This window comes from Micromonospora lacuserhaii (assembly GCF_036902735.1).
Taxonomy (GTDB): domain Bacteria; phylum Actinomycetota; class Actinomycetes; order Mycobacteriales; family Micromonosporaceae; genus Micromonospora.
The window spans coordinates 57088-111955 of the sequence record NZ_JBAKHO010000016.1 but is presented as its reverse complement, the minus strand read 5'-3'; the positions used below and the strand labels follow the sequence as shown (position 1 = coordinate 111955).

48 protein-coding genes, 1 tRNA gene and 1 pseudogene are annotated in these 54868 nt (G+C 73.3%); 34 read left to right on the top strand and 16 right to left on the bottom strand.

What is annotated here, in order from left to right; genetic code table 11:
- Positions 1-223: 223 nt before the first annotated feature.
- The 9 genes from V6U81_RS13910 to V6U81_RS13870 all read left to right on the top strand — a co-directional run bounded on the left by V6U81_RS13910 (position 224) and on the right by V6U81_RS13870 (position 8117).
- Positions 224-694, top strand: coding sequence for an LppU/SCO3897 family protein (locus V6U81_RS13910; RefSeq protein WP_334489057.1), 471 nt, complete (start codon positions 224-226; stop codon positions 692-694).
- A gap of 201 nt (positions 695-895) precedes the next feature.
- The gene (locus V6U81_RS13905) at positions 896-1582 is read left to right on the top strand and encodes a dienelactone hydrolase family protein (protein WP_334489055.1); all 687 of its coding nucleotides are present in this window, start codon (positions 896-898) and stop codon (positions 1580-1582) included.
- A 19-nt stretch (positions 1583-1601) separates the two neighbouring features.
- The gene (locus V6U81_RS13900) at positions 1602-2315 is read left to right on the top strand and encodes a uracil-DNA glycosylase (protein WP_334489070.1); all 714 of its coding nucleotides are present in this window, start codon (positions 1602-1604) and stop codon (positions 2313-2315) included.
- Between the two features lie 20 nt (positions 2316-2335).
- Entirely contained in the window at positions 2336-3076 is a 741-nt protein-coding gene (locus tag V6U81_RS13895) for a DUF4129 domain-containing protein (RefSeq protein WP_334489052.1), read from the top strand.
- Complete coding sequence (locus tag V6U81_RS13890; RefSeq protein WP_334489050.1) at positions 3073-3660, top strand: hypothetical protein; 588 nt, start codon at positions 3073-3075, stop codon at positions 3658-3660. Before V6U81_RS13895 ends, V6U81_RS13890 begins: the two co-directional genes overlap by 4 nt.
- Positions 3660-4667, top strand: coding sequence for an AAA family ATPase (locus tag V6U81_RS13885; protein ID WP_334489047.1), 1008 nt, complete (start codon positions 3660-3662; stop codon positions 4665-4667). The genes V6U81_RS13890 and V6U81_RS13885 overlap by 1 nt, the downstream gene beginning before the upstream one ends.
- A gap of 5 nt (positions 4668-4672) precedes the next feature.
- Positions 4673-6043, top strand: coding sequence for a DUF58 domain-containing protein (locus V6U81_RS13880; protein WP_334489045.1), 1371 nt, complete (start codon positions 4673-4675; stop codon positions 6041-6043).
- 55 nt (positions 6044-6098) lie between these two features.
- Positions 6099-6659, top strand: coding sequence for a hypothetical protein (locus tag V6U81_RS13875; protein WP_334489042.1), 561 nt, complete (start codon positions 6099-6101; stop codon positions 6657-6659).
- Positions 6660-6761: 102 nt separating this feature from the next.
- Positions 6762-8117 carry an NAD(P)/FAD-dependent oxidoreductase gene (locus tag V6U81_RS13870; protein WP_334489039.1) on the top strand — a complete coding sequence of 452 codons (1356 nt, stop codon included), beginning with the start codon at positions 6762-6764 and terminating at the stop codon, positions 8115-8117.
- Between the two features lie 68 nt (positions 8118-8185).
- On the opposite strand, the gene V6U81_RS13865 is transcribed toward V6U81_RS13870, so the two are convergent.
- Positions 8186-10021, bottom strand: coding sequence for a hypothetical protein (locus V6U81_RS13865; RefSeq protein ID WP_334489036.1), 1836 nt, complete (start codon positions 10019-10021; stop codon positions 8186-8188).
- A gap of 100 nt (positions 10022-10121) precedes the next feature.
- On the opposite strand from V6U81_RS13865, the gene V6U81_RS13860 reads away from it, so the two are divergent.
- The 4 genes from V6U81_RS13860 (at position 10122) to V6U81_RS13845 (ending at position 12403) form a co-directional block, all read left to right on the top strand.
- Positions 10122-10205 (top strand) — tRNA-Leu (locus V6U81_RS13860).
- A 109-nt stretch (positions 10206-10314) separates the two neighbouring features.
- Positions 10315-11136, top strand: a complete 822-nt coding sequence (locus V6U81_RS13855) for a Bax inhibitor-1/YccA family protein (protein ID WP_334489033.1) — start codon at positions 10315-10317, stop codon at positions 11134-11136.
- 144 nt (positions 11137-11280) lie between these two features.
- Positions 11281-12036 (top strand): Bax inhibitor-1/YccA family protein, encoded by a 756-nt coding sequence (locus tag V6U81_RS13850; RefSeq protein ID WP_334489030.1) that lies wholly within the window; start codon positions 11281-11283, stop codon positions 12034-12036.
- 46 nt (positions 12037-12082) lie between these two features.
- The gene (locus V6U81_RS13845; RefSeq protein ID WP_334489027.1) at positions 12083-12403 is read left to right on the top strand and encodes a hypothetical protein; all 321 of its coding nucleotides are present in this window, start codon (positions 12083-12085) and stop codon (positions 12401-12403) included.
- A 4-nt stretch (positions 12404-12407) separates the two neighbouring features.
- On the opposite strand, the gene V6U81_RS13840 is transcribed toward V6U81_RS13845, so the two are convergent.
- The 4 genes and pseudogenes from V6U81_RS13840 to V6U81_RS13825 all read right to left on the bottom strand — a co-directional run.
- Positions 12408-13913, bottom strand: a complete 1506-nt coding sequence (locus V6U81_RS13840; protein WP_334489024.1) for a CYTH and CHAD domain-containing protein — start codon at positions 13911-13913, stop codon at positions 12408-12410.
- Positions 13914-13953: 40 nt separating this feature from the next.
- Positions 13954-15216 carry an acetyl-CoA C-acetyltransferase gene (locus V6U81_RS13835; RefSeq protein ID WP_334489022.1) on the bottom strand — a complete coding sequence of 421 codons (1263 nt, stop codon included), beginning with the start codon at positions 15214-15216 and terminating at the stop codon, positions 13954-13956.
- Between the two features lie 79 nt (positions 15217-15295).
- Positions 15296-16108 carry an SGNH/GDSL hydrolase family protein gene (locus tag V6U81_RS13830; protein ID WP_334489019.1) on the bottom strand — a complete coding sequence of 271 codons (813 nt, stop codon included), beginning with the start codon at positions 16106-16108 and terminating at the stop codon, positions 15296-15298.
- Positions 16091-17157 (bottom strand): annotated as a pseudogene (locus tag V6U81_RS13825) (SGNH/GDSL hydrolase family protein); the annotation flags it as partial. The gene V6U81_RS13830 and the pseudogene V6U81_RS13825, both read right to left, overlap by 18 nt.
- A 178-nt stretch (positions 17158-17335) precedes the next feature.
- Here V6U81_RS13825 and V6U81_RS13820 point away from each other — a divergent pair.
- Positions 17336-17692 (top strand): YkvA family protein, encoded by a 357-nt coding sequence (locus tag V6U81_RS13820; RefSeq protein WP_334489013.1) that lies wholly within the window; start codon positions 17336-17338, stop codon positions 17690-17692.
- Between the two features lie 74 nt (positions 17693-17766).
- Positions 17767-19137 (top strand): cystathionine beta-synthase, encoded by a 1371-nt coding sequence (locus V6U81_RS13815; protein WP_334489067.1) that lies wholly within the window; start codon positions 17767-17769, stop codon positions 19135-19137.
- A gap of 59 nt (positions 19138-19196) precedes the next feature.
- Here V6U81_RS13815 and V6U81_RS13810 read toward each other — a convergent pair whose 3' ends face one another.
- From V6U81_RS13810 to msrA, 7 genes are all read right to left on the bottom strand, one after another.
- Positions 19197-20147 carry a S1C family serine protease gene (locus V6U81_RS13810; protein ID WP_334489011.1) on the bottom strand — a complete coding sequence of 317 codons (951 nt, stop codon included), beginning with the start codon at positions 20145-20147 and terminating at the stop codon, positions 19197-19199.
- A gap of 44 nt (positions 20148-20191) precedes the next feature.
- The gene (locus V6U81_RS13805; RefSeq protein WP_334489008.1) at positions 20192-20701 is read right to left on the bottom strand and encodes a GNAT family N-acetyltransferase; all 510 of its coding nucleotides are present in this window, start codon (positions 20699-20701) and stop codon (positions 20192-20194) included.
- Entirely contained in the window at positions 20698-21627 is a 930-nt protein-coding gene (locus tag V6U81_RS13800) for a ribonuclease Z (protein ID WP_334489005.1), read from the bottom strand. The genes V6U81_RS13805 and V6U81_RS13800 overlap by 4 nt, the downstream gene beginning before the upstream one ends.
- 463 nt (positions 21628-22090) lie before the next feature.
- On the bottom strand, positions 22091-23275 hold the full coding sequence (locus V6U81_RS13795) for an osmoprotectant NAGGN system M42 family peptidase (protein WP_334489002.1): 1185 nt from the start codon (positions 23273-23275) through the stop codon (positions 22091-22093).
- Positions 23272-25101 carry an N-acetylglutaminylglutamine synthetase gene (ngg, locus tag V6U81_RS13790; RefSeq protein WP_334488999.1) on the bottom strand — a complete coding sequence of 610 codons (1830 nt, stop codon included), beginning with the start codon at positions 25099-25101 and terminating at the stop codon, positions 23272-23274. The genes V6U81_RS13795 and ngg overlap by 4 nt, the downstream gene beginning before the upstream one ends.
- 2 nt (positions 25102-25103) lie before the next feature.
- On the bottom strand, positions 25104-26888 hold the full coding sequence (locus V6U81_RS13785) for an N-acetylglutaminylglutamine amidotransferase (protein WP_334488996.1): 1785 nt from the start codon (positions 26886-26888) through the stop codon (positions 25104-25106).
- 203 nt (positions 26889-27091) lie between these two features.
- Positions 27092-27754, bottom strand: coding sequence for a peptide-methionine (S)-S-oxide reductase MsrA (gene msrA, locus V6U81_RS13780; protein ID WP_334488993.1), 663 nt, complete (start codon positions 27752-27754; stop codon positions 27092-27094).
- Between the two features lie 376 nt (positions 27755-28130).
- Between msrA and V6U81_RS13775 the strand changes: the two genes are divergently transcribed.
- From V6U81_RS13775 to V6U81_RS13735, 9 genes are all read left to right on the top strand, one after another.
- On the top strand, positions 28131-28988 hold the full coding sequence (locus V6U81_RS13775; protein ID WP_334488990.1) for a spherulation-specific family 4 protein: 858 nt from the start codon (positions 28131-28133) through the stop codon (positions 28986-28988).
- A 206-nt stretch (positions 28989-29194) separates the two neighbouring features.
- The gene (locus V6U81_RS13770; RefSeq protein WP_334488987.1) at positions 29195-31279 is read left to right on the top strand and encodes an Agd3-related carbohydrate-binding protein; all 2085 of its coding nucleotides are present in this window, start codon (positions 29195-29197) and stop codon (positions 31277-31279) included.
- Positions 31276-32745, top strand: coding sequence for a GT4 family glycosyltransferase PelF (pelF, locus tag V6U81_RS13765; RefSeq protein WP_334488985.1), 1470 nt, complete (start codon positions 31276-31278; stop codon positions 32743-32745). The genes V6U81_RS13770 and pelF overlap by 4 nt, the downstream gene beginning before the upstream one ends.
- A gap of 5 nt (positions 32746-32750) precedes the next feature.
- Entirely contained in the window at positions 32751-34190 is a 1440-nt protein-coding gene (locus V6U81_RS13760; RefSeq protein ID WP_334488981.1) for a hypothetical protein, read from the top strand.
- A gap of 25 nt (positions 34191-34215) precedes the next feature.
- Positions 34216-34944, top strand: coding sequence for a nucleotidyltransferase family protein (locus tag V6U81_RS13755; protein ID WP_334488978.1), 729 nt, complete (start codon positions 34216-34218; stop codon positions 34942-34944).
- The gene (locus V6U81_RS13750) at positions 34941-35843 is read left to right on the top strand and encodes an NAD-dependent epimerase/dehydratase family protein (protein WP_334488974.1); all 903 of its coding nucleotides are present in this window, start codon (positions 34941-34943) and stop codon (positions 35841-35843) included. The genes V6U81_RS13755 and V6U81_RS13750 overlap by 4 nt, the downstream gene beginning before the upstream one ends.
- Positions 35840-36781 (top strand): glycoside hydrolase family 191 protein, encoded by a 942-nt coding sequence (locus tag V6U81_RS13745; protein ID WP_334488971.1) that lies wholly within the window; start codon positions 35840-35842, stop codon positions 36779-36781. Before V6U81_RS13750 ends, V6U81_RS13745 begins: the two co-directional genes overlap by 4 nt.
- Positions 36782-36828: 47 nt before the next feature.
- On the top strand, positions 36829-38127 hold the full coding sequence (locus V6U81_RS13740; protein WP_334488968.1) for a nucleotide sugar dehydrogenase: 1299 nt from the start codon (positions 36829-36831) through the stop codon (positions 38125-38127).
- Entirely contained in the window at positions 38124-39089 is a 966-nt protein-coding gene (locus V6U81_RS13735; RefSeq protein ID WP_334488965.1) for an NAD-dependent epimerase/dehydratase family protein, read from the top strand. Before V6U81_RS13740 ends, V6U81_RS13735 begins: the two co-directional genes overlap by 4 nt.
- Before the next feature lie 90 nt (positions 39090-39179).
- On the opposite strand, the gene V6U81_RS13730 is transcribed toward V6U81_RS13735, so the two are convergent.
- On the bottom strand, positions 39180-39599 hold the full coding sequence (locus tag V6U81_RS13730) for an HIT family protein (RefSeq protein WP_334488962.1): 420 nt from the start codon (positions 39597-39599) through the stop codon (positions 39180-39182).
- 144 nt (positions 39600-39743) lie between these two features.
- On the opposite strand from V6U81_RS13730, the gene V6U81_RS13725 reads away from it, so the two are divergent.
- The 4 genes from V6U81_RS13725 to ilvA are packed head-to-tail and all read left to right on the top strand — an operon-like array spanning position 39744 to position 44485.
- Complete coding sequence (locus V6U81_RS13725) at positions 39744-40886, top strand: cystathionine gamma-synthase (RefSeq protein ID WP_334488958.1); 1143 nt, start codon at positions 39744-39746, stop codon at positions 40884-40886.
- A gap of 17 nt (positions 40887-40903) precedes the next feature.
- Positions 40904-42313, top strand: coding sequence for an amidase (locus tag V6U81_RS13720; RefSeq protein WP_334488955.1), 1410 nt, complete (start codon positions 40904-40906; stop codon positions 42311-42313).
- Between the two features lie 49 nt (positions 42314-42362).
- On the top strand, positions 42363-43268 hold the full coding sequence (locus V6U81_RS13715) for a DUF4328 domain-containing protein (protein WP_334488952.1): 906 nt from the start codon (positions 42363-42365) through the stop codon (positions 43266-43268).
- Positions 43265-44485, top strand: coding sequence for a threonine ammonia-lyase (ilvA, locus tag V6U81_RS13710; RefSeq protein WP_334488950.1), 1221 nt, complete (start codon positions 43265-43267; stop codon positions 44483-44485). Before V6U81_RS13715 ends, ilvA begins: the two co-directional genes overlap by 4 nt.
- Positions 44486-44560: 75 nt before the next feature.
- On the opposite strand, the gene greA is transcribed toward ilvA, so the two are convergent.
- Positions 44561-45055 carry a transcription elongation factor GreA gene (gene greA, locus V6U81_RS13705; RefSeq protein ID WP_334488947.1) on the bottom strand — a complete coding sequence of 165 codons (495 nt, stop codon included), beginning with the start codon at positions 45053-45055 and terminating at the stop codon, positions 44561-44563.
- 135 nt (positions 45056-45190) lie between these two features.
- Positions 45191-45622 (bottom strand): DUF4307 domain-containing protein, encoded by a 432-nt coding sequence (locus tag V6U81_RS13700; RefSeq protein WP_334488945.1) that lies wholly within the window; start codon positions 45620-45622, stop codon positions 45191-45193.
- 131 nt (positions 45623-45753) lie between these two features.
- Here V6U81_RS13700 and mca point away from each other — a divergent pair, with 131 nt between their 5' ends.
- The 3 genes from mca to V6U81_RS13685 all read left to right on the top strand — a co-directional run bounded on the left by mca (position 45754) and on the right by V6U81_RS13685 (position 49687).
- Positions 45754-46635, top strand: a complete 882-nt coding sequence (gene mca / locus V6U81_RS13695) for a mycothiol conjugate amidase Mca (protein WP_334488942.1) — start codon at positions 45754-45756, stop codon at positions 46633-46635.
- A 48-nt stretch (positions 46636-46683) separates the two neighbouring features.
- The gene (locus tag V6U81_RS13690; RefSeq protein WP_334488939.1) at positions 46684-46977 is read left to right on the top strand and encodes a hypothetical protein; all 294 of its coding nucleotides are present in this window, start codon (positions 46684-46686) and stop codon (positions 46975-46977) included.
- Positions 46978-47155: 178 nt separating this feature from the next.
- Positions 47156-49687, top strand: a complete 2532-nt coding sequence (locus V6U81_RS13685; protein WP_420884019.1) for a putative bifunctional diguanylate cyclase/phosphodiesterase — start codon at positions 47156-47158, stop codon at positions 49685-49687.
- A 136-nt stretch (positions 49688-49823) separates the two neighbouring features.
- On the opposite strand, the gene V6U81_RS13680 is transcribed toward V6U81_RS13685, so the two are convergent.
- Complete coding sequence (locus V6U81_RS13680; RefSeq protein WP_334488936.1) at positions 49824-50807, bottom strand: phosphatidylinositol-specific phospholipase C domain-containing protein; 984 nt, start codon at positions 50805-50807, stop codon at positions 49824-49826.
- A gap of 83 nt (positions 50808-50890) precedes the next feature.
- Here V6U81_RS13680 and V6U81_RS13675 point away from each other — a divergent pair, with 83 nt between their 5' ends.
- From V6U81_RS13675 to purE, 3 genes are all read left to right on the top strand, one after another.
- Positions 50891-52924 carry a thioredoxin domain-containing protein gene (locus tag V6U81_RS13675; protein WP_334488931.1) on the top strand — a complete coding sequence of 678 codons (2034 nt, stop codon included), beginning with the start codon at positions 50891-50893 and terminating at the stop codon, positions 52922-52924.
- 98 nt (positions 52925-53022) lie between these two features.
- On the top strand, positions 53023-54183 hold the full coding sequence (locus V6U81_RS13670) for a 5-(carboxyamino)imidazole ribonucleotide synthase (RefSeq protein ID WP_334488928.1): 1161 nt from the start codon (positions 53023-53025) through the stop codon (positions 54181-54183).
- A 38-nt stretch (positions 54184-54221) separates the two neighbouring features.
- The gene (purE, locus tag V6U81_RS13665; protein WP_334488925.1) at positions 54222-54713 is read left to right on the top strand and encodes a 5-(carboxyamino)imidazole ribonucleotide mutase; all 492 of its coding nucleotides are present in this window, start codon (positions 54222-54224) and stop codon (positions 54711-54713) included.
- Positions 54714-54868 lie beyond the last annotated feature (155 nt).

Below are 54868 nucleotides of genomic sequence, written 5' to 3'. Positions count from 1 at the left end.
CTACGATCCGACTTCCCGGCCCCGCCGCCGTCCGGTAGCGTCCCGCCGGCGCCGGGCGCGCCGGCCGCGACGACGCCCCCGCCGGTCGACCCGGCGCCCGTCCCCACCCGCTGAGCGTGCCGATCCTGGGAATTGACTGAACGGACGATGGGAACGGGACAACGGATCCCGATCTTGATCGCTACGGTGTCGTCTGCTCGTCCACCCCTCGGAAGGAACTCAGTTGTCAGAGCAGGTCGCACCGCCCCCCGCGCCGCAGGCCACGCAGCCCGAGCCGGCCCTCCCGGCGCAGCCGGAACCGAAGGGGCCGGGCCTGCGCAAGGCCCTGGGCATCGTCGGCGCGGTGGTCGCCTTTCTGGTCGTCGTCGGTCTGAAGTTCGGCCTTGCCACGGCCGTCGGCAACCTCCTCGACCCGGACGAGGCGGCCGAGGCCAAGGCCGGTGACTGCATCGCCGAGCTGCCCGAGGTGACCGGCACCGAGGAGCGCTCGGTCAACGGCGCCGACGTGGTGAAGTGCACCTCCGCCGAGGCGGTGTACAACGTGGCCGGTCGGGTGGACGGCCAGACCGAGGCCCAGGCGAAGTCGGGCGACGCGTGCGAGCAGTACATCAAGCAGGGCGACGACGGCTACGTCTTCTACAGCATCTCCCCGGGCGGCAAGGGCTACCTGCTCTGCCTCACCAAGCGGAGCTGACCCGGTACGACGGCACGGCCCACGGCGGCGCGGGGGACACCCGTGCCGCCGTCGGCGTACACGGGTTCTCCGGATGGTGAACGCGAGGTATATGCCACTGCCCTCTCGTCTTCCCGGCGCGCTCACGGCGTGGCAGGCTACCGGCACGTAGGACCACTGGGCGACCAGCCAACGTTGACTGACCGCTAGGAGGACGGACCCATGGGCGAGATGGTGAGCTACGCCGGCAACGGAGGGACGCGCGAGGGGTATCTCGCGATACCCTCCGGCGGTGCGGCCAGCCCGGCGGTCATCGTCATTCAGGACTGGTGGGGCCTCGTACCCCACGTCCGGTCGGTCGTCGACCGCTTCGCCGAGGCGGGTTTCGTGGCCCTCGCCCCGGACTTCCGGCACGGCGGCCCGGCGAGCAAGCCCAGCGAGCCGCGGCAGATGCTGAACAGCACGCAGATGGACGAGGCGGCGGCGGACATCGCGGTGGCCGCGGACTACCTGACCGGGCGTCCCGAGGTCACCGGCAAGGTCGGCTGCGCCGGTTTCTGCGCCGGCGCCAGCCTCGCCCTCTGGGCGGCGACCCGCTCCGAGCGGATCGTCGCCACCGCCGCCTTCTACCCCCGGCTGCCCTGGGACGGGATGAGCGCCGAGTGGGCCGACTACGCCGGCAAGGCGGCGGTCATCCACTGCTCCGAGGCCGACGGCCTCTCCGGCGCCGACGGTGTGCAGGCCGTCCGCCGCGCCGTCGAGAGCGCCGGCGGCACCTGCCAGACCTACGACTACCCGGGCACCGCGCACGCCTTCTTCAACGAGGACCGGCCGGCGAACTTCGACCAGCGCAGCGCCGCCACCGCATGGGCCCGTACCCTCGAACTCTTCCGGGCCAAGCTTGGCTGAGCCCCGTACTCCCGACGAGGTGGTCGCCCGCGCCGCGCGGGCGACCGACCTGGCCGACCTCGACGGCGCCGTCGCCAACTGCTTCGCCTGCCCCCGCCTGGTCGCCTGGCGGGAGGAGGTCGCGCGCACCAAGCGGGCGGCCTTCCGCGACCAGGAGTACTGGGGGCGTCCGGTGCCCGGCTTCGGCAACCCGGACGCCCGGATCGCCATCCTCGGCCTCGCCCCCGCCGCGCACGGCGGCAACCGCACCGGACGGATCTTCACCGGCGACCGCTCCGGAGACGTGCTCTTCGCCGCGCTGCACCGGGCCGGGCTGGCCAACCAGCCGACCAGCGTCGCGGCCGACGACGGACTGTCCCTGCACGACACCCGCATCTTTTCCGCCGTGCGCTGCGCGCCGCCGGACAACAAGCCCACCCCCGCCGAGCGGGACACCTGCGCGCCGTGGCTGCACCGGGAGGTCGGCCTCATCCGGCCCACCCTGCGCGTCGTGGTCGCGCTGGGCGCCTTCGCCTGGGCGGCGTGGTGGCCGGTGCTGCACCAGGTGTACGGCATCCGCCCGCCCAGCCCGCGACCGGTCTTCGGCCATGGGGCACACTGGTCCGGATCGGCCGCCCCCGACCTGCTCGGCTGCTACCACGTCAGCCAGCAGAACACGTTCACCGGGCGACTGACACCAGGGATGCTGGACGACGTGTTCACCCGGGCGAAAAAACTCGCCGGAGTGGACTGAGGCTGCGTGGGGCGGTGGCGATGAACCTCGGCGTACTGCGCAGGTGGTGGCCCGTCACCGCGGTGATCCTGCTGCTCGCCGTCGGGGCGCTGGCCGCCGGGCACTCCTCGATCGGCGCCAGCCGCATCCCACCGGTCGCCGACACCATCCCGTACGTCCCGGACTACCCGTCCGCCGAGCCGGCCCCCTCGATCCCGATCGAGCCACGGGACGGCGCCGAACAGACCCGGGCCGAGGTGCCGCAGTGGATCGCCACCGTGGCCATCGTCCTGCTCGGGCTGGCCATCCTGACCGCCCTCGGCTACCTGGCCTGGACGCTGCTCCGCGGCGCTCTGCGCCGGACCACCCGGGCCGTCCCGGTGGCCCGCGTCCGGCGCACCGCCGAGGGCACCGCCCGGGAGGTGGCCGCCGTCCTCGACGCCGGCCTGGTCGAGCTGGACGACACCGCAACCGACCCGCGTACGGCGGTGATCGCCTGCTGGGTCCGGCTGGAGGAGGCCGCGACCGAGGTCGGCGTGCCGCGCCGGACCGGCGACACCCCCACCGACCTGGTCGGTCGGCTGCTGCGCGGTGACCCGTCCGCCGGGGTGCCCGCCATCGCCAGCGCCGACGTGCTGGACGGCTTCGCCCACGTCTACCGCGAGGCCCGGTACGCCACCCACACCGTTGACGAGCACATGCGCGACCAGGCCCGGGCGGCGCTGCGCCGGCTGCGCGGCGAACTCACCGCCCTGGCCGCCGCCGACGAGGTGCCGGCGTGAGCGAGCGGACGGGCATCGACGACCTGCTCAGCTTCGAGGAGGAGGCCCCGCCCCCCACCAGGCGGGACGGGGGCGGGCGCGGGCGGTGGGTGTTCCGCTTCCTCGCCTCCGCCGCCGCGCTGACCGCCGTGGTCCTGGTCTGCCTGCGCGCGGTCGGCCTCCAGGTCTCCGTCTGGATCGTGGTGGCCGGCGTGCTGGCGGTGCTCGCCGTCCGCCGGGTCACCGCCGCGCTCTCCCCGCCGCCCCCGCCCCGCGCCGGCGGCCGGGCCCCCGCGGGCGAGGAGCCCGACTCCTGGAACTGGGCCGCCCGGGACGCGCTGCGAAGCGCCATCAACGGCTGGGAACGGCCGCTGGACTGGTGCTCCGGCCGGCCGGAGCGGTTCGCCGAGCGGGTCCTGCCCCGGCTCGCCGAGCTGGCCGACGAACGGCTGCGCCAGCGTCACGGCGTGACCCGCGAGTCCGACCCGGCGCGGGCCCGCGCCCTGCTCGGCGAGCAACTGTGGACGTTCCTCGACACCCCTTCCCGCCGCCCCCCGTCGCCGCGCGACCTCGCGGCGATCGTCGCCGAACTGGAGAAGATCTGATGAACGACGTGGACCGACGCATCCCCGCCACCGAGGTCGGCCACCTGGCCCGGGCGGTGCTGGACGCGGTCGGAACGGTCGTGGTCGGCAAGCGGGAGGCCCTCGAACTGGTCCTCGCCGGAATCCTCGCCGGCGGGCACGTGCTGCTGGAGGACCTGCCCGGGCTCGGCAAGACGCTCACCGCGCGCTCCTTCGCGCAGGCCCTCGGGCTGGACTTCCGCCGCCTCCAGTTCACCCCCGACCTGCTGCCGGCCGACGTCACCGGCTCATTCCTCTACGACCAGCGCAGCGGCGACTTCTCCTTCCGGGCGGGTCCGGTCTTCACCAACCTGCTGCTCGCCGACGAGATCAACCGGACCCCGCCGAAGACCCAGTCGGCGCTGCTGGAGGCGATGCAGGAGAAGCAGGTCTCCGTCGAGGGCGTGACCTACCGCCTGGACGAGCCGTTCCACGTCCTCGCCACCGCCAACCCCATCGAGTACGAGGGGACGTACCCGCTGCCGGAGGCGCAGCTGGACCGGTTCCTGCTGCGCGTGTCGTTCGGGTACCCGCAGCGCGAGGAGGAGTGGGAGGTGCTGCGCCGGCGGATGGCCCGCCGCCACGAGGAGGCCGAGATCAAGCCGGTGGTCGACGCGGCCACGCTGCGGGCCATGCAGGCCGCGCTGGAGGACGTGGTGGTGGAGGACTCCGTCGGCCGGTACATCGTGGACCTCACCGCGGCCACCCGCGAGCACCCGTCGGTGCTGGTCGGCGCATCCCCGCGCGGCTCGCTGGCGCTGCTGCTGCTGGCCCGGGTCCGGGCGGTCTTCGCCGGTCGGGACTACGTGGTGCCCGAGGACGTCAAGGAGGTCGCCGCGCCGGCGCTGGCCCACCGGATCACGCTGCGGCCGGAGATGTGGCTGCGCCGGGTCGACCCGTCCTTCGTCGTCGGCGAGGTGCTGGAGCAGACCCCCGCCCCGGCCAGCGGCGCGCTGCCCAGCCACGCGGCCGGCAGGTCGGGGCGCTGATCGTCGTGCCTGACCTCCCGGGCCCGGAGCCGGCGGGTGGCTGGGCGCCCACCTGGGCACTCGGCCGCGCGGTGCTGCTCACCGGGCTGCTGCTGATCGCCGCGGTGCTGCTCGGCCGGGTCGACCTGGTGGTGCTGGCCGCGCCGTTCGCGCTCGGCACCGCGTACGGGCTGCGCCGCCGGCCGACCGCCGCCCCGCAGGTGGAGATCACCGCCGAGGACGCGCACCTGGTCGAGGGGGGTCCGCTGGCCGGCACGGTCACCGTCGGCAACCCGGACACCGTGTCGTACGACGTGGCGGTGGTGCGGACCCGGATCTCGCGGTGGCTGCGGGTGGAGCGGGTCGGCTTCGGCGGCGGCGGGGTCGACGTGAGCCGTTCCGGCGGCGCGGACCGCCCCTTCGTGACCTCGGTCCCGGCCGGCGCCGCCGTCGACCTGGCGTTGAGCGGCACGGCGTTGCGCTGGGGCCGGCACCGGGTCGGTCCGGCCGGGGCCCGGGTCGCCGCCGCCGACGGCCTGCTGCTCTCCCGCGCCGTGATCGCCGAGCCAGACCGGGTGCGGGTCTACCCGAAGACCGAGCCGTTCGAGGCGGTGGAGGCGATGCCCCGGGCCGCCGGGCTGGTCGGCGCGCACCACTCGCGCCGGCCGGGGGAGGGCGGCGAGCTGGCCGGCGTCCGGGTGTTCGGCCCCGGTGACCGGCTGCGCCGGATCGACTGGCGGGTCTCGCTGCGGGCCCGGCAGTTGCACGTCGCGGCCACCCTCTCCGACCGGGACGCCGAGGTGGTGCTGCTGCTCGACGTGCTGGCCGAGGCGGGCCGGCCGGGCGGGGCGAAGGGTTCCGCGTCGGTGCTGGACACCACCGTCCGGGCCGCCGCCGCGATCGCCGAGCACTACCTGCACCGGGGCGACCGGGTGTCCATGCTGGAGTACGGCCCGGCCGCGCGCCGCCTCCGTCCGGCGACCGGCCGGCGGCAGTACCTGACCGTGCTGGAGTGGCTGCTCGACGTCAAGGCGGAGTCCTCCGCGCACGAGCCGTACGACCAGATCTTCGGGCCGCAGGTGCTCTCCTCGGACGCCCTGGTGGTGGTCCTCACCCCGCTGCTCGACGAGCGGTCCGCGCAGATGCTGGCCCGGCTGGCGCGGGGCGGACGGTTCGTGGTGGCGGTGGACACCCTGCCGACCGAGCTGACCCCGCCCGGCGACAAGGGCTGGGCGCCGGTGGCGTTCCGGCTGTGGCGGCTGGACCGGGACACGATGATCTCCCAGCTCCGTGAGCACGGCGTGCCGGTGGTGCGCTGGGCCGGCGCGGGCAGCCTGGACCAGGTGCTGCGGGACGTGGCCCGGCTGGCGACCGCCCCGAGGGTCGGTGGCCGGTGAGCGCGAGGAACGCAGCGCAGCGGAGTCCCGCAGTCGCGAACGGAGGGCAGCCCCGATGAACGCGGTGTGGGAACGGGCCCGGGCGCTGCGGGTGGCGGCGAACCGGGTGAGCCTCACGCCACTGCTGGTGCGGGTCGGCATCTTCTGGGCGGTGCTGGTGGGGCTGCTGCTGGCGTACCCGGTGGAGCTGTTCACCCCGCGGGCGCTGCTGCTGTTCGTGGTGGTGTCGCTGTTCCCCACGGTGTCGCCGCGCCGGGTGTGGCCCACGTTCGCGGCGCTGGTCACGGTCGGTGGCTGGGTGGTCGCGTCGGCCGGGTACGACCGGCCGATCACGCTGTGGCGGCTGGTCGCCGTGGCGTCGGCGCTCTACCTGGCGCACACCCTCTGCGCGCTCGCCGCGGTGCTGCCGTACGACGCGGTGGTCGATCCGGATCTGGTGCTCCGCTGGCTCGCCCGGGCCGGCGCGGTGCTGCTGGCCGCCGCCGTGGTGGGCATCGTGCTGTCCTGGTTGGGCGGGATCGGCGGCGATGACGGTTTCCGCGCGGCGACGGTGGTCGGACTGCTGGTGGCGGTGGGATTGAGCGGTCTGCTGGGCTCGTTGTTGCGTCGCAGATAGCGGGACGCGGCGGAGAGTTGCGCAGGTCACACGGGTTGTGCTCCGTCACAAGTGGGGGTCTCGAGCGGGATTAGCCGAGCCGCCCGGGGAAAGATAGATGACGTGAATCCGAAGCGGATCCTTGTCGTGGGTGCCGGGCACGTCGGCCTGTACGCTGCTCTGCGCCTGTCCAAGAAGCTGAGCTCCCGTGAGGCCGAGGTCATCGTCGTTGACCCGCAGCCGCACATGACCTACCAGCCGTTCCTTCCGGAGGCGGCGGCGGGCAACATCTCGCCGCGGCACTCGGTGGTGCCGCTGCGGCGCGAGTTGCGCCGGTGCAAGGTCGTGGCGGGTACGGTGACGCGGATCGACCACGACCGCAAGACCGCCGTGGTGCAGCCGATCGCCGGCCCCACCCGGGAGATCCCCTACGACCACGTGGTGGTCGCGCCCGGGTCGGTCTCCCGGACGCTGCCGATTCCCGGCCTGCACGAGCAGGGCATCGGTTTCAAGACCATCGGCGAGGCGATCTACCTGCGCAACCACGTGCTGGACCGGCTCGACGTGGCGGCCGTCACGCCGGACCCGGACGTCCGCCGTTCCGCGCTGACCTTCACCTTCGTCGGTGGTGGGTACGCTGGCATCGAGGCGCTCGCCGAGATGGAGGACATGGCCCGGGACGCGCTGCGCTACTACCCCGAGCTGAAGCCGGAGGACATGCGCTGGGTGCTGGTCGAGGCGACCCAGCGGGTGCTGCCCGAGGTCGACCGGGACATGGGCGCCTACACCGTCCAGCAGCTGCTGAAGCGGAACATGGACATCCGGCTGGACACCCGGCTGGAGTCCTGCGTTGACGGGGTGGTCAAGCTCTCCGACGGCGACTCGTTCCGGTCCGACACCATCGTCTGGACCGCCGGCGTCAAGCCGTCGCCGATGCTCGACCGGACGGACTTCCCGCGCGACGAGCGCCGGCGGGTCACCTGCCTGCCGACCCTGCAGGTCGTGGACGGCGACCGGGTCGTCGAGGGCGCCTGGAGCGCCGGTGACTGCGCCGCCGTGCCGGACCTGACCAAGGAGCCGGGCAACTACTGCTCGCCGAGTGCCCAGCACGCGGTGCGGCAGGCCGCCCGGATGGCGGACAACATCGCGCTGGTGATCCGGGGCCGTGAGCCGGTCAACTACAAGCACAAGCACGTCGGCAGCGTGGCCAGCCTCGGCCTGCACAAGGGCGTCGCCCAGGTGTACGGCGTGAAGATGACCGGCTGGCCGGCGTGGTTCATGCACCGGACGTACCACATGAGCCGGATCCCGTCGTTCAACCGCAAGGTCCGGGTCGTGGTCGACTGGTCGCTGGCCTTCTTCCTCAAGCGGGAGGTGGTCGCGCTCGGCCAGCTGCACGACCCGCGCGAGGAGTTCGCCGAGGCCTCGCAGCCGCCGCAGCCGGTGCAGCAGCCGGTCGGCGTGAGCCGGGCCGCCTGACCCGAGGTTCGCGAAAGGCCCTCCCCCGACGGGGAGGGCCTTTTCGTGTCCGGGCAGCTGGGCGGGGTTCAGACCCGCCAGGTCCAGGCGTCGGCGATCCGGGTGCCCGGGCCGTAGAGCCGGACCAGGGTGCGGCGCAGGCTCTCCGCGTGGGGCGCGTCGTCGGTCAGCGCGACGCAGGAGGCGCCCCAGAAGTCGGCGTCCTTGGCGGCCTGCCGCCGCTGCTCGTCGCCGATCGGCGGTTCGTCACCGCGCTTGGCGACGTCGGCCAGCAGTGCCGAGGTGGGCTGCTTGTAGGTGCCCATGGTGGCGCTGCCGCCGCGGCCGTACGGGCCGATGAAGAAGCCCTCGGGGAGGCCGAACTCCGCGTCGGCGGCCGTGGCCCAACGCATCGGCCAGGGCTCCCGCGGAGTGGCGGCCGGCACCGGCACCAGCACCCCGCCGGGGGAGACACAGTCGCGCCAGTGGCCACCGGCGATGAACTCCGGCAGCGCCGGACGGTCGACGGTGGGCAGCGGCCCGGGGAAGACCGAGAGCAGGGCCACCGCGACGGCGGCCGGGACGAGACGGCGGGCCCGGCCGGTCTCCCGCAGCGCCCGGTCCATCGCCAGGGCCAGCAGGGTGCCGGCCAGCGGCAGCACCGCCAGGCCGAACCGCATCGGCAGTGCGCCGTCCACCACCGGGAGTCCGGCGAGCAGCGCGTACGGCCCGGGGATGGTGCTCCGCTCGCCGCTCAGGACCACCTGCGGGCCGAGCGACAGCGCCGCCATCACCAGCCCCGCCACCACGGAGGCGACGACCAGGGGCCGGCTCCGCAGCCAGGCCGCGCAGGCGACGGTGACCAGCAGCAGCGGCCAGCCGAGGAAGGTGTTGTACTCGGCCGGCCCGGTGGTGAGCCGGGCCGACGTGTCGCTGCCGACCACCGACAGCGGGGAGACGGTCCACCAGCTGGCCAGGTCGGCCGAGAAGTAGTGCGGGCTGAACATCCCGTCGGCCACGCCCTGCGGGCCGGCGAACTGGAACCACAGCGGGTAGCCGAGCACGAGCAGGGCCAGCCCGGCGGCGACCATCAGCCCGCCGGCGAAGCCGGGACCCGCCCGGCGCAGCAGCGGCCGGTCGCCCACCGCGTAGGAGATCGTCATCGCCAGCAGGGTGAGCGCGGTGAGGAAGAGCACCTCCTCGCCGATGAACGCCTGCACGCTGACCGCCGCGGCCAGCCCGACCGCCGAGGTGGTGATCCGCCGCCCGTCCGGCAGGTCCAGGGTGTTCGGCCCCGGGTCGGCGGCGCGCAGCAGCCGGACGACCAGCCAGACGATCACCGGGACCAGCCACTGGGCCGTCATGTGCAGGTGGCTGTTGCTCTGCGAGACCATCCCCGGCCCGAAGCCGCAGAGCCCGGCGCCGACGGCAGCGGCCAGCGGGCGGACCCGCAGCGTCCGGCTGAGCAGCAGGTACCAGGCGGTCGCGGTGCCGGCCAGGTTCGCGCCGGCCAGCAGCGCGAAGGTGACCGGCGCGCCGAAGAGCAGGGTGACCGGGGCGAAGAGCACGCCGAGCGCGATGACCGTGGTGTTGGCCATCAAGTTCACCCCGTCCGGGGCGTTGAGCCGCTCGCTGAGCAGCCCGAAGTCGCCGAGCAGGGCCCGCGAGTCGACGGCCAGGAACCACTCGTAGAGGGTCTGGTCGGCGGGGTTGAGCGCCAGCACCCGGCCGGTCGGGTCGGGCCAGAGACCGTGGGTGAGCCAACCGGCCAGCAGGACGTACAGCAGACAGATGCCGAGGTCGGTGCGGTGCCGGACGGCGAACGCCCACCAGCGGGGGGTGCGGCGTACCGGCGTGGCCGGCTCGGCGAGGCCGACAGCCAGGTCGGGGTCGGCGTCGGGCGCCGTACGGGCTGCGCTGGTCACGGCATCGACCCTAGTGCGGCACCGGGCACGGGGTACGCCGGGTGCCGCCGAGCGGTTACGGTGACACTGCATCCCGCGTGTCGACGCGACGGTGCCGCCCGCCCGGGTGGTGGAACGGCAGACACGGCCGCCTTAAAAGCGGCTGCCGCAAGGCGTGCGGGTTCGACCCCCGCCCCGGGCACCACAATCTCTCAGCTTTCCCACAGCTTGCCACCCGGCGCGGGTGTGACCGGTCCGTTTACTCTTGAAGCGCACGCTTCTGCGTGCGTTGACCCCCTGAGGGAGGCCTGACAGTGAAGACCTCGAACCCGGTGCTCGCCCGGCTCGGCCAGGCGGCCGAGCGGGAGCGCTCCGCCGGGTACGCCCAGCCCGGGCCGTACGGTTACGGACAGCCCGGTATTCCCCAGCAGTACCCGGGGCAGCCCGGGTCCCCGGTCGCCCCCGCGGTGTCCGGGACCATGTCGATCGATGACGTGGTGGTCAAGACCGTCGCGCTCCTGGGCATCCTCGGCGTCTCCGCCGCGGCCGCCTGGGTGCTGGTGCCGGACGCGCTGCTCGGCGCCGCCTGGATCGGCGCGGCGATGGTCGGTCTGGTGCTCGGCCTGATCATCTCGTTCTCCCGGATGGCCAACCCGGCCCTGGTCGTCGCGTACGCCGTGGTCGAGGGCGCCTTCGTCGGCCTGGTCAGCAAGGCCTACGAGACCGCCTACCAGGGCATCGTGCTCCAGGCCGTGGTGGCCACCTTCGGTGTCTTCTTCGTGATGACCATGCTCTACAAGGCGCGGGTCATCCGGGCCACGCCGAAGTTCGTCAAGGGCATGATCGCCGTGATGGCCGGCCTCTTCGCCGTCATGCTGATCAACTTCGTGCTCGCGATCTTCGGCGTGAACACCGGCCTGCGTGACGGCAGCCCGCTGGCCATCGGGTTCAGCCTGGTCTGCATCGTGGTCGCCTCGCTGAGCTTCGTGCTCAGCTTCAAGGAGGTCGAGGACGGCGTCCGGATGGGGCTGCCCCAGCGCTACTCCTGGACGGCCGCCTTCGGCATCGTGGTCAGCCTGGTCTGGCTCTACCTGGAGATGCTCCGCCTGATCAGCTACTTCCAGGGCGACGACTGATCGTCCCGCCCTCCCCGGCGCCCGCCTCCGCGACCCGCGGCGGCGGGCGTCGTCGTCTCCGGCCCCGCCGCAGGCGTTTCCCCGTCGCCGCCGGGCCGTCCGGGGCAGAGTGACAGCAGGGGTACGCCGCCGAGGAGGTGACGGATGCGCAGCGCCAACCCGGTCCTGGACCGGCTGGAGGAGACCGGCCGGGAGCATCGCCTGCCCGGCGCGGGCGGCGCGGAGGCCGTCACCGTCGACGACGTGGTCACCCGCACCGTTGGGTTGCTGCTGCTCACCGGGGTGACCGCGGCGGTGGCCTGGGTGGTCGTACCGCAGGCCGTGTGGCTGCCGGCGGCACTGGCCGGCACCGCGCTGGCCGGGATCGCGCTGGTCCTGGTGATCTCACTGCGCGGCATCACCCATCCCGCCCCGATCATCGGGTACGCCCTGCTCCAGGGGCTGCTGCTGGGGGTGGCCAGCCGGGCCTTCGAGCTGGTGTACCCGGGCATCGTCGTGCAGGCGGTGCTGGGCACCTTCGGGGTGTTCCTCGGCATGGCGCTGCTCTACCGGGCCCGGGTCGTCCGGGCCACCCCACGGCTGGCCCGGCTGGTCTTCGGGACCCTCATCGGGCTGCTCGCGATCACCCTGGTCAATCTGGTCTTCCGGCTCTTCACCGGCCGGCAGGGCGTCGAGGTCTACAGCCTCACCGGGCGGGTGGGCTGGCTGCCGTACGTCTTCTCCGGGGTGGCGATCATCGCCGGGGCGTTGAGCTTCATCCTCGACTTCGACCAGGTCGAGCGGTCCGTCCGGGCGGGCCTGCCGCGCCGGTACGCCTGGCTCTGCGCCTTCGGGCTGCTGGTCGGGCTGATCTTCCTGTACTGGCAGATCCTGCGCCTGCTGAGCTACCTGCGCCGGTGAGCCGTCGCGGCCGGTGACCGGTGGCTCGGCCGTAGACTCGGCGGCGATGAGCGCAGCGGAACTGGACCGGGCGGTGGACCTGCTGGTCCGTCAGGTGGGGCACTGGCAGCAACCACGCTGGGCGGCGGTGGCCGCGGGCGGCAACGCGTCCCGCGCCGACCTGGTGCACAAGCTGGTGCAGGAGATCGCCAACCTCGCCGCGGACACCGAGGGTGGGCCGCGTCGGGCCGTACCCCGGTTGGACAACGACCTGGCCCTGCCCGACCAGCTCCGGGTGGTCGCGGCGGACCTGGTGGCGGCCGGCCCGCCGGAGGCGGTGCTGGCCGGGGCCGCCGCCGCGGTCGCGGCGACCCGGTCCGCGCTGTAGCCGGTCAGCTCTTCAGCCAGCGGCGGACCTTGCCCCGCCGGGCCCGGTCCCGGGCGGCGGCGAGATCCGGCACGTCCCGCTCGGCGGCGGCGGCCTGCCGGGCGTGCAGCAGGCCGTAGGTGAAGGTGTTCTCCCCGTCCGCGTACGCCCGCAGCGCCTCGCGCCGCAGCACCTCCCGGGTGATCACCGAATCCTGGTGGGCGCCGAGCAGGTCCTGGAGGTCCTTGAGCCGGTCGACCAGGGCGGCGGCGGCCTTCCCGCCGGCCGGCTGGCGCACCTCGACGGCGTAGCGCGCCGCCTTGTACGCCTTGCGCGCCTCGTGCAGCGCGACGTCCCCCTCCGCGCCGGCGAGCACCGGACGCTTCCCGGCGAGGGCGGCGTCCAGCCGCTCGTCGGCGCGGGTGACCGCCCGCCGGACCCGGCGGGACACCCAGCGGGCGTCGGCGGCGTCGGCGGTGGGCCGCTCCAGCAGCCGGTCCAGCCGGGTCAGCAGCGCGGTGTACCGGTCGGAGTCGACCGCCCGGCCCAGTTCGTCGAGGGCGGTGGCGACGTCGGCGGCGAAGCGTTCGGTGATCCGCGCGACGACCGGGCCGAGGACCAGCTCGTCCGGTTCGGCGTGCACCGCGTCGGTGAGCCGGGCGGCCATCACCTGGGCATCCCGGACCGGCCCGAGCTGGGCGCCGAGCCAACGCAGCTCGGCCCGGACCGCCTCGCTCTCGGAACGGTCCCAGAGGCCGCGGAACGTGCGCAGGGTGGCGCGCAGCCGGCGGACTGCGACCCGCATGTCGTGCACGGCGTCCTGGTCACCGTGTCGGGCCGCCGGGTGGTTCGCGATCAGCACGTCGCGCTGGGCCCGGGCGTACTCGGCGACCGGCGCGACGGCCGAATCGGTCGGCGTCGACTCCGCCGCGGCGGCGAGCCGGGTGCCGAGGGCGCGGTGCGACTTCGAGACCGGGACCGGCCGGGCGCCCGCCTCGCGGAGCCGGGCCTCGACGGCGTCGAGCAGTTCCTCGTCGCCGTCGACCAACTCGACCTCGAGCTCGTGCCACGCCTGCCGTTCGTCGCTGACCAGGTCCCGGGCCTCGACGGTGTCCTCGGCGACCTCGGCCAGCACCCGGCCGGCCGCGTCGAGCAGCCGCCGCTCCACGCGGCGGGTGGTGATCCGGGCGGCCGGCGCGACCGGTACGCCCCGGGAAGCGGCCCGGAACAGCCCGGCCAGCTCCGCCGGCGGGTCGGCCTCGGCCCCGCCGGCGGGGAACTGGTACTCGGTCCGGGGGCCGCCGGCCGCGCCCACCTTGAGGTGCCAGCCCGCGTCGTGCCCGCCGGTACGCCGGCGCAGCGCGTATCCGCTGCGGGCCAGCCGCAGGTCGGGGGTGTCCAGGTAGACCGCGTCCAGGTCGAGGGCGGTGGCGTCGGACACCGTCGCGACGCCACCGCACCCCGTCAGGTCCGGCAGGCGGAAATCCTCGTCCCCGGAGTACTTGCGTTCCCGCTCCACGACCGTCGCCATGTCGGGGACGGTACCCGGGCCGCCGGGGGGTGAACCGGGCTCAGCTCAGCCGCTCCAGCACCATCGCCATGCCCTGGCCGCCGCCGACGCACATGGTCTCCAGACCGATGCTCTTGTCGTGCCACTCCAGGGCGTTGAGCAGGGTGCCGGTGATCCGGGCGCCGGTCATGCCGAAGGGGTGGCCGATCGCGATCGCGCCGCCCATCACGTTCAGCTTCTCCTCCGGGATGCCGAGCTGCCGGTAGGAGGGGATCACCTGGGCGGCGAACGCCTCGTTGATCTCGACCAGGTCGACGTCGTCGATGGTCATGCCGGCCCGCTCGAGCGCCTGCCTGGAGGCCTCGACCGGGCCGAGGCCCATGATCTCGGGGGACAGGGCGGTGACGCCGGTGGAGACGATCCGGGCCAGCGGGGTGAGCCCCAGGTCCCGGGCCCGCTGGGCGCTCATGATCACGACGGCGGCGGCGCCGTCGTTGAGCGGGCAGCAGTTGCCGGCGGTGATCCGGCCGTCCGGGCGGAAGACCGGCTTCAACCCGGAGACCGCCTCCAGGGTGACCCCGGCGCGGGGGCCGTCGTCGGTGCTGACCACCGTGCCGTCCGGGGTGGTGACCGGGGTGATCTCGCGGGCCCAGAAGCCGTCGGCGATCGCCTTCTCGGCGAGGTTCTGGCTGCGGACGCCGAAGGCGTCCATGTCCTCGCGGGTCACGTCGTGGACCTGGGCGAGGTTCTCGGCGGTCTGCCCCATGCTCAGGTAGATGTCCGGCAGTTGGCCGGCCTCGCGCGGGTCGGTCCAGACCTCCGCGCCGCCCTCGGCGCGGCGCTTCGAGCGCTCGTGGGCCTCGGCGAAGCGCGGGTTCTCCCAGCCGCCGCCGACCAGCGCCTGCGCCTCCGGCGGCAGGCCGTCGGAGTTGCCCCGGGCGTACCGGGAGACCATCTCGACGCCGGCGGAGATGAAGACGTCGCCCTCACCGGCCCGGATCGCGTGCATCGCCATCCGGGTGGTCTGCAGCGACGACGCGCAGTAGCGGGTCAGGGTGGCGCCGGGCAGGCCGTCCAGGCCCATCAGGGTGGCGACCACCCGGGCCATGTTGAAGCCCTGCTCCCCACCGGGCAGACCGCAACCGAGGTACATGTCGTCGATCTCGGTGGGATCGAGCTGGGGGACCTTGGCCAGGGCGGCCTGGACGATGGTGGCGGCGAGGTCGTCCGGGCGGACCTCGCGCAGCGAACCCTTGTGCGCGCGACCGATGGGGGACCGGGCGGTGGCGACGATGACGGCGTCGCGGGAGGACTCAATCGGCATGAACCAACGTTAACTCGCCGGTAACTTGACGCGGAAGCTGCTCGGCCGCCGGGAAATGTCACCCTCGGCGGCGGCGGCGTCAGTGCCGCGAGGCCACGGCGGCCGCCGCCGCGACCGCCGGGAGCAGGGCGTGCGCCCAGACCCGGTAGCCGTCGGACGAGGGGTGGAAGCCGTCGTGGCAGAACGCTCCGGCGTCGGCCCGGAACACCGGCCCGGTCTCCGTACCCAGGTCGACCACCGAGCCGCCGGCGTCGAGCACCGCGGCCGTCTGGGCGCGGGCGACCCGCCGTCCGGACCAGCCGATGACCTGGCGCAGCGGCGGCGCCACCGCGCGGACCGCGCCGAGGTCGGGGCAGGTGCCGACCACCACCTCCACGCCCGCGTCGCGCAGCCGGCGCACCGCCGACCCGAGGTAGGCCGCCGCGTCGCCCGGCCGGCGCATCGAGGTGGCGTCGTTGGCCCCGATCAGCACCACCGCCACGTCCGGACGCTCCCCGAGCAGGGCCCGGGCCACCTGGGTGGCCAGGTCCGTCGAGCGCGAGCCGGAGACCCCGACGCTGGACAGGTGCACCCGGCGGCCGGTCGGGCCCTCGGCCAGCAGGTGGGCGAGCTGCCCGCCGACGGTCTCCTCGAACCGTTCCACCCCGACCCCGAGCGCGGAGGAGTCGCCGAGCAGCACCAGCCGCAGCGGCGCGGCGTCGGCCCGGCCGACCGTGGCCCGCAGGGCCAGGCCGAGCTCTGGCTGCGCGTAACTGCGGTTCCGGGCCGCCACGGCCTGCCCGGCCAGCACGGCCGCGCCGCCGAGGGTCCCGGCGGCCAGCGAGACCGCCGCCGCCTTGCCGAGCCGGAGCGCGAGCTCCGTGCCGATGCCCCGCTCGCTCCGCTCGCTCATGCCAGTTCCTCCAGGGTGGGTGAGTCGGCCGCGGCACCGGGTTGCGGCACCGCTCCGACGCCGAAGAACGACCGCCGGCGCAGCTGCGCCCAACGGCCCGCCGGCCCTCGGTCGCGGCCCCGGACCTGGGTGCCGCTGACCTCCGTGCCGGCGTGCCGGGCCGCTTCCTGGGCGGCCTGTGGCAGCGACCGTACGCCTTCGCCCCCGATCGGAACAGCCCTCCGGTCGGGACCGGTGCCGAGCGCCGAGAGCACGGTCGGCAGCAGCGCCGCGGCGGCCATCGCGTACCCCTCGGCGGACGGGTGGAACCGGTCCCAGGCGAACATCCGGGTCGGCTCGGCGGCGAACCGGGGACCGAGCATGTCGCCCAGGGAGACCGTCCAGCCGCCCGCCTCGACCACCGCGACCGTCTGGGCGGCGGCCAGCTGCCGGCTCCACCGCCGGGCCAGCCAGCGCAGCGGCGGCTGGATCGGCTGGATCGCCCCGAGGTCCGGACAGGTGCCGACGACCACCTCGCAGCCGGCGGCCCGCAGCGCCCGGACGGCGTCGACCAGGTAGCGGACGGCCAGCCCGGGTGGGGTGCGGTTGGTGACGTCGTTGCCGCCGATCAGGATCACCGCGACGTCCGGGTCACACTCCAGCGCCGACTCGACCTGCGGCTTCAGGCCGGCGGAGAGCGAGCCGACCACGGCGAAGCGGTGCACCCGGACCGGCCGGTGCAGCCGCCGGGACAGCCCGGTGGCGAGCAGCGAGCCCAGCGTCTCCCGGCGCCGGTGCACCCCGTAGCTCGCCGCGGAGGAGTCCCCCAGGATGACCATGGTGAGCGGGGCGGCGGGCAGCTTGGCGCCGTAGACGCCGTCGCAGCGCGGTGGCGGGGCCTCCGCCACCGGAATGGTGCGCCGGGCCTGCCGGGCCTGGCCGAGCAGCACACCCCCGGTCGCCGCCACCGCAGCGGCGGTCGCGCCCGTGCCGACCGCCGCCATCAGGGCGAGCTGGCGGACGCGCTGCCAGTGCGGACCACGCGGTGGGACGGAACCAGCGACCCCCATGCAGCGAGATTATCGCGCCGGCACGACACGCCGCTCTCCTCACGACTGCCGGTCGATGGCTGGGAGACGACCGTTCTGGGTACCTGTTCCGTCGACGGCGGGCGATCGGGCACCTGCCGCGGGTGCCGACGGGATTGCGCCGGTCGGTCACGCTGGTCGGCGGAGAGGGGCTGGACTGATGGGTAGGACGTTGAAGCGGAGCGCGGCCTTCACCGCGCTCGCCCGGGCACTGATGGCCGGGGCCCGGGGTGGCCCGTCGCTGGGGGCACGGTTGGCGGCGCTGCCACGGATGATGCGGGCCACCGCCCGCGGCGAGTACGACGGCGGCCTCCGGTTGGCCATGATGGCGGCGGCGACGGCGTACGTCGTCTCCCCGGTCGACGTGGTGCCGGAGCTGTTCCTGACGGTCTTCGGCCTGCTGGACGACGCGGTGATGGTCACCTGGCTGGCCGGCAGCGTGCTGTCGGAGACCGAGCGCTTCCTGGAGTGGGAGGCAGGTCGCAGCTCCGTCATCCCCGGGCAGGCGATCCCCTGACGGCACGTACGCTGGGCGGCGAAGAATTGTCTGCCCGGCCGCCGGCCGGCGCCGTGACCGAAGGGCACAACGAGGTGCAGTACTACGACAACGTCGTCGAGCTGATCGGCAACACCCCGCTGGTACGGCTGCGGAACGTCACCGAGGGCATCCAGGCGACCGTGCTGGCGAAGGTGGAGTACCTCAACCCGGGCGGTTCGGTGAAGGACCGGATCGCGCTGCGGATGGTGGAGGACGCCGAGGCCGCCGGGATCCTCAAGCCCGGTGGCACCATCGTCGAGCCGACCAGCGGCAACACCGGCGTCGGGCTGGCCCTGGTGGCCCAGCTCAAGGGCTACAAGTGCGTGTTCGTCTGCCCGGACAAGGTCAGCCAGGACAAGCAGGACGTGCTGCGGGCGTACGGCGCCGAGGTGGTGGTCTGCCCGACCGCCGTCGCGCCGGAGGATCCGCGCTCCTACTACAACGTCTCCGACCGGCTGGCCCGGGAGATCCCCGGCGCGTGGAAGCCGAACCAGTACAGCAACCCGGCCAACCCGCGCTCGCACTACGAGACCACCGGCCCGGAGCTGTGGAAGCAGACCGGGGGCGGGCTCACCCACTTCGTCGCGGGCGTCGGCACCGGCGGCACCATCTCCGGGATCGGCCGCTACCTCAAGGAGGCGTCCGAGGGTCGGGTCAGGGTCGTCGGCGCGGACCCGGAGGGCTCGGTCTACTCCGGCGGCACCGGCCGGCCGTACCTGGTCGAGGGCGTCGGTGAGGACTTCTGGCCGGAGACGTACGACCGGGGCGTCGCCGACGAGATCGTGGAGGTCTCCGACAAGGAGTCCTTCGAGATGACCCGGCGGCTGGCCCGCGAGGAGGGGCTGCTGGTCGGTGGCTCCTGCGGGATGGCCGTGGTGGCCGCCCTGGAGGTGGCCCGCAAGGCCGGCCCGGACGACGTGGTCGTGGTGCTGCTGCCCGACAGCGGCAAGGGCTACCTGTCGAAGATCTTCAACGACAAGTGGATGGCCCGGTACGGCTTCCTGGACAATTCGGGCGCCGAGCCGACCGTCGCCGACGCGCTGGCCGGCAAGCCGGGCGGCCTGCCCGAGCTGGTGCACGTGCACCCGACCGAGACGGTCCGCGACGCGATCGACTACATGCGCGAGTACGGCGTCTCGCAGCTCCCCGTGCTCAAGGCCGAGCCGCCGGTGGTGACCGGTGAGGTGGCCGGCTCGATCGCCGAGAAGGACCTGCTGGACGCGCTCTTCACCGGCCAGGCGCACCTGCACGACACCATCGAGCGGCACATGACCGAGCCGCTGCCGATGATCGGTGGCGGCCAGCCGGTCAGCGAGGCCGTCGGCCTGCTGGAGAAGTCGGACGCCGCCCTGGTGCTGGTGGACGGCAAGCCGAAGGGCGTGCTGACCCGGCAGGACCTGCTGGCGCACCTCGGCGCGCGCTGACCCGACGACGTACGCGGGGCCTCCTCCTTCCCGGGGGAGGCCCCGCGTCGTCGTGAGGCTCAGCGGGCCAGCTCGGTCGGCACCGCGACCACGTCGACGAAGGCGCCCTTGCGCAGCACGGTGACCGGCAGCCGGGCGCCGATCGCCGAACCGAGCATCAGCCGTTGCAGGCCCTGGCCGTCCCGGACCGGTCGGCCGCCGGCGGAGAGGATCACGTCGCCGAGGTAGATGCCGGCGAGGCCGGCGGGGCTGCCCGGCACCACCTCGACCACTCGCAGGCCGCGCCGCTGGCCGGTCCGGGCGGCGATCTCCGGCGGCAGCGGGACCGGTGCCCCGGCGACGCCGAGCCAGGCCCGACGTACCCGGCCGTCGGCGGTCAGGTCGGCGATGATCTGGCGAGTGGTGGTGTTGATCGGCACGGCCAGGCCGAGGCCGTAGCCGGCGACCGCGGTGTTCACCCCGATCACCCGGCCCGCCGAGTCGGCCAGCGCGCCGCCGGAGTTGCCCGGATTGAGCGCGGCGTCGGTCTGGATGACGTCCTCGATCAGCCGGGTCACCCGCCCGTCCCGGGCCGGCAGCGACCGGCCCAGCCCGGAGACCACCCCGGCGGTCACCGACCCGGCCAGCCCCATCGGGTTGCCCACCGCGACCACCAGCTGGCCGATCCGCAGGGCGTCCGCGTCGCCCAGCTCCACCGGCGGCACGGTCGCCTCCTCGACCCGCAGCACCGCCAGGTCGGAGAGGGGATCGGCGCCGACCACCCGGAACCGGGCCTCGGTGCCGTCGCCGAAGGTGGCCGTCCCGTCCCGGGCGCCCTGCACCACGTGGGCGCTGGTCAACAGGAGGCCCTCGGTGCCCACGGTGACCGCCGACCCGGCGCCCGCGCCGCGCGCGGTCCGCACCGACAGGGCGGCCACGCTGGGCAGCACCCGGGCCGCCACCCCGGTGACCACCCGGGAGTACGCGTCGAGCGCGGCGTCCTCCGCCCGCTCGGTGTGCTCGATGTCCATGCAGCCGGCAACGCCACCGGATCGACGGGCATGCCCGGATCAGCTCAGAGCGAACGGGCGTAGCGAAGCTGTCGGGTGGGGGCGCTGCCGATGTGCTCGTCGCGGCCGACCCCGGTCCAGGTCCAGCCGCCGCGCTCGTAGAAACGCCGGGCGTGGCTGTTCCGGTCCAGCACCCAGAGCACCGCCCGGGTCCAGCCGCGGGCCCGCATCGCGTCCAGCGCGTCGACCATCAGCGCCCGGCCGGTACCCCGGCCCTGCTCGGCCGGGTCCAGGTGGATGGCGTTGAGCAGCCCGGTCGCCGGGTCGACCTCGTCGTCCGGGCCGAGGTAGCTGAAGCCGACCAGCCGGCCGTCCCGCTCGGCGACGGTCATCCGATGGTCGTCGCGCTCCCAGGCGAACCGTTCCGTCCAGTACCGGCCCATCGCGCCGGGCGTCGGGTCGGCGAGCGCCTCCGGCTCCACGAACGAGGAGTAGGCCGCCAGGCGGGACCGCTGGTGCAAATCGCCGATCGACATCAGGTCGGCGTCGGTGGCGGGGCGCAGCGTGACGGTCATCCGGCCGAGGCTACCCGGCGGGGTGGGACCTGCACGGTCATCAGGTCCTCGGCGATCACCAGGTCGCCGTCGAAGTGGGCGCGGGCCTCGTCGTGGAAGCGGCGCGGGTCGGCGTACCGCTGGGAGAAGTGGGTGAGCACGAGCTTGCGTACCCCCGACTCGGTGGCCACCCGCGCGGCCTGCGCCGCGGTCAGGTGGCCGACCTCGGCGGCGAGCGCGGCCTCCGACTCCAGGAAGGTCGACTCGATGACCAGCAGGTCGGCGTGCTCGGCCAGGGCGTACACCTCGTCGCAGAGGCCGGTGTCCATGACGAAGGCGAACCGCTGGCCCGGTCGGGTCACGCTCACCTCGTCCCGGGTGACGCGACGCCCGTCGACGTCCAGGTGGCCGACGCGGAGCAGCTCACCGACCGCCGGACCGGCGATCCCGTACGCGGCGAGCTGCTCCGGCAGCATCCGGCAGCCGTCCGGCTCGACCAGCCGGTAGCCGTACGTCTCGATCGGGTGCCGCAGCCGGCGGGCCTCCAGCGTGCCGACGCCCAGGGTGATCCGCTGCCCGTCCGCCTCGATCGGCTCGACGGCCAGCTCGGCGGTCTCGTAGAAGGAGCTGGCGTGACGCAGCCGGGCGAAGTATTCGGCGCCGCCGGCGGGGAAGTGCACCGCCACCGGGTGCGGCACCCGGTCCAGGGAGAGCCGCTGGATGGTGCCGGGCAGGCCGAGGCAGTGGTCGCCGTGGAAGTGGGTGACGCAGATCCGGGTCAGGTCGGTGGCGGTGACGCCGGTGTGCAGGAGTTGCCGCTGGCTGCCCTCGCCCGGGTCGAACAGGATGACTTCGTCGTCCCAGCGCAGCACGTACCCGTTGTGGTTGCGCAGCCGGGTAGGGGCCTGGCTGGCCGTCCCCAGCACCACCAGCTCCCGCATCGACACGGTCTTCCTCCGTACATGAAGCGACCCCCGGGGCTTCCGCGCTCGCGCGCGGGCCGACTGGACTGGGTCGGCACCCCGGGGGTCGGGTGGCTGTCGTGGATTCGCCGCACCGCTGCCACACGGTCTCGACGATGGTGCACTGTGCCCGCCTCGCGGCGGACGGTATTTCACTGTCGAGGACAGCGGCTAGCGGACAGCCACCTCACGAGTCCGATTGCTATACAAGTCTGGACCACCTCCTTTCCCGTGTACCGCCACGCTATCGACTCTCCGACGGCGTCGGCAACGGATTTCGATCACAGAGCCGACGGGAATGGCCGCTGGGCCGGAGGGTGTTCGCCCCGACGGAGGACGGCGAAGCCGGCCCGCTGGACGGGGGTGCCGGCTCACCCGACGGGGTGCCGGCTCACCCGACGGGGGCGCCGGCCCGCCCGGCGGGGACTGAGCGAGCTGGGGCAGGGCGTCAGGAGGTCTCGGCGATGCCGATCGGGCCCTCGCGCGGACCCTCCTCGTTGGCGGGCTGCACGGCCAGCGACGGGAAGTTCGCCAGGTCGCCCTCCGGCTCGGCGTCCCACTCGGGGAAGACCAGGTCGCTCTGCAGGTAGAGGCAGAGCAACTGGGTGAGGTGACGCAACCCCTCCAGGTGGGTGCGCTCGTGCCCGTGGGTGGCGTCCACGCCGAAGCCGAGCAGCGCCACCCGGGCGTGCGCGCCCGCCTCGACCGCCGCCGCCACGTCCGAGCGGTAGTAGTCGAAGACGTCCCGGACCAGGTCGACGCCGTGCTCCCCGGCGATCGAGGCGAGGTTGCGGGTGAGGTGGTAGTCGAACGGGCCGACGCCGTCACCCATCGCCAGGGTGGCGGCGTCCTCCCGGGACTGCTGCCCGGGGGCGACCACCGCGGCGTCCACCGAGACGATCTCGGCGACGTCCGGGTCCAGGCCGTGGCTGGCGCCGTGGCCGATCTCCTCGGTGACGGTGACCAGCAGGTGCGCGGTGACCGCCGGGGTGATCCCGGCGTCGACCATCGCCTTGAACGCGGTCAGTACCGCGGCCACGCCGGCCTTGTCGTCCAGGTGCCGGGACTTCACGTACCCGCTCGGGGTGATCATCGGGTTGGGCAGGAACGCCACGAAGTCCCCGGCGTCGATGCCGAGCCCGCGCAGGCCGGCGATGTCCTCGACCGGCTCGTCCACCCGGACCTCGACGTGCTCCCAGCCGACGCCCTGGAGGTCGACGTCGTCGTTGTAGCGGTGCCCGCTCGCCTTGAGCGGCAGCACCTGACCGGTGATCACCCGGTCCAGGTCGTCGGTGAAGATCCGCACGTGGGCGCCCTCGGCGAACCGGGCGCTGTGCGTGCCGATGGTCTTCAGCTCCAGCCGGCCGTTCTCCTTGAGCCGCTTCACCATGCCGCCGATGGTGTCGGTGTGCACCACGATCGCCCGGTCGGCGCCGGTCGCCCGGGGGCCCGGCAGGCAGGCGCTCAGCGCCCCGCGCCGGGTCAGCGTGGACGGGATGCCGAGCGCGGAGAGTCGTTCGCCCACGTACTGCTGCACGTGGTCGGTACGCCCCGACGGGCTCGGGATCTCCAGCAGCTCCAGCAGCACCTGGCGCAGGTACTCCAGGTCGATCTCCAGGGGTTTGGGGCTCACGCCGCCCCTCCCGGACCGGCCGGGCTCCAGAGCCGCTGCGGCGCGCGGGTGCCCGGGAAGAGCAGGTCCACGAAGCGTTCCGCGGTCGGCTGCGGCTCGTGGTTGGCCAGCCCCGGCCGCTCGTTGGCCTCGATGAAGACGTGCTCGGACCGGTCGGGGGCGGGGACCAGCAGGTCCAGCCCGGTCACCGGGATGTCCAGGGCCCGGCTCGCGGCCACGCAGGCCTCGGCGATCGCGGGGTGCAGTTCGGCCGTCACGTCGTGGATTGTGCCACCGGTGTGGAGGTTGGCGGTCCGGCGTACGGCCAGCACCTCCCCCTCGGGCAGCACGTCGTGCATCCGGTGCCCGGCCTCCGCCACCACCTCGCGGGTCATGTCGTCGATCGGGATCCGGGACTCGCCGCCGGTGGCGGCCGCCCGCCGGCGGCTCTGCCGCTCGATCAGCTCGGTGATGTCGTGCACGCCGTCGCCGGTGACCTGGGCCGGCCGGCGGACGGCGGCGGCCACCACCTCGTGGTCGATGACGACGACCCGCAGGTCCTCGCCGGAACGCAGCTCCTCGATCAGCACGTCCGGGCAGAACCGGCGGGCCAGCTCGACCGCTGCGGTCAGTGCCTCGGCGGTGCGTACCCCGACGGTGATGCCGTTGCCCTGCTCACCGCGGGCCGGCTTGACCACCACCGGCCCGAACTCCGCCAGGAACGCGAGGTCGTCCGGCTCGCCGGTGGCGGTGCGACCGCGCGGCACCGACAGGCCCGCCTCGGTGAGGATCCGCCGGGTGACCCGCTTGTCGTCGCAGCGGCTCATCGCCACCGCCGAGGTCAGCTCGGAGAGTGACTCCCGGGTGTGGATGGTCCGCCCGCCGTTGGTCAGCCGCAGCTCACCCCAGTGCGGGTCGGTGACCTCCACCCGGATGGCGCGGCGCATCGCCTCGTCCGCGATGATCTTCGCGTACGGGTTGAGCTCGTCGTACCCCTCCGGGGTGGCGGGCAGGAAGAGCCGCTCGTTGATCGGGTTCTTCCGTTTCACGCAGAGCGTGGCGGTGCGGTGGAAGCCGAGCCGCTCGTACAGCCGGATCGCGCCGGAGTTCTCGGCGAGCACCGACAGGTCGACGAAGGCCCGCCCGCGCTCGTCCAGCCGGTCGGCCAGGGCGGTCAGCAGCGCCTGGCCGGTGCCGGGCGGGGCGTGGTTGAAGTCGACGGTCAGGCACCACAGGCTGGCGCCGTTCTCCGGGTCGGCGAAGACCGCCACGTGGTCGACGCCGGTGATGGTGCCGACGATCTCCCCGGTGGCCGCCTCGGCCACCAGGTGCAGGAAGCGGTCGGTGCCGGCGTTGTCGACCAGCACCTCCACCGGGGCGGTCACCATGCCGTTGCGGGCGTAGATCCGGTTTACCGCGTCCGCGTCGTCGGCGTCACGCAGCGGGCGGATCACCAGCCCGGGGATCTCCGGGCCGCCGTCGGTGGCCGCCGGCCGCCGCTCGCCCAGCGGCAGCCGGTACGTCAGCGACGGGTCGATGAAAAGCTCGTCCGGCAGCCGGGACACCAGCACGTGCGGGTCGCGCAGGTAGATGCAGATGTCCCGGGCGCCGGCCGCCTCGGAGCGCAGGACGGCGGCGACGGCGGCCTGGTCGGTGAAGGTCTGACCGAAGACCAGCCGGCCCCAGCCGCAGTCCAGCACCATGCCGTCGGGGCCGGTGGCGGGCGTGCGCGGCTCCGGCGTGCCCGGGGCGACCGGGTCGCCGCCCGGGCCGACGTGTTCCCGGCGCCGGCCGAGCACCCGCTCCCGGTCGCTGCGCGCCGTGCCGGTGGCGAGGGTGTCCGACATGGTCAGTCGATTCCGTGGCTCTGGAGCCACATTTCCAGGAGTCCCAGTTGCCACAGCTTGTTTCCGTTCAACGGGGTGAGTTCGGCGTTCGGGTCGGCGAGCAGCGCGTCGACGTAGTCGGCGCGGAACAGGTCGCGACGCCGGGCCGCGGGCGCGGAGAGCGCGTCGCGTACCCGGTCGAGGAGCTTGCCCTCCAGGTGGGTGAGGCCCGGGACCGGGAAGTAGCCCTTGGGCCGGTCGATCACCTCGTGCGGCAGCACCCGGCGGCCGATCTCCTTGAGCACGCCCTTGCCGCCCTGGGCCAGCTTCAGCTCCGGCGGGCAGCTCGCGGCCAGCTCGACGAACTCGTGGTCGAGGAACGGCACCCGGGCCTCCAGCCCGTGCGCCATGGTCATGTTGTCGACCCGCTTGACCGGGTCGTCGGTGAGCATGATCTGGGTGTCGATCCGCAGGCCGGCGTCGACCGCGGTCTGCGCCCCCGCCCGGCCCAGGTGCGCGGCCACGAACTCCCGCGCCGGGTCGCCGTCGGCCAGCCAGTCCGGGTTGAGCACCCGGGCCAGCCCGGCCGCATCCCGGTCGAAGAACGCCTTCGCGTACGTCTCGAGCGCCTGCTCCCGGTCGATCCCGGCCAGCGGCGGGTACCAGTGGTAGCCGCCGAGGATCTCGTCCGCGCCCTGGCCGGACTGGACCACCTTGACGTGCTTCGACACCTCCTGGCTGAGCAGGTAAAAGGCGACGCAGTCGTGGCTGACCATCGGCTCGCTCATCGCGGCGACGGCGGCCTCGAGCGGCGGCACCAGGTCCTGGGCGGCCACCCGGAGCTGGTGGTGGTCGGTGCCGAAGGTCTTCGCGACCAGGTCGGAGTAGACGAACTCGTCGCCCTCCCGGCCGCCGACCGCGTCGAAGCCGATGGAGAAGGTGGAGAGGCCGGTCTGCCCCTCGCCGGCGAGCAGCGCGACCACCAGGCTGGAGTCCAGGCCGCCCGAGAGGAGTACGCCGACCGGCACGTCGGCGACCATCCGGCGGCGTACCGCGGTGGTCAGCGACTCCAGCAGGGCGTCCTGCCAGTCCTGCTCGGACCAGTCGGCCCGCTCGGCGGCCCGGGTGAAGGAGGGGTCCCAGTAGACCCGCTCGTGGCTGCGGCCGTCCGGTTCGTAGACCCGCACGGTGGCCGGGGGGAGCTTGGTGACGCCGCGCAGGATGGTCCGCGGCGGCGGCACGATGCTGTGGAAGCTGAGGTAATGCGCGAGCGCGACCGGGTCGATCGAGGTGTCGACGCCACCGCCGGCGAGCAGGGCCGGCAGGGTGCTGGCGAAGCGCACCACGCCCGGCGTTTCGGCCAGGTAGAGCGGCTTGATGCCGAGGCGGTCCCGGGCCAGCACCAGCCGGCCGGTGTCCCGCTCGCTGATCGCCACGGCGAACATGCCGATCAGGTGGTCGACGAAGTCGAGCCCCCACTCGGCGTACGCCTTGATCACGACCTCGCTGTCGCCGGTGGAGAAGAAGCGGTGCCCCTTGGCCTGCAACTCCTCGCGCAGCTCGCGGTAGTTGTAGATGCAGCCGTTGAAGACGCCGCTCAGGCCGGCGCCGGCGTCGACCAGCGGCTGCCCGCTGGCCGGGGAGAGGTCGATGATCTTCAGGCGTCGGTGCCCGAGGGCTGTGGCCCCTTGGGACCAGACCCCGCTGTCGTCGGGCCCCCGGTCGCTCATCGTGGCCGCCATGCGCTCCACCGTCGCCACATCGGCGCGTGAACCGTCACGGCGGAACTCTCCCGCAAGTCCGCACATGGCAGGCAATGCTGCCAGAGGTTGTTGCGCTTCGCCTGTTGGGACGATGTCGTTGGTGTTACGTCCTTGCTAGGATGCGCGCCACCCGGGAGTCGGGCTCTCGTGCGCGGTGGTTTTCCTGTCCCGGCCCCGCCCGGTGCCCGAATCGGACCGGGCCCGCGGTGTGACAATCACCGCAGGCCCGGAACCGGACAACAGGTCGCTCAGCCGGCGGTACGGGCCACGCCGACGGGGCAGCTCAGCCCGTTCGGGCCGTGGTTGCAGTAGCCGTTCGGGTTCTTCGTCGGCGCCAGGTACTGCTGGTGATAGTCCTCGGCGAAGAAGTAGTCACCCAGCGGCGCGATCTCCGTGGTGATCTCACCCTTGCCGGCCCGCGCCACGATCGGCGCGAACGCGTCCCGCGACGCCTGGGCGGTGGTCAGCTGCTCGTCGGTCGTCGTGTAGATCGCCGAGCGGTACTGGGTGCCGACGTCGTTGCCCTGGCGCATGCCCTGGGTCGGGTCGTGGTTCTCCCAGAAGATCTTGAGCAGGTCCTCGTAGCTGATCTTCGCGGGGTCGTAGACCACCTGGACCACCTCGGCGTGCCCGGTCCTGCCCGAGCAGACCTCCTCGTACGTCGGGTTCGGCGTCACGCCGCCCGCGTAGCCGGCGGACGTGGTCAGCACGCCCGGCAGCGTCCAGAACAGCCGCTCGGCACCCCAGAAACAGCCCATGCCGAAGACCGCGACCTGGGAACCCTCCGGGAACGGCCCCTTGAGCGACGATGCCAGCACCTCGTGCCGGTCACCGATCGGCATCGCGATCGGGCGACCCGGCAGGGCCTGGTCGGGGGTGGGCAGCTCGGCCTTCATACGGCGAAGGAACACGGTGGGACTCCTCTCGTACCTCTTCCCCGCGTGCAACACCGCCGGGCCCCGCTTCCTTACCCGGTCAGGGGGAGGCCAGGCATCTGGAGGCTTTGCTCCCTTGTGTCCCTGCTGTCCGAATCCTTACTGACCAATCAGCGAGAAATACCCAATAGCGCTCTGAAACGGTCTCGTGGGTACCAATGACTCGATACCGTACCTAGGTGCTCGATCGCGGGGCGCGGCGCAGCAAGCGCCGGCCCGGCGGGAGCGTGATCCCGGTGCCTCAATGAGCACCGGCAGCCCGTGATCTTCTTCGGATGGCGGCGTGAAAAGTGCCTCGATGGTCGGCCCACTGGTGGTGGCTCTTGTGTCGGTAGCAGCAAGCAGCGCATGCGTGAGCGCGGAGCCGCTCCGGCAGCGCATCGCCATCCCGGCGTACTGGACGCCGGCGACCCCGGACGGCGGGGCGATGTTCGGGCGGCTGGCCCACAGCGCACCGGCCACCGGCATCGTCGTCGTCAACGGCTCGCACAGCGCGCCCGAGTTGCCCTACCACCCCGCCTGGGGCGAGGTGTTCCGGAGCCTTCACGCGGCCGGCGCGCGAGCGCTCGCCTATGTGGACACCGGTTACCTCGGGCTGGGTCTCGGTTCACCGAGCCGGCCGACGCGACGGGACGGGCCCGGACGTGGACGCTCCGACGTCGACGCCTGGACGGCGCAGATCACCCGCGACATCGACGGCTGGTACCGGGCCTACGGAACGGCCGGGCTCCAGGGCATCTTCCTGGACCGGACGACCGCGGCCTGCGGACCGGGCGACGCCCACGTCGCTCGGTACCGCCGGATCGCGGCGTACATCCGCGACCGGTACCCCGGCGCGTACCTCGTGATGAACCCGGGCCGGACGACCGAGCGGTGCTACCAGGATCTGGCCGACACCCTCGTCACCTTCGAGGGCACGTACGACGAGTACGCCCGTTGGCAGCCCGCCGGCTGGGAGGCGGGCCTACCCGCCGAACGCTTCTGGCATCTCGTCTACGCCGCTCCCGATCGGGCGGGCATGCGGCGGGCGGTCGCCTGGAGCAAGCGGCGCAACGCGGGGTACGTGCACGTCACGGAGCGCCTCGACACGGTGGACGGGCTGGGGCACCCGTGGATCACGATGCCGGTCGAGGACGACTGGCGGGCCGAGCTGGTGGCGGCGTACGGCCATGAACCGTCGCCCTCGGAAAACGTGGTGTCCGTCCCGTGACCGGCCCCTGAAGCAACGTCCTCTTCGACTCCTCGCCCCTGACCGGGTCCCGGACCAGCGCCCGGGGCGACTTCCCCCATTCCTGACGCAGCAGCTCTCCAAGCTGCCGAACAACCCTGTCCTTTTTCTCCGACTGGAGGTCGGCTATGGCAAGAACCGCAACGGTCCGAACGGTCGCGGCATGCGTGGCGATGATGGTCACGAGCATGACGCTCGCCGGTCCGGGAACGGCCGCCGCGCGCCCGTCCGCCCCGGTGCCACCCGCGGTCGTGGGGCTCGCGCCGGTGGCGGCGCCGCCGACGCTGGACGCGCCGCGGCCGCTACCCCGCAAGGGTGGGTCGGTACCCCTGCGTCAGGGTGACCTGTCGACGCTCTCCGCCCCGAGTGCCGCCGACACCACCGCGTCCACCCTGAGCGCCGGGGCGAACACCAAGGTGGGCCTGCGCGCGCTCGTCGTCGCGGTCGACGACAACGACTTCGGCCTGCCCACCTGGAAGTCGACGCTCGACCGGGTCGGCGCGGCCTACGACGTGCTGCTGACCCGTACGACGCCGCTGACCACGGAGACCCTGGTGCGCCCGGACGGCGTCGGTCGCTATGACGCCGTCCTGCTGACCGACAGTGGTCTGCTCTACTCGGAGAACGGCGGGTACGTCAGCGGCCTCGACGCCACCGAGTGGAACCTGCTGTGGGCGTACGAGCGGGACTACTCGGTGCGCCAGGCGGTCCTGTACGGCAGCTACGGGACGTGGCCCGAGGACTACTGCCTGAGCGGCGTGAGCGAGGGCGCGGTGGGCGGCACCCCGCTGAACGCCACCCTGACCACCGCCGGCGCGGGGGTCTTCGACTACCTCAAGTCCACCGCCCGGGTCCCGGTCGTCGAGTCGTACGTGTACCGCACCGCGGTGCGCACCGACTGCACGGCCACCCCGGTGCTCGCCGCCGGCAGCGACACCATCGGCGTGCTCAGCCCGTCCGCCGACGGCCGGGAACGGCTGATGCTGACCTTCACCTCCAACCAGTACCTGCTCCAGTCGAACCTGCTGGTGTACGGGCTGTTCCGGTGGGCCAGCCGAGGACTGTTCCTCGGCGAGCAGCGGCACCATCTCAACGTCGACGTCGACGACTGGTTCAACTCGGCCGACCACTACTACCCCGACGGTCACATCGAGTCCGACCCCGGCTACCAGATGTCGGCGCACGACGCCTACAACACCTACCTCCGCCAGCAGGCGCTGCGTCAGAAGTATCCGCTGGCCAGCGGCCTGACCCTGGGCATGGCGTACAACGGCGGAGACGCGAACCTGAACGCGGGCAGCTCCTGCAGCCCGCAGGGCGGGATCCGGAAGCTCACCGCCACCACCAAGTGCCTGGCGAAGGAGTTCCGGTGGATCAACCACACGCTGACCCACCCGGAGATGAACTTCACCGACTACGCCACCAGCCGCGCGGAGATCGCCGACAACCTGTCCGCCGCCGGGCGGCTCGGGCTGCCGGTCGACGGCAGCGTGCTCAAGACCGGTGAATACTCCGGCCTGGGCGTCTACAACCCCGACCCGAACAACGACACCGACCCGCCGACCGACTTCGGCCTGACCGCGTCCAACCCGGAGCTGCTGCGGGCGGCGCGCGACCTCGGGGTGAAGTACCTGCACGGCAACATGTCCTTCCCCAGCCACCAGCCGGCGTGCTTCAACTGCGGCATCGCCCACCCGCTGGACACCAGCCTCACGGTGGTGCCGGACTGGCCGACGAACATCGCGTACCACTGCACGGCGCCAGCGGAGGAGACCGCCTTCTACAACTCCTTCTACGGGCCGAACGGCAAGTTCCCGTACTGGCCGACGAACCTCACCTACGACCAGGTGGTCTCGGCCGAGACCGACGTGGCGCTGGGCCACCTGAGCAGCGGCTCGCTCTACACCCACACCTTCCACATCGCCAACCTGCGCGACTACGGCAACGGTCGGACGCTGCTCACCGACTGGCTCGACAGCCTGCTCGGCAAGTACAGCTCGTACTACGCCGTCCCGGTGCGCAACCTCGACTGGCCGGCGCTGGCCCGGTACGCGGTCAGCCGTAACGGCCACTTCGCCGAGCTGGCGGCCGGGGTGGACGCCGTCCTCGACCGCGCCGACAACACCGTCACCGTCAGCTCGCCCCAGGCCGGCACCGTCACGGTCAGCGGAGTGCGTAACGGCGACTCCACCACCTACGGCAGCGAGGTCTCGACGCCGGTCGCGCTGCGGGCCGGCGAGCCGTCGGTGATCGCCGCGAGCCTGCTGCCATGAGAGTGGCGCTGGTCTCCGAAGGGACCTACCCGTTCGCCGTGGGCGGCGTGAGCATGTGGTGTGACCAGCTCATCCGGGGCCTGCCCGAGCACGAGTGGGAGATGGTGGCGCTCACCGTCGACGGCAGCGAACGGCCCCGGTGGGATGCGCCGGACAATCTCGCCCGGTTGAGCACCATCCCGTTGTGGGGGGAGCGACCCGACCGCCGCGGTGCGCGGCGGCCCGGGCGCCGGTTCCGCGAGGGGTTCGTGGCGCTGCTGGGCGCCATCCTGCGACCCGATGATCCGGAACCCGGGCGGAAGGAGTTCAGCCGGACCCGCTTCCTCCACGCGCTGCGCCTGCTGCACGAGTACGCCGCCGACGGCGGGGATCTCACCGACGCGCTCAACTCGAACACCGCGTTCAGCATGACCCTGGATGCGTGGGGCGGCCTGCGGCCGGACGAACCGGAGATCACCCTCGCCGACTGTGTCACCGCGCTCGCGCTGATCGAGCACATGCTGCGACCGCTCTCCGTCGAGCCGGTCCGGGCCGACCTCGTGCACTCGTCCATGAACGGGCTCTGCATGCTGGTCGGGATGACCGCCAAGTGGCGGTACGACACCCCCGTGGTCATGTCGGAACACGGCATGTACCTGCGTGAGCGCTACCTGGACCTGCTCGGATCCGACGATTCGTACCCGGTCAAGGTGCTCGTCCTCGGCTTCCACCGCCAGCTCGCCCGGGCCGCGTACCTCGTCGTGGACGCGCTGGCCCCGCACGGCGGGTACAACCGGCGCTGGCAGCTGCGCAACGGCGCGGACCCCGAACGGACCTGGACCGTCTACAACGGCGTCGACCCCGACGAGTTCCCGGCGCCGAAGGCCGAGCCGACCGAGCCGGCCCTCGTCTACCTGGGCCGGATCGACCCGATCAAGGACCTGCACACGCTGATCCGCGCGTTCGCGGTCGTCCGGGCCGAGGTGCCCGGGGCGCGCCTGCGCATCTTCGGGGACGCGCCGGCGGGGAACGCCGACTACCGCGACAGCTGCCAGAAGCTCATCGCCGACCTGGGGCTCACCGGCGACGCCGTGCTGGAGGGGCGGGTGCACAGTTCGGTGGACGCCTACCACCAGGGGCAGGTCGTGGCGCTGACCAGCATCTCCGAGGGCTTCCCGTACGCGGTGGTCGAGGCGATGGCCTGTGGCCGTCCGGTCGTCTGCACGAACGTCGGCGGGGTGGCCGAGGCGGTCGGTGACGCCGGGTACGTGGTGCCGCCGCGCGACTCCGCGGCGGTGGCGGCGGCCTGCGTACGGCTGCTCCGGGACGCGTCGCTGCGAGCCCGGCTGGGTGCGGCGGCGCGGGACCGGGTCCTGGCGCACTTCACCCTCGACCAGTCCATCGACGCGTACCGGCGGATCTACCGGAACCTCGTGGACGAGTCGGCGGCGGCGTTCCGACCCAGTGGGCCGGTGGCAGCGGTATGACCGGTATGGCCGACGCTCCGACGCTGGAGTCGCCCCGGGTCGTCGACGACCCGGTCGTCGGCCTGGTCGAGCGGACGGCCCCCCGGCTCGGGCGGCCGGTCGACGCGATGCAGGTTGCCGCGGCCCTGGAGTCCGATGGGCTCACCGACCGCTCCGCCCGGGACGACTACGGCTACCCGGACGTCTTCGTGCTGGCCGAGGAGGTGTTCCGCCGGCTGGCCCCGGAGATCCGGCCACCGCGGGTGCCCCACTTCGCGTCGGGAGACCCGGGCCGCGCCGCCCGGGACCTCTCGCACGGCCTGCTGTACATGATGCCCGGCGTACTACTCCCGGCGGTGCTGGCGTTGCTCGACCAGCGGTCCGGGGTGCGAGGACTGCTGACCGCCGGGGCGGTCGGCTGGGTCTGGTCGGGCGGAACCGCCTGGTTGGGGTATCGCCTGGTGGGCCGGGGCCTGTCCCGCCCTGCAGCGCGATTGCTCCGCCGGTCGGCGCTGCTCGGCCCGGCGGTCGCGGCCGCCGCCACCGCCCTGCCCGGCGGCACCGAGGCTGACCTGCCCTCGGTGCTGCTGGCGGCCGGGCTGTCGGCGTACCAGGTGGCCGCGACCGCCGCTCTCTTCTATCGGCAGGAGGGCTGGCTGCTCGCCGCGATGGCGCCCGCCGCCGCGGCCGGCGGCGGGTACCTGCTGACCGGGCGACCGGATGCCACGGTGGCGGTCGCCATCAGCGTCGGGTCGGTGGCTCTCGCGTTCGCGTTGGCGCTCTCGTGGACCGCCCGACCGGATCTCCCCGCCTGGTACCCGAGGTCCACCGGGCCGGTCGCGGACCCGCCCCTGCACCGCGCCGCCCGGCCGGAGCTGTCGCAGCTCTGCGCCGTCCTGCTCTACGCCGCGCTCTCGGCGGCGTACCTGCTGCACGCCGATGCGCGGTACCTGTCCGGCCCGTTCGACCTCGCGGTGGCCGCGGCGCCGCTCATCCTCGGGATGGGGCTGGTGGAGTGGCGGGCCCGCCGATTCCACGAACGGGCCCGGGCGCTGTTGCGCCAGGCACATTCTCCGCGCCGGTTCGCCACCCGGGTGTGGACCCGGCTGGCGATCGAGCTGGGGCTGGTCACGACCGCGGTGGCCGTGCTGGCGCTGCCACTGCTCGCCGCCCTGCGGCAGTCCGGTCGGCTCAGTACGGCGGGAGCCGTGCTGATCGCCGCGCACGTCGCCGTCGCCGGCGCGTACTTCGTGGCCTTCATCCTCGCCGGCCACCGCGGATTCGGCCGACTCAACGCGGCACTCGGTGCCGCCCTCGTGGCGCACCTGAGCGTGCTGCTGGTCGGTCGGGGCGCGCCCGACCCGTTGGTCGACGCAGCCGGTCTTCTCGGCAGCGCCGTCCTGCTTCAGGCAATCCTCATCGCCGCACTGGTCGGGGTCCTCGGCCAGGCATGGCGATACCGGTAGTGACAAGTACGGGAGGCATGGACAGATGCATGCGGTGATCCTGGCCGGCGGGAAGGGCGTCCGACTTCGCCCCTACACGACGGCGTTGCCCAAACCACTGGTGCCCATCGGCGACAACCACGCGGTGCTGGAGGTGGTGCTGCACCAGTTGTCGGTGTGCGGGTTCAGCCACGCCACGCTGGCGATCAACCACCTCGGCCCGCTGATCAAGGCGTTCGTCGGCGACGGGTCGGCCTGGGGTCTCCAGATCGACTACGCCGAGGAGACGGCCCCACTGTCCACGGTGGGACCGCTGTTCGCGCTCCGTGACCGGCTTCCCGAGCACTTCGTCGTGATGAACGGGGACGTGCTCACCGACCTCGACTTCGCGGATCTGCTACACACCCACGTCCTGTCGGACGCGCCGCTGACGGTGGCCACCGCGGTCCGCACCGTACCGATCGAATTCGGCGTCCTCGACGTACGCGACCGCCACGTCGTCGGCTTCACCGAGAAACCGACGTTCCACTACCGGGTCAGCATGGGGGTGTACGGGATGTCCCGGCGCACCCTGGCTCCGTACCCGTTGGGCCTTTCCTACGGCTTCGACCAGCTCGTGCTGGACCTGATCGAACGCGCTGAGCCGCCGGCGAGCTACGACTTCGAGGGCTACTGGGTGGACATTGGTCACCCGGAGGACTACGACGAGGTCAACCGCACTTTCGAGCAGCTCAAGCCCGTGCTGCTGCGGCAGAAGGAGGTGGAGACGGTATGACCCGGGTGGTGGTGTTCGGCGGTTCCGGCTTCATCGGCCGTCAGGTGTGCCGACAGTTTGAGCAGGATCCGAGGGTCAGCGGGCTGACCACGCCGGGCCGCGTCGAGTGCGACCTGGTCCGCGGCCGGGTGGACGACCTGGTCGCGGTGCTGCGGGCGGCCAACCCGGATGTCGTGGTGAACTGCACCGGCTCGCTCTCCGGCACCGGCCACGAGCTGATCGCGGCGAACACCTTGGTGACCGCGAAGTTGACCGACGCCATCGCGGCGGTCGACCCGGCGATCCGGTTCGTCCGGCTCGGCTCGGCCGGCGAGTACGGCCCGGTGCCGCCCGGGCACGCGGTGCGCGAGGACGACCCGGCCCGGCCGGTCAGCGAGTACGGCCTGAGCCACCTGGCCGCCACCGCGCTGGTGGAGCTGGCCAGCGCGGCCGGTCGGGTCGACGGGGTGACCCTGCGGGTGTTCAACCCGATCGGGCCCGGCCTGCACGAGGACACGGTGCTCGGTCGGGCGGCGGCGCTCATCCGGCAGGCTCAGCGCACCGGCTCCGGCTCCGGCGAGATCTCGATGGGACCGCTGTCGGCGTACCGGGACTTCGTCGACGTGCGGGACGTTGCGGCGGGCGTCGTGGCCGCCGCGTTCGCACCCCACCTCGACTCCCGGGTGGTCAACCTCGCCGGCGGCCGGGCCGTCCCCACCCGGCGGGTGGTGGAACTGCTCGCCGAGGCGGCCGGATTCGCGGGCCAGATCCGTGAGGAGTCCGTGGCCCCCGCCCGCTCGGCCGCGGTCTCCTGGATGCAGGGTGACAACTCGCGGGCGGCGCGGCTGCTGGCCTGGGTGCCGGTGCACGAGCTCGCGGAGTCGGTGAAGGCGGTGTGGGCCGGTGGGGACGGCCGGTGAGCCGTCCAGGGTCCGGATGCCGGCGGCGCCTCGTGGCGGCGGCGCTGGTGGTCGGGCTCGCGGTGGCCGCAGGGGGGTGCACCGGAGACGACCGGCCGCATCCGTCCGCGCCCCGGCCCACCCTCGGCCGGCCGGTCAGCGACTGGGCCTACCAGTTGCAGGGCTACCCGGGGGGCCGGCTCGACGCGCTGGCCCGGGCCCCCCAGCAACTCGTCGTGATCGACCTGGCTCGGGACGCCCACGGCGACTACTTCGGACGGGAGGAGATCGAGGCGCTGCGGTCGTCGGGGAAGGTCGTGCTGGCCTACTTCGAGATCGGCAGCATCGAGCAGTTCCGGCCGGAGTACCCGGCGGTCCGGCAGCAGGGCGACCTGATCCTCAACCGGTGGTCGGACTGGCCGGACGAGTTCTTCGTCCGCTACTGGGACCAGCGGTGGTGGGACCTGGCCGTCCGACCCCGGATCGACCAGGCCGTACGGGCCGGCTTCGACGGGATCTACCTGGACACGCCGCTGGCCTACGAGGAGCTGGAGCTTTCCCTGACGCCAGGTCGCACCCGCGCCGACCTGGCCCGGGCCATGGTCGACCTGATCGTCCGGATCAGCCGGTACGCCAGGTCGCAGCGGCCGGGCCTGCTGGTGTTCCCGCAGAACTCCCCGGAGCTGCGTGAGTACGACGGTTACACCGAGGCGATCGACGGGATCGGCATGGAGGACCTCTTCTACCGATCACCCGACCGGCAGTGCACGGAGAGTTACTGCGAGGAGAACCTCGGCAACGCGCGAGCGCTGCGCGACGCGGGCAAGGTCGTCCTCGCCGTGGACTACGCCAGCCGTGCCGAAAACGTCCGGGCCGCCTGCGCCCGGTACCGGCAGGAGGAGTTCGGGGGCTACGTGGGCCCCCGGGAACTCGACCGCATCAGCCCGCCCTGCCGCTGACCGCAGAGCACCGAAGTCAACGAACCGATAGGAGAGCACGAGTGCCCATGACAATCGGAGTGGTGGGGATGGGCTACGTCGGCCTGACCCTGACCGCGGCCCTGGCCCGAAAGGGCTTCACCGTGCACGGTGCCGACGTCGCGCCGTCCGTGGTCGAGTCGCTGTCGAACGGCCGGCCGCACATCTACGAGCCCGGGGTCGAGGAGACCTTCGCCGAGCACTGCGGCCGTTCCGTCTTCGTCGACACCCGCTTGCCGGCGGACACCGTGGACGTCGCCGTGATCTGCGTGTCGACGCCGGTGGACGAGCAGACCCAGCTGCCCGACCTGCGCAATCTCGCCTCGGCCGCCGCGGGGGTGGCCGAGTGGTGCGGACCGGACACCCTGGTCGTGGTGCGGAGCACCGTACCGGTGGGCACCAGCCGCGCGGTGGTGCTGCCCGCACTGCTCGCCGCCTGGGGTCGGGCCCGCCTGGTGATGGCTCCCGAGCGGACCATCCAGGGTCAGGCCCTGCGCGAGCTGGTCGAGCTGCCGCAGGTGGTCGGCGGCCTGGACGACGAGAGCCTGCGGGCGGGCCTGGAGTTCTTCGGGGGCCTCGCCGCCCAACTGGTCCCCGTCTCCAGCCTGGAGGCGGCCGAGCTGGTGAAGCTCTCCAACAACTGCCACACCGACCTGATCTACGCCTTCGGCAACGAGATCGCCCTCATGGCGGAGCGGCACGGGCTCGACCCGCTGGAGGTCATCCGGGCGGCGAACCTGGACTATCCGCGTCCGGACCTCGCGAAGCCGGGGTACGTCGGTGGCGGCTGCCTGTCCAAGGATCCATACATCATGATCAACAGCTCGCCGGAGCGGGAGCCGTTCCTGGTCGGCCGGGCTCGCGAACTCAACGAGTACCTGCCGGTTCACGTGGCCGAGCGGCTGGTCGAGATGATCCGGGAGCAGCGGGGGAGCAGCGAGGGCGCGCGACTCGCCGTGCTCGGGTGGGCCTACAAGGGCTGGCCGCCCACCGACGACATGCGCGGGACCCCGATCGCGACCATGATGCCGGTCTTCCGCGCCGCCGGGATCACCGTCCTCGGCCACGATCCGATGGTGACCCCCGAGGTGATCCGGCGGTACGGCGGTGAGCCGATCAGCCTCGACAAGGCGTTCAGCGAGGCCGACGCGGTCCTGGTGATCAACGACCACCCGGACTACCGGGCGATCCAGGTCGACGCGGTGCTCGGCGCGGGCGGCCCGAAGCTCATCTACGACTCCTGGCGGATCCTCGACGAGGCGGCCGTCACGGCGGCGGGCGTTCACTACGCCGGGCTCGGCTACGACGCGAAGCAGGTGATCGCGTGAGGGCGCTGCTGCTGGGCGGGGCCGGCTTCATCGGCCTGCACCTGGCCCGCCGACTGACCGCCGACGGGCACGCGGTGACCATCGTCGACGACTTCTCGCGGGGACGCGACGACGCCGACCTCGCCGCGTTGCGCGCCGCCCCGGGCGTGGAGATCCGATCCGGCGACCTGACCGACCCGGCCACCTGGGCGGCCCTGCCGCACGGCTGGGACCAGATCTACCTGCTCGCCGCGGTCGTCGGGGTCCGCAACGTGGAGTCCGACCCGGCCCGGGTGGTCCGCGTCAACACCCTCGCGGCGCTGCACCTGCTCGACTGGATCAGCCCGGAGGAGAAGCTCTTCTTCGCCTCGACCAGCGAGGTGTACGCCGGTGGTGTCGATCTCGGTCTGGTGCCGGTGCCGACGGCCGAGGACGTACCGGTGGTGGTGGCCGACCCGACGGCACCCCGGTTCAGCTACGCGATCAGCAAGCTGCTGGGGGAGGCCGCCGTCCTGCACACCGCCCGGGCGACGGGTCTCCCGGCCGTGGTCGGTCGCTTCCACAACGTCTACGGGCCGCGGATGGGTGCCGACCACGTCATTCCCGAACTGTCCCTGCGCGCCCTGCGGGGGGAGGACCCCTACCGGGTCTACGGCATGGACCAGACCCGGGCGTTCTGCCACGTCGACGACGCGGTGGAGGCGATGCTGCGGCTCATGGACACCCCGGTCGCCGCCGGGCGGGTCGTGCACATCGGCAACGACGCGGAGGAGACCAACATCGGCGACCTGGCCAAGCTGGTGCTCCGGGTCGCCGAGTTCGACCCGAAGCTCGCACCGGTTCCGGCCCCGCCGGGGGCGGTGGCCCGGCGCTGCCCGGACCTGTCGCAGCTTCGGGCGCTCACCGGCTACGAGCCGGTGGTGTCGCTGGAGGAGGGGGTGCGGCGCACCTTCGCCTGGTACCGCGACCGCTGGCCCCGGTAACGGCTCACCCCTCCATCCCATGGGAGGTCGGCGGCGGCCCCTGGTCGTCGCCGGCCTCCCTCCTGGATCGCCACGTCCGGTGGGGGATGGTCACGGCCCGGCGAGGGCGGCGGCGATCCGGTCGGCGTAATCCTGGGCCTCGGCGTCGTCCCGGTAGCGGGTCCGCGGCCAGAAGAAGCCGCGCAGGCCGTCGCCCTTCGTGCGGGGCACCACGTGGGTGTGCAGGTGCGGTACGGACTGGGACACCTTGTTGTTCATCGCCACGAACGTTCCACCGGACCCCAGACCGGCCTCCACCGCCAGCGCGAGCCGCTGGACCAGGGCGAAGTAGCCCGGCAACGCGTCGGCCAGCAGGTCGCTCAGGGTGATCAGGTGGGTGCGGGGCACGACGAGGACGTGCCCCTTGAAGACCGGCCGGGTGTCCAGGAACGCCACCCCGTCCGCCTCGTCGGCGACGGTGAACGCCGGCACCTCGCCCGCCACGATCCCGCAGAACACGCACCCGCTCATCCCGGCAGCGTATGGCCGGGACCCCGGGCTCGCTCGGTGCCGAGGTGTCGACCAGGGGCCCCTGCACTACCGCAGGCGTTGACCGGGGGCCCGTCCTGGCACCTTCCGCCCGAGGCGGTGGGCCGGCGGACTAACGTCTGCGGAATGAGTCACGGCTTCGAGACGCTCGCCATCCACGCCGGCCAGGACCCGGAGGCCCGGACCGGCGCGGTGATCCCACCGATCTACCAGACCAGCACCTACGCCCAGGACGCCGTCGGCGCGCCCCGGCAGGGCTACGAGTACAGCCGATCCGGCAACCCCACCCGGGACGCCCTCCAGGAGTGCCTGGCCGCGCTGGAGGGTGGGCCGGTCGGGCTCGCCTTCGCCAGCGGCCTGGCCGCCGAGGACACCCTGCTGCGCACCGTCTGCAAGCCGGGTGACCACGTGGTGATCCCGGACGACGCGTACGGCGGCACGTACCGGCTCTTCGCCCGGGTCGCCGAGCGTTGGGGGCTGGACTACACCCCGGCGAAGGTCTCGGACGTCGACGCCGTCCGGGCCGCGATCCGCCCCGGCACCACGAAGATCGTCTGGGTGGAGACGCCCACCAACCCGCTGCTCGGCATCGCCGACATCGCCACCCTGGCCGCCGTCGCCCACGACGCCGGCGCGCTGCTGGCGGTCGACAACACCTTCGCCTCGCCGTACCTCCAGCAGCCCATCGCGCACGGCGCGGACGTGGTGGTCCACTCGACCACCAAGTACGTCGGCGGGCACTCCGACGTGGTCGGTGGCGCGCTGATCGCCGCCGACGCCGGCCTCGGCGACGAGCTGCGCTACCACCAGAACGCGATGGGCGCGATCAACGGCCCGTTCGACGCCTGGCTCACCCTGCGCGGCATCAAGACCCTCGGGGTACGAATGGACCGGCACTGCGACAACGCCGAGCGGATCGCCGCCTACCTGGACGGGCACACCAAGGTCGCCCAGGTGATCTACCCGGGCCTGCCGTCGCACCCGGGGCACGAGGTGGCCGCCAAGCAGATGCGCCGGTTCGGCGGCATGATCTCGTTCCGCGCGTCGGGCGGCGAGGAGCACGCCGTGGAGATCTGCAACCAGGCCAAGCTCTTCGTGCTCGCCGAGTCGCTCGGCGGCGTGGAGTCCCTGATCGAGCACCCGGGTCGGATGACACACGCAAGTGCTGCCGGCTCGCCGCTTGAAGTTCCCGGCGATCTCGTGCGACTGTCTGTCGGCATCGAGACGGTCGACGACCTGCTCGCTGATCTGGAGCAGGCGCTGGGCTGACCGCAGGCTGGGGAGGGGTGGCCGTGCAGGACATCATGCCGACCTGGGTGGGGGCGACCGCCAAGCAGATCGCCCGGGGCGTACGCCGGGGCGACGTCTCGGCCACCCAGGTCGTCGCCGACCACCTGGACCACATCGCCCGGGTCGACGCCGACCTCGCCGCGTTCCGCGCGGTACGCGGCGGGGAGGCGATCACCGAGGCGGAGAAGGTCGACGAGCAGGAGGAGCTGGCCAACCTGCCGTTGGCCGGCGTCCCCGTCGCGGTCAAGGAGAACACCCCCGTCGCCGGCCTGCCCACCTGGAACGGGTCGGCGGCGGTGCGTACCGGCGTCGCGGAGGCCGACCACGAGGTGGTCCGGCGGCTGCGGGGCGCCGGCGCGGTGATCCTGGGGGTGACCCGGATGCCGGAGCTCGGCCTCTGGGCGCTCACCGACGACGACTCCGCGGTGACCCGCAACCCGTGGGACCTGCGGCGTACCCCTGGTGGATCCTCCGGCGGCGCGGCCGCCGCGGTGGCCGCCGGGCTGGTGCCGATCGCGCACGGCAACGACGGTCTCGGCTCGATCCGCATCCCGGCGGCCTGCTGCGGCCTGGTCGGGCTCAAGCCCGGCCGCGGCGTGGTGCCCTGCCAGCTCGGCGCGGAGGACTGGTTCGGCCTCACCGAGCACGGCATGCTGACCACCACCGTCGCCGACGCCGCGGTCGGCTTCCAGGTGCTCGCCGGCCGCCGGCAGGAGAAATTGGTCCCGCCGGCCCGGCTGCGGGTGGGCGTCTCGCTGCGCTCCCCGGTGCGCGGCGTCTCGCCGGACGCCTCGAACCGGGACGCGGTGGCCGCCGCCGGCCGGCTGCTCGCCGCCGCCGGCCACGACACCGTCCCCGCCGACCCGGTCTACCCGACCGCCCTCGGCCTCCAGGGCATCGCCACCTGGTTCGCGGCCGCGGCCGCCGACGTCCGGGCGGCGGGCATCGCGCCGCGCCAGCTCCAGCGTCGCAGCCGTCGGCACGTCGCGCTCGGCGAGTGGGCGCAGCGCCGGGGGTACGTCCGGGAGGCCGACCGGGCCGCCTGGCGGGACCGCTCGATCGGCTTCTTCACCGACCACTCGATCGACCTGCTGCTCACCCCGGCGCTGGCCGGCCCGCCCCCGGAGGCCGCCGCCTGGTCGGGCCGGTCCTGGCTGGCCAACATGAAGGCGAACATCCGGTACGCCCCGTACGCCGCGCCGTGGAACATCGCCGGCCTGCCGTCCATCGTGGTGCCGGTCGGCCGGCGCCCGGACGGACTGCCGGTCGCCGCCCAGCTGATCGGCCCGCCCGGCTCGGAGCTGCTGCTGCTCGGCGTCGCCGGCCAGTTCGAGATGCAGGCGCCCTGGTCGCGGCACGCCCCCGGGTACCCGCGCGTCGGAACGGGGTCGCCAGCCAGCGCATGATCGTCTAGCGTGTGCGGGCCTCAGCCGCACACCCCCTCGGACGGTCACCGTGCACTGCCAGACCTGCGGAGACGCCGCGTCTCCCGGCACCGACACCTGCCCACGCTGCCGTACCCCGTACGGCCAACCGGCGGTCACCCCGGGTCTGCCCACGTACGCCGTCCGCGGCCCCGGCCTGGCCGCCGCCGTCGCGGTCGGCCTCACCGCCGTCGCCTACCTGGTCCTCGCGCTGGCCCCCGTGCTGGCCCTGCCACTGGTCGAGCGGGCCGCGGCCGACCGGGACGGAGACCTGCTGCTCGGCGCGGCGGTGCTCGAAGGCGTCCTGGCCCTGGTCTTCCTCCTCGTCCAGATCGTCGCCGGCGTGCTGGTGATCATCTGGACCTGGCGGGCGCGGAAGAACACCGACGCGTTCCCGGGCGCCCTGCCGTCGCTCGGCGTGGGGTGGTCGATCGCCGGCTGGCTGGTGCCGTTCGCCAACCTGGTGGTGCCCGCCCGGGTGGTGGCGAACATCGCCCGGGACAGCCTGTGGCGGCCCACCCGTGGGCTGGTCGCCCTGTGGTGGTCGGCGTGGCTGGTCTTCAGCCTCTGGGACGGGGCGGTCAGCCTGAACGACGAGTGGGAGTTCGCCACGCTGGCCGAGAACCCGACCACGGAAGCCGAGTTCCGGGAGTACGTCGACTACTACCAGGGCGCGCAGCTGCGGTACCTGGTGCCGGCCGTGGCCTGCGTGGTCGCCGCGGCGGCCTTCGTCGTGCTGCTGCACCGGATCTCCGCCGCCCAGCAGGACCGGCTCGACCGGGCCGCCGTGGCTTGGCCCCCGGCCCCGTACCCGCCGCCGACCGGCGGGCCGTACCCGCCGCAGCCGGTGACGCCGTGGTCGCCGCAGGTGGCGACGGAAGAGGCCCCGGTGTCGCCGCCTGTTCCCCCGCGACCGGGTGGCACGATCGGGGCATGACGGAACTGGTCGGTCTCGCCGACGTACAGGCTGCGCGGGAACTGCTCGCCGGCGTCACCCGTACCACCCCGCTGGAGCCCTCCCGGCCATTGAGCGCCGCGCTCGGCGGGCCCACCTGGCTCAAGTGCGAGAACCTGCAGCGGGCCGGGTCGTACAAGGTGCGCGGCGCGTACGTGCGAATCTCCCGGCTCTCCGCCGAGGAACGGGAACGCGGCGTGGTCGCGGCGAGCGCCGGCAACCACGCGCAGGGGGTGGCGCTCGCCGCCGGCCTGGTCGGCACCCACGCCACGGTCTTCATGCCGGTCAACGCGCCGCTGCCGAAGGTCGCCGCCACCAAGGGGTACGGCGCCCAGATCGAACTCGTCGGCAACACGGTGGACGAGTCCCTGGTCGCGGCGCAGACCTTCGCCGAGCGCACCGGCGCGGTGCTGATCCACCCGTTCGACCACCCCGACGTGATCGCCGGCCAGGGCACCGTGGCGTTGGAGATCCTCGAACAGTGCCCGGACGTGAAGACCATCATCACGGGTGTGGGCGGTGGCGGCCTGATCTCGGGCATGGCCGTCGCCGCCAAGGCGCTGCGCCCCGACGTTCGGGTGATCGGGGTCCAGGCGGCCAGCGCGGCGGCCTTCCCGCCCTCGCTGGTCGCCGGCGAGCCGGTCCGGCTGCCGTCCTTCGCCACGATCGCGGACGGCATCGCGGTGGGCCGCCCCGGCGAGATCACCTTCACCCACGTCCGCAAGCTGGTCGACGAGATCGTCACCGTCTCCGAGGAGGACATCTCCCGGGCGCTGCTGATGCTGCTGGAACGCGGCAAGCAGGTGGTGGAGCCGGCCGGCGCGGTGGCCGTGGCGGCGCTGCTGGCCGGGGTGGTCGAGGTGGAGGCGCCGGTGGTCGCGGTGCTCTCCGGCGGCAACATCGACCCGCTGCTGATGCTGCGGGTGATCGAGCACGGTCTGGCCGCGGCCGGGCGCTACCTGCGGGTCACCGTGCGCTGCTCGGACCGGCCCGGGCAGCTCGCCTCGCTGCTGACGGAGATCGCGGGGCACCGGGCCAACGTGGTGGACGTCGAGCACCAGCGGGCCAACCCGCACCTGCGGCTCGGCGAGGTGGAGGTGGCGCTGTCGGTGGAGACCCGCGGCGTCGAGCACTCCGACACGCTGATCAGCGCGCTGCGGGCCAGCGGCTACCAGGTGGTCTTCGCGGCCGAGGCGTGACACCGCACGGGTGCCACGCCTCGGGCGTACGCGGAGGGGACGCCGTCGGGTCGCGCGGACCCGGCGGCGCCGGACTCAGCCGGAGAAGGGCTCGAAGCTGACCACCGTCACCTTGATGTCCGCGCCGCTGGGCGCGGTGTAGGTGCAGGTCTGGCCGGGCCGGCCGCCCAGGATCGCCTTGCCGAGGGCGGACTCCGGGCTGTAGACGGTCAGCTCGGTGGTGGAGGCGATCTCCCGCGAGCCGAGCAGGAACGTCTCGGTGTCGTCCTGGTCGTCGTCGAAGTAGATCGTCACCACCATGCCGGGCGACACCGCGTCCGCCGTCGGCGCCTCGCCGACCTGGGCGGTGCGCAGCAGCTCCTTGAGGTAGAGGATCCGTCCCTCGGCCTTGCCCTGCTCCTCGCGGGCGGCGTGGTAGCCGCCGTTCTCCCGCAGGTCGCCCTCCTCGCGCCGGGCGTTGATCTCGGCGGCGATGACCGGCCGGTTGGCGATCAGCTCGTCGAGCTCACCCTGCAGGCGGTCGTAAGCGTCCTGGGACAGCCAGGTGGCGGGCGCCTCGTTGGTGGACACAGGCGTACTCCTCGATAGTGCGGAACTGGCTGACAGGTGAGTTACCAAGTTACCAGTGCGGCACACCCCCGGGTGCCGTCGATCACCGGGGCGGTCGGGGTGCCGACACCGCCGCGCTGATGGGAGTGGATCCGGTCAGGCCGGGCGGCAGCGCAGGACCTCGCCCACGAAGGGGCGCGCGGTGGTGGTGATCCGGTGCCGGGCGGTCAGATGCCGCTCGCCGGGGCGGGCGGTCACGGTGACCTCCTCCCGACCCACCTCGGCCCCGTCGCGGGAGCGGGCCCGCAGCAGGCAGACGGCCGAGCCCCCGGCCGGCACGGTCACCCGGAAGTCGATCCGCACCCCGTCGTCGGTGACGTCCGTGTAGGTGATCACCTCGGGGTCGTACGTCGGGTCGCCGTACCGCGCGTAGAGCTGCGTCGCGGCCAGGGTCAGCCCGGCGAGCAGCGCGGCCATCAGCAGCCAGGTCAGCAGCGGGCGGCGCCGACCGGGCTCCCGGCGCCGGCCGTACCGACCGGACGGGAATATTGGCGCGCCCGGCGGAATTGTGGCGTGCGTCTCGGTCACCGGCGGGTATCTCCTGGCGTCGTTGTCGGGGCGATCGGCAAGAATGGCAGAGTCCATCTTCCCAGCCGGGAGCTGAGCCAGGAATGGCAGGTCAGTTCCGCTGTGGCGGGCACAGACGAGGAGCGCCCACGTTGGCAGAGCAGTTGCGTCTCATGGCCGTGCACGCGCACCCGGACGACGAGTCCAGCAAGGGCGCCGCGACCACCGCGAAATATGTCGCCGAGGGGGTGGACGTCCTGGTTGTGACGTGTACCGGCGGCGAGCGCGGCAGCGTGCTGAACCCCAAGCTCGACCGGCCCGACGTCTGGGCCAACATCGGCGAGATCCGCCGTGCCGAGATGGACGCGGCCCGCGCCATCCTCGGCATCGAGCAGGCCTGGCTGGGCTTCGTCGACTCGGGGCTGCCCGAGGGTGACCCGCTGCCGCCGCTGCCGGAGGGCTGCTTCGCCCTCCAGGACGTCGAGGTGGCTGCGGGGCCGCTGGTGAAGCTGATGCGGGAGTTCCGTCCGCACGTCGTCACCACGTACGACGAGGAGGGTGGCTACCCCCACCCCGACCACATCATGTGCCACAACGTGTCGGTGGCCGCGTTCGAGGCGGCCGGTGACCCGGAGCGCTTCCCGGAGCTGGGCACGCCCTGGCAGCCGCTGAAGCTCTACTACGACATCGGCTTCTCCAAGGCCAAGATCATGGCGCTGCACGAGGGCATGCTCGCCGCCGGCCTGGATTCGCCCTACGAGGAGTGGCTCAAGCGCTGGGAGGACCGGCCGGACAAGGGCCCGCGGATCACCACCCGGGTCGAGTGCGCGGAATACTTCCCGGTCCGCGACGACGCGCTGCGTGCCCACGCCACCCAGGTCGACCCGGACGGCTTCTGGTTCCACGTGCCGATGGAGCTCCAGCAGCGCGCCTGGCCCACCGAGGACTACCAGCTGGCCCGCTCGCTGGTCGACAGCCCGCTGCCGGAGTCCGACCTCTTCGCCGGCGTGCGCGAGACCGCCCATGCCCGCTGAGCGGCGGCAGGGCTACGCTGGAACCCCACCGCACATCGGAGAACCACCATGCTGACCGCTGCCCAGGTGCTCGCGGAGAACAACTTCGGTGACACCCGCTCGGGTGGTCTGGCCGGGCCGATGGGCCTGTTCCTCATCGTCGTCCTGGCCATCGCCACCGTCCTGCTGATCCGCAACATGAACGCCCGGTTGCGCCGGCTGCCCGATCGGTTCCCCGAGCAGGGGCGGGCGGCCGACCAGGAGCGGGCCGACTCGGTGGCCGTCGATCCGATGGACGCGGCGACGACCGAGGAATCACGTACGAACTCCCCCAACGGGCACCAGCAGCACCGGAACGGGTAGTCAGGGCGTGAATCACGTCGATCCGCGTCGTCAGCCCCTGTTGCGGCCACCCGGATTGGCTTAGCCTTCCGCCGGGGGGACCAAAAGTCCCTGAGCCGTGCGCGGAAGGGGGCGCCATGACCGTCGCAGCTGCGCTCGCCCTCCGCGCCGCCCGCGCTCCGGCGGACGGGGCGGAGCGGTGACCTCCGGCAGGGCCGCCGATCCGATCGACCGGCCCGACACCGGGGGAACCCCGCCCGGGGTGCTCCTGCTCACCGCCGCGGTCACCGTCACCGCCCTGGCGGCCGTCCTGATCGGGCTCACCGTGCCGGCCGCGCTGCCGCCCGACGACCCCGTCCCCGGGCCGGCCCGGTTCGGCATCGGTGTCGCCACGCTCGCGGTCGCCCAGCTGGCCCGGCTGCGGTTCCGCACCGCGACCGGCATGGTCAGCATCACCTGGGGCGAGGCCGCGCTGATCGTCTGCCTCTACCTGGTCCCGGCCGGCTGGCTGCCGGCCGGCGCACTGCTCGGCGGCGGCGCGGCCTGGGCCGCCATGTCGATGGCCGGCGACCGGCGACCACTGCTGGAGGTGCTCCGGATCGCGGCGTCGCTGACCGCCGCGACCGCGCTGGCCGTGGCCGTCGCCACCGCGCTCGGCGAACCACTGCTCGCCGCCCCCACCCCCGACCTGGCCCTGGCCCTGATCGCCGGCTCGGTGAGCTACCTGGCCGCCACCGCTTGGCTCGGCGGCGCCACCCTGGCGCTGCGGCACGGCGTGGCGATCGGTCCGCCGGTGTTCACCGCGCTCCGCGGCAAGCTGCTCATGTTCGTCGGCAACGTGGTGGTCGGCCTGGTCGTGGTCGCCCTCCTGGAGATCGACGCCCGCTGGCTGCTGCTCCTGCCGCCGCTGCTCTGGCTGCTCCAGCAGACCTACCGGCACCGGCTCCGGGCCGACCAGGAGCGGCGCACCTGGCGGGCGTTCGCCGAAGCGACCGCCGCGCTCAACCAGCTCGACGAGCGCGGGGTGGCCACCGCCGCGGTGACCGGCGCGCTGACCCTCTTCGGCGCCGAGCTGGTCGAAGTGGACGTGGCCCGGGGCGACGGCCGGTGGCGCCGCTACCGCTGCGACGCCTCCAGCCAGGTGCGCGACCGGGAGGTCGGCCCGCCCGGTCGGCCGGCCGAGGCGGAGCACGAGCTGACCCGTCGACTGACCGTGGGCGACGTCGACGTGGGCGAACTGCGGGTCCGGTTCGCCTCCTCCGCCCCGCCGAGCGCCCGCGAGCGGGACGCGGTCGCGGCCTTCTCCGACGCGCTGGCCGCCGCGCTGCACGACGCGGCCACCCACCTCGAGCTGCGACTGGTCAACGCGCGGTCGTCGTACGAGGCGGTGCACGACGCGCTGACCGGGCTGGTCAACCGGGCGGCCATGCTCAGCAAGGGCGACCAGGCGCTGCGGCAGCTCGCCCACGACCACCCGGTGGCCCTGCTGCTGCTCGACATCAACCAGTTCAAAGAGGTCAACGACACCCTCGGGCACGCGGCCGGCGACCAGCTGCTCCGGCTCACCGCGAACCGGCTCGGCACCATGGCCCGCGCCGGTGACCTGCTGGGGCGGCTCGGCGGGGACGAGTTCGCCCTGCTGCTCACCTCGGTCCCGGTGATCGGCGACCGGGCGGCCCCGATGGCGTACGCGCTGCGCCAGGCCCGGGAGATCGCCGAGCGGCTCGCCGCCCCGACCGAGGTGGCCGGCGTCCGGATGTCGGTCGAGGTCTCGGTGGGCGTGGTGGTGGCCGGCGCGGGCAACGCCGACCTGACCGAGCTGCTGCGTCGGGCCGACATCGCCATGTACCAGGCGAAGGAGGGCGGCGGCAGCGTCGCCGCGTACGACAGCTCCCGGGACGCCGCCAGCACCGACCAGCTGGCCCTGCTCGCGGAGCTGCGGGAGGCGTTGCAGGCCGACGACCAACTGGTGCTGGCGTTGCAGCCGGCGGTCGACCTGGCCACCGGGGCGCCGACCGGGGTGGAGGCGCTGATCCGGTGGCGGCACCCGCGGCGCGGTTGGCTGGGCCCGGCGGACTTCATCCGGCCGGTGGAGAACAGCGAGCAGCTCGGCACCTTCACCCGGTACGTGCTGGACAAGGCGCTCACCGTGGCCGCCGAGTGGGCCCGCGACGGCCTGGACGTGCCGATCTCGGTGAACCTCTCGGCGCGCAGCCTGCTCGACCCGCGGCTGCCGGCCGAGATCGCCGACGCGCTGCGCCGGCACCAGGTGCCGGCGCGCCGGTTGGTCCTGGAGATCACCGAGACGGTGGTGATGAGCGAGCTGGAGGTGATCGACGAGGTGCTGGCCACGCTGCGGTCGATGGGCGTGCAGCTCGCCGTCGACGACTTCGGCACCGGCTTCTCGTCGCTGACCTTCCTGACCCGGATCGCGGTGGACGAGCTGAAGGTGGACCGCTCGTTCGTGATCCGGATGGCCGACTCGCCGGAGGCGGCGGCGATCGTCCGGACCACGGTGGGGCTCGCCCACGAGCTGGGGCTGCGGGTGGTCGCCGAGGGGGTGGAGACCGCCGAGCAGCGGCTCGCCCTGGCCGAGCTGGGCTGCACCGCCGCCCAGGGCTACCACTTCTTCAAGCCGATGCCGGCCGACAAGATCGGCGCCGTGCTCGGCACCCTGCGCGACTCGGCGGAGTCCAACGTCTTCCCCCTACGCGCCGACGGCGCCTCCTAACCCACCCCCCGGCGCCCTCCCTCCCCTCCTCTCCCCGGTTGATCAAGAAGTTTGCGCACCGATCGCGGCCCGACCGGTGCGCAAACTTCTTGATCAACTCAACAAAAGGGGTGGGTGGGTGGGTGGGTGGGTGGGGTCAGCCGCGGGGGAGGGTTTCGGCTACTACCGCCGGGAGGGCGGCCCAGTCGGCGGAGGCGATGCTGGCGTGTGCCCTGGCCAGCTCGGCCAGCCGGGCGCGGGCAGCGTCCGGGTCGGTGTCGCCCACCGCCGGCGGGACGTTCTGCGCGTCGGTCATCACGAGCTGGTAGTGGTTCACGTCGTACCAGGAGGTGTCGATCCCGCCGGTGACGTAGGCGCTCGCGTCCCCGTCGAAGACCACGAACCAGGGGCGCAGGGCGGTCTCGGCGTACCGGGTGCGGGGGTCGCCGGCCTGGGCGTTGTGCACCGCCGGGAAGGCTCGGGCCCGGTCCAGGATGCCGGCCGCCGCGAGGCCGGCCAGGTGCCGGGCGTACTCGACGTCGGTGCGCAGGGTGTCGGTCGGGTTGCCCTCCTCGACGGTGCCGGGGATCAACTCCACGAGCACCTTGCCGGCGAGCTGCTGCCGGGTCGGCCAGGCGTCGGCGCGGGCGGCGGCGTCCAGTGTGGCGTGGCCGCCCCTGAGGTCGGCGGGACGGAACACCCGGTCGCCCAGCCGGGCGGCGAGCAGCGCGTCGAGTTCGGCGGGACCCTGCCCGGTACGGCTGCTGAAGCCGGTCTTCAGCTCCAGCTTGAGCTGGAGCGGCCCGGCGTCGGGGTGGGCGCCCAGCCAGAGCCGGATGTCGTCCAGGCAGTGTTCGAGGTTCTTGTTGCGGGTGCCGGTGTAGAGCTGGGCGGCGCTGGTGGCGGCGACGCAGTTGTTGTCGTTGCCCAGCGGGTTGGAGTGGCTGACCCGCCACTGCCGGGTGAACACGTCCGGCCAGACGTCCAGCTCGATCAGACCGGGCCGGGCGTCGAGCGCCTGCGCCAGATAGGTGTAGGTGGCGCGTTCGTAGGCGTTGTGGGTGCCGACCACGGTGGTCGCGGAGACCCGGGTGCCGGGGTCCACCGCCGCCGACGCGGGTGCGGCGGCGGTGAGCAGCACCCCGACCACCGCGACCGACGTGAGCGCTGACAGGCGACGTGGTTGCCCCGGCGGGGTCGGCCGGGGGTGGATATGGTCGTCGGGTGAACCGACTCGCCGACGCCACCTCGCCCTACCTGCTCCAGCACGCCGACAACCCGGTCGACTGGTGGCCCTGGTGCGACGAGGCGTTCGCCGAGGCGAAACGGCGGGACGTGCCGGTGCTCATCTCGGTCGGCTACGCCGCCTGCCACTGGTGTCACGTGATGGCGCACGAGTCGTTCGAGAACGAACAGGTCGGCAAGCTGGTCAACGACGGCTTCGTGGCGATCAAGGTGGACCGCGAGGAGCGACCCGACGTCGACGCCGTCTACATGACCGCCACCCAGGCGATGACCGGGCAGGGCGGCTGGCCGATGACGGTCCTCGCCACCCCGGACGGGACCCCGTTCTTCTGCGGCACGTACTTCCCGCGCCCGAACTTCGTCCGGCTGCTGAAGTCGGTCGGCGCGGCCTGGCGGGACCAGCGCGACGCCGTGCTCCGGCAGGGGTCCGCGGTGGTCGAGGCGATCGGCGGCGCCCAGGCCGTGGGCGGCCCCACCGCCCCGCTCACCGCCGAACTGCTCGACGCCGCCGCCGCGCAGCTCGCCTCGGAGTACGACGAGACGAACGGCGGCTTCGGCGGCGCGCCGAAGTTCCCGCCGCACATGAACCTGCTCTTCCTGCTCCGGCACCATCAGCGCACCGGCTCCGCGCGCAGCCTGGAGATCGTCCGGCACACCTGCGAGGCGATGGCCCGCGGCGGCATCAACGACCAGCTCGCCGGGGGCTTCGCCCGCTACTCGGTGGACGCCCACTGGACCGTGCCGCACTTCGAGAAGATGCTCTACGACAATGCGCTGCTGCTGCGGGTCTACACCCAGCTGTGGCGGCTCACCGGCGACCGGCTGGCCCGCCGGGTCGCCCGGGACGTGGCCCGGTTCCTCGCCGACGAGCTGCACAAGGCGGGCGAGGGTTTCGCCTCCGCGCTGGACGCGGACACCGCGGGCGTCGAGGGGCTGACCTACGCCTGGACGCCGGCGCAGCTCGTCGAGGTGCTGGGCGAGGAGGACGGTCGCTGGGCCGCCGACCTGTTCGCGGTGACCGAGGAGGGCAGCTTCGAGCACGGCACCAGCGTGCTGAAGCTGGCCCGCGACATCGACGACGCCGACCCGGCCGTACGCGGTCGCTGGCAGGGCGTCGTCGGTCGGCTGCTCGCCGCCCGGGACGCCCGTCCCCAGCCGGCCCGCGACGACAAGGTGGTGGCCGCATGGAACGGGCTGGCGATCACCGCCATCGCCGAGTTCCTCCAGGTCGCCGCCGTGTACGCGGCCCCGGAAGACGAGGACGCGAACCTGATGGACGGGATCGCCATCGTCGCCGACGGGGCGATGCGGGACACCGCCGAGCACCTCGCCGCCGTGCACATCGTGGACGGGCGGCTGCGCCGCGTATCTCGGGACAAGGTGGTCGGCGAGCCGGCCGGTGTCCTGGAGGACTACGGCTGTGTCGCCGAGGCGTTCTGCGCCATCCACCGGCTCGCCGGCGAGGGGCGCTGGCTGGAGCTGGCCGGCGGACTGCTCGACGTCGCGCTGGCCCGGTTCGCCGCCCCGGACGGCGGCTTCTACGACACCGCCGACGACGCCGAGCGGCTGGTCGCCCGGCCGGCCGACCCGACCGACAACGCCACCCCGTCCGGGCGCTCGGCGATCGTGGCGGCGCTGGTCGCGTACTCGGCGCTGACCGGGGAGACCCGGTACCGGGAGGTGGCCGAGCGGGCCCTGTCGACCGTCGCGCCGATCGTCTTGCGGCACGCCCGGTTCACCGGGTACGCGGCGACCGCGGGGGAGGCGCTGCTCTCCGGGCCGTACGAGATCGCGGTGGCCACCGACGACCCGGCGGACCCGTTGGTCCTCGCCGCCCACCGGTACGCCCCGCCCGGCGCGGTGGTGGTGGCCGGCCGGCCCGATCAGCCCGGGGTGCCGCTGCTCGCCGACCGGCCGCTGGTCGACGGGCGGCCCACCGCGTACGTCTGCCGGGGGTTCGTCTGCCAGCGGCCGGTGACCTCGGTCGACGACCTGGCCGCCCAGCTCAGCTGACGTCCCCCGGCTCCGGGAGCGCCGGCAGGGTCACGTCCCGGGCGGGTGCCGGCCCTCCGGGTCGGCGGTGGCGGCCGCCCGGATAGGCTGGCGGTGCTATGGATTCCCGTACCGGTCTGCCCGTCGTCGGCATGGTGGGCGGTGGCCAGCTGGCCCGGATGACCCACCAGGCCGCCATCGCCCTCGGCCAGTCGCTGCGCGTGCTGGCGCTCGCCCCCGACGACGGCGCGGCCCTGGTCGCCGCCGACGTCCAGTACGGCGACCACACCGACCTCGCCGCCCTGCGCACCTTCGCCAAGGGCTGCGACGTGGTCACCTTCGACCACGAGCACGTGCCCACCGAGCACATCCGCGCGCTGGCCGACGAGGGTGTGCGGCTCTTCCCGCCGGCCGAGGCGCTGCTGCACGCCCAGGACAAGCGGATCATGCGGGAGCGGCTCGGCGCGCTGGGTGCCCCGAACCCGGCCTGGCGGTCCGTCGCCGTCCCCGCCGACCTGGTCGCCTTCGGCGAGGAGCAGGGCTGGCCGGTGGTGCTCAAGGCGGCCCGCGGCGGCTACGACGGCCGGGGCGTCTGGATGGTCGAAGACGCCGGACAGGCCGCCGAGCTGGCCGCCACCCTGCTCGCCGGTGGCACCTCGCTGATCGTCGAGGAGCGGGTGGCGCTGCGCCGGGAGCTGGCCGTGCAGGTGGCCCGCTCGCCGTTCGGGCAGGTCGCCGCGTACCCGGTGGTCGAGACGGTGCAGCGGGACGGGATCTGCGTCGAGGTGCTCGCCCCGGCCCCGGGCCTGGCCGAGGAGCTGGCGGTGGCCGCCCAGCAGCTCGCCATCGACCTGGCCACCGCGCTCGGCGTGGTCGGGCTGCTGGCGGTGGAGCTGTTCCAGACCGACACGGGTCTGGTCGTCAACGAGCTGGCCATGCGCCCGCACAACTCCGGGCACTGGACCATCGAGGGCGCCCGCACCTCGCAGTTCGAGCAGCACCTGCGGGCGGTGCTCGACTACCCGATGGGGGACACCGCGCCGACCGCTCCGGTCGTGGTGATGGCGAACGTGCTCGGTGGTGAGCCCGGCGGGATCTCCATCGACGAGCGGCTGCACCACCTCTTCGCCGCCGAGCCGGGCGCCAAGGTGCACCTCTACGGCAAGCAGGTGCGCCCCGGCCGCAAGATCGGGCACGTCACGGTGCTCGGCGACGACCTGGACGACGTACGGGCGCGGGCGGCGCGGGCCGTCCGCTGGCTGCGCGAGGGGCACGAGTGAGCGCGCGGTCCCCGCAGCCGGCGACGAAGGGAACCAGCGTGAGCACCGTCGGGCTGATCATGGGCAGCGACTCGGACTGGCCGACGATGAAGGCCGCCGCCGAGGCGCTCGACGAGTTCGAGGTGCCGTACGAGGTGGCCGTGATCTCGGCGCACCGCACCCCGGTCAAGATGATCGAGTACGGCCGGGACGCGGCCGACCGCGGCATCAAGGTGATCATCGCCGGGGCGGGCGGCGCGGCCGCGCTGCCCGGCATGGTCGCCTCGGTGACCCCGCTGCCGGTGATCGGCGTGCCGGTCCCGCTGAAGCACCTCGACGGGATGGACTCCCTGCTCTCCATCGTGCAGATGCCGGCCGGCGTCCCGGTGGCCACCGTGTCGATCGGCAATGCCCGCAACGCCGGGCTGCTCGCCGTCCGCATCCTGGCCGCGAGCGACCCGGCGCTGCTCAAGCGGATGGCCGCCTACCAGGCGAGCCTGGAGGACCTGGTCGCCGAGAAGGACGCCGCCCTCCGCGCCTCCCTCGCCTGACGCCGCCCGCTCCGATCGCCCCGGGCCCGGGCCCGGGCGTGCCGGGCCGTCGGCCAAAGCTCGGTGGCCAGGCTGCCAGCACACAGCGTCACGGTGCGTCATTGTCGCTCTCCGCCAGATTGTCGTCGCCGCGCCTACGCCTCATTCCATCCTTT

Bases quoted from the DNA above. Each gene is read 5' to 3' on its own strand.
- V6U81_RS13840 (WP_334489024.1), bottom strand. From the start codon at position 13,913: ATGGCGACGGTCGTGGAGCGGGAACGCAAGTACTCCGGGGACGAGGAT.
- V6U81_RS13885 (WP_334489047.1), top strand. From the start codon at position 3,660: ATGAACGACGTGGACCGACGCATCCCCGCCACCGAGGTCGGCCACCTG.
- V6U81_RS13850 (WP_334489030.1), top strand. From the start codon at position 11,281: ATGCGCAGCGCCAACCCGGTCCTGGACCGGCTGGAGGAGACCGGCCGG.
- ngg (WP_334488999.1), bottom strand. From the start codon at position 25,101: ATGTCGGACACCCTCGCCACCGGCACGGCGCGCAGCGACCGGGAGCGG.
- V6U81_RS13845 (WP_334489027.1), top strand. From the start codon at position 12,083: ATGAGCGCAGCGGAACTGGACCGGGCGGTGGACCTGCTGGTCCGTCAG.
- ilvA (WP_334488950.1), top strand. From the start codon at position 43,265: ATGACGGAACTGGTCGGTCTCGCCGACGTACAGGCTGCGCGGGAACTG.
- V6U81_RS13730 (WP_334488962.1), bottom strand. From the start codon at position 39,599: ATGAGCGGGTGCGTGTTCTGCGGGATCGTGGCGGGCGAGGTGCCGGCG.
- V6U81_RS13670 (WP_334488928.1), top strand. From the start codon at position 53,023: ATGGATTCCCGTACCGGTCTGCCCGTCGTCGGCATGGTGGGCGGTGGC.
- V6U81_RS13785 (WP_334488996.1), bottom strand. From the start codon at position 26,888: ATGTGCGGACTTGCGGGAGAGTTCCGCCGTGACGGTTCACGCGCCGAT.
- V6U81_RS13750 (WP_334488974.1), top strand. From the start codon at position 34,941: ATGACCCGGGTGGTGGTGTTCGGCGGTTCCGGCTTCATCGGCCGTCAG.
- V6U81_RS13760 (WP_334488981.1), top strand. From the start codon at position 32,751: ATGGCCGACGCTCCGACGCTGGAGTCGCCCCGGGTCGTCGACGACCCG.
- V6U81_RS13755 (WP_334488978.1), top strand. From the start codon at position 34,216: ATGCATGCGGTGATCCTGGCCGGCGGGAAGGGCGTCCGACTTCGCCCC.
- V6U81_RS13905 (WP_334489055.1), top strand. From the start codon at position 896: ATGGGCGAGATGGTGAGCTACGCCGGCAACGGAGGGACGCGCGAGGGG.
- V6U81_RS13770 (WP_334488987.1), top strand. From the start codon at position 29,195: ATGACGCTCGCCGGTCCGGGAACGGCCGCCGCGCGCCCGTCCGCCCCG.
- V6U81_RS13820 (WP_334489013.1), top strand. From the start codon at position 17,336: ATGGGTAGGACGTTGAAGCGGAGCGCGGCCTTCACCGCGCTCGCCCGG.
- V6U81_RS13725 (WP_334488958.1), top strand. From the start codon at position 39,744: ATGAGTCACGGCTTCGAGACGCTCGCCATCCACGCCGGCCAGGACCCG.
- V6U81_RS13830 (WP_334489019.1), bottom strand. From the start codon at position 16,108: ATGAGCGAGCGGAGCGAGCGGGGCATCGGCACGGAGCTCGCGCTCCGG.
- V6U81_RS13875 (WP_334489042.1), top strand. From the start codon at position 6,099: ATGAACGCGGTGTGGGAACGGGCCCGGGCGCTGCGGGTGGCGGCGAAC.
- V6U81_RS13835 (WP_334489022.1), bottom strand. From the start codon at position 15,216: ATGCCGATTGAGTCCTCCCGCGACGCCGTCATCGTCGCCACCGCCCGG.
- V6U81_RS13805 (WP_334489008.1), bottom strand. From the start codon at position 20,701: ATGACCGTCACGCTGCGCCCCGCCACCGACGCCGACCTGATGTCGATC.
- V6U81_RS13690 (WP_334488939.1), top strand. From the start codon at position 46,684: ATGCTGACCGCTGCCCAGGTGCTCGCGGAGAACAACTTCGGTGACACC.
- pelF (WP_334488985.1), top strand. From the start codon at position 31,276: ATGAGAGTGGCGCTGGTCTCCGAAGGGACCTACCCGTTCGCCGTGGGC.
- V6U81_RS13810 (WP_334489011.1), bottom strand. From the start codon at position 20,147: ATGGACATCGAGCACACCGAGCGGGCGGAGGACGCCGCGCTCGACGCG.
- V6U81_RS13895 (WP_334489052.1), top strand. From the start codon at position 2,336: ATGAACCTCGGCGTACTGCGCAGGTGGTGGCCCGTCACCGCGGTGATC.
- V6U81_RS13740 (WP_334488968.1), top strand. From the start codon at position 36,829: ATGACAATCGGAGTGGTGGGGATGGGCTACGTCGGCCTGACCCTGACC.